51 protein-coding genes (1 of these 51 running past the window's edge) are annotated in these 56840 nt (G+C 66.7%); 24 read left to right on the plus strand and 27 right to left on the minus strand.

Annotated features, from left to right (window positions below; all coding sequences use genetic code 11):
- On the minus strand, positions 1 to 571 hold a 571-nt coding region (locus NFW30_RS15315), incomplete at its 3' end, for a DUF815 domain-containing protein (RefSeq protein ID WP_295357304.1).
- Between the two features lie 46 nt (positions 572 to 617).
- Here NFW30_RS15315 and NFW30_RS15320 point away from each other — a divergent pair.
- The 3 genes from NFW30_RS15320 to NFW30_RS15330 all read left to right on the plus strand — a co-directional run bounded on the left by NFW30_RS15320 (position 618) and on the right by NFW30_RS15330 (position 4034).
- Positions 618 to 1865: a murein transglycosylase A gene (locus NFW30_RS15320; protein WP_295357307.1), complete on the plus strand. Its 1248-nt coding sequence runs from the start codon at positions 618 to 620 to the stop codon at positions 1863 to 1865.
- 176 nt (positions 1866 to 2041) lie between these two features.
- Positions 2042 to 3244, plus strand: coding sequence for an ammonium transporter (locus NFW30_RS15325; RefSeq protein ID WP_295357310.1), 1203 nt, complete (start codon positions 2042 to 2044; stop codon positions 3242 to 3244).
- Positions 3245 to 3503: 259 nt separating this feature from the next.
- A complete protein-coding gene (locus NFW30_RS15330; RefSeq protein ID WP_295357313.1) occupies positions 3504 to 4034 on the plus strand; it encodes a two pore domain potassium channel family protein in 531 nt (176 codons plus the stop codon).
- Here the strand turns inward: NFW30_RS15330 and NFW30_RS15335 are convergent.
- The 7 genes from NFW30_RS15335 to bamE all read right to left on the minus strand — a co-directional run bounded on the left by NFW30_RS15335 (position 4015) and on the right by bamE (position 9195).
- Positions 4015 to 4608 (minus strand): hypothetical protein, encoded by a 594-nt coding sequence (locus tag NFW30_RS15335; RefSeq protein WP_295357315.1) that lies wholly within the window; start codon positions 4606 to 4608, stop codon positions 4015 to 4017. The genes NFW30_RS15330 and NFW30_RS15335 overlap by 20 nt on opposite strands.
- Before the next feature lie 9 nt (positions 4609 to 4617).
- On the minus strand, positions 4618 to 5385 hold the full coding sequence (gene zapD, locus NFW30_RS15340) for a cell division protein ZapD (RefSeq protein WP_295357318.1): 768 nt from the start codon (positions 5383 to 5385) through the stop codon (positions 4618 to 4620).
- 60 nt (positions 5386 to 5445) lie between these two features.
- Complete coding sequence (gene coaE, locus NFW30_RS15345) at positions 5446 to 6069, minus strand: dephospho-CoA kinase (protein WP_295357323.1); 624 nt, start codon at positions 6067 to 6069, stop codon at positions 5446 to 5448.
- A complete protein-coding gene (locus tag NFW30_RS15350; RefSeq protein WP_295357326.1) occupies positions 6066 to 6752 on the minus strand; it encodes an SPOR domain-containing protein in 687 nt (228 codons plus the stop codon). Before NFW30_RS15350 ends, coaE begins: the two co-directional genes overlap by 4 nt.
- Before the next feature lie 11 nt (positions 6753 to 6763).
- Positions 6764 to 8125, minus strand: coding sequence for a TrpB-like pyridoxal phosphate-dependent enzyme (locus NFW30_RS15355; RefSeq protein ID WP_295357329.1), 1362 nt, complete (start codon positions 8123 to 8125; stop codon positions 6764 to 6766).
- 64 nt (positions 8126 to 8189) lie between these two features.
- Positions 8190 to 8600, minus strand: coding sequence for an adenosylmethionine decarboxylase (gene speD / locus NFW30_RS15360; RefSeq protein WP_295357332.1), 411 nt, complete (start codon positions 8598 to 8600; stop codon positions 8190 to 8192).
- A gap of 106 nt (positions 8601 to 8706) precedes the next feature.
- Entirely contained in the window at positions 8707 to 9195 is a 489-nt protein-coding gene (bamE, locus tag NFW30_RS15365; RefSeq protein WP_295357335.1) for an outer membrane protein assembly factor BamE, read from the minus strand.
- Between the two features lie 303 nt (positions 9196 to 9498).
- Here bamE and NFW30_RS15370 point away from each other — a divergent pair, with 303 nt between their 5' ends.
- Positions 9499 to 10023 carry a hypothetical protein gene (locus NFW30_RS15370; RefSeq protein ID WP_295357338.1) on the plus strand — a complete coding sequence of 175 codons (525 nt, stop codon included), beginning with the start codon at positions 9499 to 9501 and terminating at the stop codon, positions 10021 to 10023.
- Positions 10024 to 10062: 39 nt separating this feature from the next.
- Here the strand turns inward: NFW30_RS15370 and NFW30_RS15375 are convergent, their stop codons facing one another.
- Complete coding sequence (locus tag NFW30_RS15375) at positions 10063 to 11562, minus strand: YifB family Mg chelatase-like AAA ATPase (RefSeq protein WP_295357340.1); 1500 nt, start codon at positions 11560 to 11562, stop codon at positions 10063 to 10065.
- Between the two features lie 76 nt (positions 11563 to 11638).
- A complete protein-coding gene (locus tag NFW30_RS15380) occupies positions 11639 to 11884 on the minus strand; it encodes an accessory factor UbiK family protein (RefSeq protein WP_295357344.1) in 246 nt (81 codons plus the stop codon).
- Positions 11885 to 11949: 65 nt separating this feature from the next.
- Between NFW30_RS15380 and NFW30_RS15385 the strand changes: the two genes are divergently transcribed.
- The 3 genes from NFW30_RS15385 to amt are packed head-to-tail and all read left to right on the plus strand — an operon-like array spanning position 11950 to position 14138.
- Entirely contained in the window at positions 11950 to 12351 is a 402-nt protein-coding gene (locus NFW30_RS15385) for a hypothetical protein (protein ID WP_295357347.1), read from the plus strand.
- Complete coding sequence (glnK, locus tag NFW30_RS15390; RefSeq protein ID WP_287694948.1) at positions 12311 to 12649, plus strand: P-II family nitrogen regulator; 339 nt, start codon at positions 12311 to 12313, stop codon at positions 12647 to 12649. The genes NFW30_RS15385 and glnK overlap by 41 nt, the downstream gene beginning before the upstream one ends.
- 10 nt (positions 12650 to 12659) lie before the next feature.
- Entirely contained in the window at positions 12660 to 14138 is a 1479-nt protein-coding gene (gene amt / locus NFW30_RS15395; RefSeq protein ID WP_295357353.1) for an ammonium transporter, read from the plus strand.
- 252 nt (positions 14139 to 14390) lie between these two features.
- On the opposite strand, the gene NFW30_RS15400 is transcribed toward amt, so the two are convergent.
- The 10 genes from NFW30_RS15400 to NFW30_RS15445 all read right to left on the minus strand — a co-directional run bounded on the left by NFW30_RS15400 (position 14391) and on the right by NFW30_RS15445 (position 30911).
- The gene (locus NFW30_RS15400; protein WP_295357356.1) at positions 14391 to 17585 is read right to left on the minus strand and encodes a type I restriction endonuclease subunit R; all 3195 of its coding nucleotides are present in this window, start codon (positions 17583 to 17585) and stop codon (positions 14391 to 14393) included.
- On the minus strand, positions 17582 to 18622 hold the full coding sequence (locus tag NFW30_RS15405; RefSeq protein WP_295357359.1) for a PDDEXK nuclease domain-containing protein: 1041 nt from the start codon (positions 18620 to 18622) through the stop codon (positions 17582 to 17584). Before NFW30_RS15405 ends, NFW30_RS15400 begins: the two co-directional genes overlap by 4 nt.
- Entirely contained in the window at positions 18615 to 19865 is a 1251-nt protein-coding gene (locus NFW30_RS15410; protein ID WP_363322115.1) for a restriction endonuclease subunit S, read from the minus strand. The genes NFW30_RS15405 and NFW30_RS15410 overlap by 8 nt, the downstream gene beginning before the upstream one ends.
- Before the next feature lie 2 nt (positions 19866 to 19867).
- The gene (locus NFW30_RS15415; RefSeq protein ID WP_295357363.1) at positions 19868 to 21487 is read right to left on the minus strand and encodes a class I SAM-dependent DNA methyltransferase; all 1620 of its coding nucleotides are present in this window, start codon (positions 21485 to 21487) and stop codon (positions 19868 to 19870) included.
- A 162-nt stretch (positions 21488 to 21649) separates the two neighbouring features.
- Complete coding sequence (locus tag NFW30_RS15420; protein ID WP_295357366.1) at positions 21650 to 21925, minus strand: hypothetical protein; 276 nt, start codon at positions 21923 to 21925, stop codon at positions 21650 to 21652.
- Positions 21926 to 21958: 33 nt separating this feature from the next.
- Entirely contained in the window at positions 21959 to 25432 is a 3474-nt protein-coding gene (dnaE, locus tag NFW30_RS15425) for a DNA polymerase III subunit alpha (protein ID WP_295357369.1), read from the minus strand.
- 127 nt (positions 25433 to 25559) lie between these two features.
- A complete protein-coding gene (locus NFW30_RS15430; RefSeq protein WP_295357371.1) occupies positions 25560 to 26183 on the minus strand; it encodes a ParA family protein in 624 nt (207 codons plus the stop codon).
- Positions 26180 to 27535, minus strand: a complete 1356-nt coding sequence (locus NFW30_RS15435; RefSeq protein WP_295357374.1) for a TAXI family TRAP transporter solute-binding subunit — start codon at positions 27533 to 27535, stop codon at positions 26180 to 26182. The genes NFW30_RS15430 and NFW30_RS15435 overlap by 4 nt, the downstream gene beginning before the upstream one ends.
- Positions 27535 to 28509 (minus strand): quinone oxidoreductase, encoded by a 975-nt coding sequence (locus NFW30_RS15440; RefSeq protein WP_295357377.1) that lies wholly within the window; start codon positions 28507 to 28509, stop codon positions 27535 to 27537. The genes NFW30_RS15435 and NFW30_RS15440 overlap by 1 nt, the downstream gene beginning before the upstream one ends.
- A 230-nt stretch (positions 28510 to 28739) precedes the next feature.
- Entirely contained in the window at positions 28740 to 30911 is a 2172-nt protein-coding gene (locus NFW30_RS15445; RefSeq protein WP_295357379.1) for a UvrD-helicase domain-containing protein, read from the minus strand.
- A gap of 313 nt (positions 30912 to 31224) precedes the next feature.
- Here NFW30_RS15445 and NFW30_RS15450 point away from each other — a divergent pair, with 313 nt between their 5' ends.
- Positions 31225 to 32067: an HDOD domain-containing protein gene (locus NFW30_RS15450; protein WP_295357382.1), complete on the plus strand. Its 843-nt coding sequence runs from the start codon at positions 31225 to 31227 to the stop codon at positions 32065 to 32067.
- Between the two features lie 29 nt (positions 32068 to 32096).
- On the opposite strand, the gene NFW30_RS15455 is transcribed toward NFW30_RS15450, so the two are convergent.
- On the minus strand, positions 32097 to 32750 hold the full coding sequence (locus tag NFW30_RS15455) for a 5-formyltetrahydrofolate cyclo-ligase (RefSeq protein ID WP_295357385.1): 654 nt from the start codon (positions 32748 to 32750) through the stop codon (positions 32097 to 32099).
- 44 nt (positions 32751 to 32794) lie between these two features.
- On the opposite strand from NFW30_RS15455, the gene NFW30_RS15460 reads away from it, so the two are divergent.
- From NFW30_RS15460 to NFW30_RS15470, 3 genes are all read left to right on the plus strand, one after another.
- A complete protein-coding gene (locus NFW30_RS15460) occupies positions 32795 to 34750 on the plus strand; it encodes a lytic transglycosylase domain-containing protein (RefSeq protein WP_295357388.1) in 1956 nt (651 codons plus the stop codon).
- A 40-nt stretch (positions 34751 to 34790) separates the two neighbouring features.
- Positions 34791 to 35756 (plus strand): complex I NDUFA9 subunit family protein, encoded by a 966-nt coding sequence (locus tag NFW30_RS15465; protein WP_295357391.1) that lies wholly within the window; start codon positions 34791 to 34793, stop codon positions 35754 to 35756.
- Positions 35757 to 35865: 109 nt separating this feature from the next.
- Entirely contained in the window at positions 35866 to 37095 is a 1230-nt protein-coding gene (locus NFW30_RS15470; RefSeq protein ID WP_295357394.1) for a multifunctional CCA addition/repair protein, read from the plus strand.
- 34 nt (positions 37096 to 37129) lie between these two features.
- Here NFW30_RS15470 and NFW30_RS15475 read toward each other — a convergent pair whose 3' ends face one another.
- Positions 37130 to 38314 (minus strand): SAM-dependent methyltransferase, encoded by a 1185-nt coding sequence (locus NFW30_RS15475; RefSeq protein WP_295357397.1) that lies wholly within the window; start codon positions 38312 to 38314, stop codon positions 37130 to 37132.
- Positions 38308 to 39144, minus strand: coding sequence for a hypothetical protein (locus NFW30_RS15480; protein ID WP_295357400.1), 837 nt, complete (start codon positions 39142 to 39144; stop codon positions 38308 to 38310). Before NFW30_RS15480 ends, NFW30_RS15475 begins: the two co-directional genes overlap by 7 nt.
- A 128-nt stretch (positions 39145 to 39272) precedes the next feature.
- Here NFW30_RS15480 and NFW30_RS15485 point away from each other — a divergent pair, with 128 nt between their 5' ends.
- The 3 genes from NFW30_RS15485 (at position 39273) to NFW30_RS15495 (ending at position 41908) form a co-directional block, all read left to right on the plus strand.
- Positions 39273 to 40010 (plus strand): pteridine reductase, encoded by a 738-nt coding sequence (locus NFW30_RS15485; protein ID WP_295357403.1) that lies wholly within the window; start codon positions 39273 to 39275, stop codon positions 40008 to 40010.
- A 28-nt stretch (positions 40011 to 40038) separates the two neighbouring features.
- Positions 40039 to 40923, plus strand: coding sequence for a tRNA 2-thiocytidine(32) synthetase TtcA (gene ttcA / locus NFW30_RS15490; RefSeq protein WP_295357405.1), 885 nt, complete (start codon positions 40039 to 40041; stop codon positions 40921 to 40923).
- Positions 40924 to 41011: 88 nt separating this feature from the next.
- Entirely contained in the window at positions 41012 to 41908 is an 897-nt protein-coding gene (locus tag NFW30_RS15495) for an adenylate/guanylate cyclase domain-containing protein (protein WP_295357407.1), read from the plus strand.
- Between the two features lie 165 nt (positions 41909 to 42073).
- Here the strand turns inward: NFW30_RS15495 and fur are convergent, their stop codons facing one another.
- Positions 42074 to 42541, minus strand: a complete 468-nt coding sequence (gene fur, locus NFW30_RS15500; RefSeq protein WP_295357409.1) for a ferric iron uptake transcriptional regulator — start codon at positions 42539 to 42541, stop codon at positions 42074 to 42076.
- A gap of 178 nt (positions 42542 to 42719) precedes the next feature.
- Here fur and NFW30_RS15505 point away from each other — a divergent pair, with 178 nt between their 5' ends.
- The 6 genes from NFW30_RS15505 (at position 42720) to NFW30_RS15530 (ending at position 49604) form a co-directional block, all read left to right on the plus strand.
- Positions 42720 to 43202, plus strand: a complete 483-nt coding sequence (locus tag NFW30_RS15505; RefSeq protein WP_295357411.1) for an outer membrane protein assembly factor BamE — start codon at positions 42720 to 42722, stop codon at positions 43200 to 43202.
- Position 43203: 1 nt separating this feature from the next.
- Positions 43204 to 44010: a 4-hydroxy-tetrahydrodipicolinate reductase gene (gene dapB / locus NFW30_RS15510; RefSeq protein WP_295357414.1), complete on the plus strand. Its 807-nt coding sequence runs from the start codon at positions 43204 to 43206 to the stop codon at positions 44008 to 44010.
- Between the two features lie 230 nt (positions 44011 to 44240).
- Positions 44241 to 45398 (plus strand): glutamine-hydrolyzing carbamoyl-phosphate synthase small subunit, encoded by a 1158-nt coding sequence (gene carA / locus NFW30_RS15515; protein WP_295357478.1) that lies wholly within the window; start codon positions 44241 to 44243, stop codon positions 45396 to 45398.
- Complete coding sequence (gene carB, locus NFW30_RS15520; protein WP_295357417.1) at positions 45376 to 48582, plus strand: carbamoyl-phosphate synthase large subunit; 3207 nt, start codon at positions 45376 to 45378, stop codon at positions 48580 to 48582. The genes carA and carB overlap by 23 nt, the downstream gene beginning before the upstream one ends.
- A gap of 72 nt (positions 48583 to 48654) precedes the next feature.
- Complete coding sequence (gene greA, locus NFW30_RS15525; protein WP_295357419.1) at positions 48655 to 49131, plus strand: transcription elongation factor GreA; 477 nt, start codon at positions 48655 to 48657, stop codon at positions 49129 to 49131.
- Between the two features lie 8 nt (positions 49132 to 49139).
- Positions 49140 to 49604 (plus strand): DUF4149 domain-containing protein, encoded by a 465-nt coding sequence (locus tag NFW30_RS15530; protein WP_295357420.1) that lies wholly within the window; start codon positions 49140 to 49142, stop codon positions 49602 to 49604.
- 58 nt (positions 49605 to 49662) lie between these two features.
- Here NFW30_RS15530 and NFW30_RS15535 read toward each other — a convergent pair whose 3' ends face one another.
- Entirely contained in the window at positions 49663 to 50013 is a 351-nt protein-coding gene (locus NFW30_RS15535) for a YhbY family RNA-binding protein (RefSeq protein WP_295357423.1), read from the minus strand.
- Between the two features lie 44 nt (positions 50014 to 50057).
- Between NFW30_RS15535 and NFW30_RS15540 the strand changes: the two genes are divergently transcribed.
- The 4 genes from NFW30_RS15540 to glmM all read left to right on the plus strand — a co-directional run bounded on the left by NFW30_RS15540 (position 50058) and on the right by glmM (position 55161).
- Positions 50058 to 50678: an RlmE family RNA methyltransferase gene (locus NFW30_RS15540; protein ID WP_295357426.1), complete on the plus strand. Its 621-nt coding sequence runs from the start codon at positions 50058 to 50060 to the stop codon at positions 50676 to 50678.
- A gap of 119 nt (positions 50679 to 50797) precedes the next feature.
- Positions 50798 to 52684: an ATP-dependent zinc metalloprotease FtsH gene (gene ftsH / locus NFW30_RS15545; RefSeq protein ID WP_295357429.1), complete on the plus strand. Its 1887-nt coding sequence runs from the start codon at positions 50798 to 50800 to the stop codon at positions 52682 to 52684.
- A gap of 95 nt (positions 52685 to 52779) precedes the next feature.
- Positions 52780 to 53577, plus strand: a complete 798-nt coding sequence (folP, locus tag NFW30_RS15550) for a dihydropteroate synthase (RefSeq protein WP_295357432.1) — start codon at positions 52780 to 52782, stop codon at positions 53575 to 53577.
- A gap of 216 nt (positions 53578 to 53793) precedes the next feature.
- Positions 53794 to 55161, plus strand: coding sequence for a phosphoglucosamine mutase (gene glmM / locus NFW30_RS15555; RefSeq protein WP_295357434.1), 1368 nt, complete (start codon positions 53794 to 53796; stop codon positions 55159 to 55161).
- A gap of 93 nt (positions 55162 to 55254) precedes the next feature.
- On the opposite strand, the gene NFW30_RS15560 is transcribed toward glmM, so the two are convergent.
- Positions 55255 to 56466 carry a DUF1343 domain-containing protein gene (locus tag NFW30_RS15560; protein ID WP_295357437.1) on the minus strand — a complete coding sequence of 404 codons (1212 nt, stop codon included), beginning with the start codon at positions 56464 to 56466 and terminating at the stop codon, positions 55255 to 55257.
- Positions 56467 to 56486: 20 nt separating this feature from the next.
- Positions 56487 to 56840: the 3' portion of a DOMON-like domain-containing protein gene (locus tag NFW30_RS15565; RefSeq protein WP_295357440.1), read on the minus strand. It continues 219 nt past the right edge of the window; 354 of the gene's 573 nt are visible here — the last part of the coding sequence; the start codon falls outside the window, past its right edge — the gene reads right to left on this strand; the stop codon is at positions 56487 to 56489.

Here is a 56840-nt window from a genome sequence, read left to right on the forward strand (position 1 = left end):
TCAGGTGGCGGCGGTTCGATGTCGCGTAGACCAGCACGTTCTCCGGCGCCGCTGCAAAGGAGCCGTCGAGCACCACCTTCAGCGCCTTGTAGCGCGCGTCTCCGGATTCGAACGAGAGGTCGTCGCAGAAGATGATGAAACGTTCCGGGCGGTCCTCGATCAGCCCGACGATCTGCGGCAGGTCGGTCAGTTCGGCCTTTTCCACCTCGATGACGCGCAGGCCCTGTGGCGCGTACTCGTTGAGCAGCGCCTTGATCAGCGAGGACTTGCCCGAGCCGCGGGCGCCGGTGAGGAGGACATTGTTGGCCGGCAGCCCGGCGATGAACTGGCGGGTGTTGCTGTCGAGGCGGGCCTTCTGCTCGTCGATGTCGCGCAGGTCGGCGAGGCGAATCGCGGGCAGGCGGCGGATCGCCTGCAGATGGCCGCAGCCGTTCGCAGCACGCCAGCGGAAGGCATGCGCCGCGCCCCAGTCGGGTGCCGCTGGCGGCGGCGGCAGCAACGGCTCGAGGCGGTCGAGCAGGCGTTCGGCGCGGGCGAGAAAGGAGGCCAGTTGCGCCAGGGAGTCACTCATTGGACGATATACTGCGCGGGTTTCAGGAACCCGACACTCTAGCCAAATGATCCGCAAAAGCCAACCACGCCGCCTGCTCGTCGCCGCCCTGGCCATTCTGCTCGCCGCCTGCGGCAGCACCGGCAGGCCGCCGCCCACCACCGGCGCCGCCGGCGCTGCGGTCTGCCCGCCCTGTCCGGACTGCCCGGCGGCAGCCCCGGCGGTGCCGGCAGCCGCCGCCAGGGGCGACGCGAAGCCGCTGCAGGCGGCGCGCTGGAGCGAGCTGCCGGGCTGGCGCGACGACGATCTGGCGGCCGCCTGGCAGCCCTTCCTGCAATCGTGTCGCGGTCTCGCCAGCCGCCCGCAGTGGCCGCAATGGAAGGGCGTCTGTGACGAGGCGAAGGGGATGGTCGCACCGACGGCAGCCGCCGCCAGGGCCTTCTTCGAGGCGCGGCTGCAACCCTGGCAGCTGACCAATGCCGATGGCTCGAGCAGCGGCCTGGTGACCGGCTATTACGAGCCGCTGCTGCGCGGTTCGCGCACGCGCGGCCAGCCGTACCTGCAGCCGGTGCTCGGCGTTCCCCCCGACCTGCTGACGATCGACCTCGGCAGCATCCTGCCCGAGCTGAAGAACATGCGCCTGCGCGGTCGCCTGCAGGGCAACCGGGTCGTGCCGTACCTCTCGCGCGCCGAGATCGGCAAGCGCGCGAACGAGGGCGGCGACCGGGTCCTGCTCTACGTCGACGACCCGGTCGAACTCTTCTTCCTGCAGGTGCAGGGTTCCGGGCGCGTGCAGTTGCCGGATGGCAGCAAGCTGCGCCTCGCGTATGCCGACCAGAACGGCCATCCCTATCAGTCGATCGGTCGCGTGCTCGTCGACCGGGGCGAGATGAGCCTCGAACAGGCGTCGATGCAGTCGATCAAGCAGTGGGCGCGCGCCAACCCCGGCCGCGTGACCGAGCTGCTGAACGCCAATCCGAGTTACGTCTTCTTCCGCGAGGAAGCGATCCGCGGCAGGGAGGGCGACGGCCCGAACGGCGCCCTCGGCGTGCCGCTGACCCCGGAGCGCAGCATCGCCGTCGATCCTCGCCACGTCAGCCTCGGCGCACCGGTGTTCCTGGCGACGACCCAGCCCGATTCGGCGCAGCCCTGGCGACGGCTGGTGATGGCACAGGACACCGGCGGCGCCATCCGCGGCGTCGTCCGCGCCGACCTCTTCTGGGGCTTCGGCGCCGCCGCCGGCAGCCAGGCCGGGCGGATGAAGCAGCAGGGGCAGATGTGGGTCCTGCTGCCGGCCGGGACTGCACCACCGTAGGTCGCGCCTGGGCCCTTCGAGTGCCCAGTCGCCCCGTTCCGGTGCGCCGATTGCCGCCGATGCATCATCGTTGTGCGCGGAACGGGCGCATGCCGTCGATGATGGTCGATTCCGGGGCATGACAACCCTGGAACGGGATTTGCTTGTTGGCTCCATCACGAAATCCTGGAGGAGCCATGGAAGCATTCAAGTCTGGTAGCGACGTCCTCTTCATCCTGCTCGGCGGCATCATGGTGCTGGCGATGCATTCCGGCTTTGCCTTTCTCGAGCTGGGGACGGTGCGCAAGAAGAGTCAGGTCAACGCGCTGGTGAAGATCCTGACCGATTTCTCGGTGTCGACCATCGCCTATTTCTTCGTCGGCTACAGCATCGCCTACGGCGTCAACTTCTTCGCCGGCGCCGACACGCTGCTCGAGAAGAACGGTTTCGAGCTGACCAAGTTCTTCTTCCTGCTCACCTTCGCAGCGGCGATCCCGGCGATCATCTCGGGCGGCATCGCCGAACGCGCCCGCTTCTATCCGCAACTGGCAGCGACCTTCCTGATCGTCGCCCTGGTCTATCCCACCTTCGAGGGCATCGCCTGGAACCAGGCCTTCGGCATCCAGGCGTGGCTCAAGGCGAGCTACGGCGAGGAGTTCCACGATTTCGCCGGCTCCGTCGTCGTGCACGCGATGGGTGGCTGGCTCGCCCTGCCGGCGGTTCTCCTGCTCGGTGCGCGGCACGGTCGCTATACGAAGGAGGGCCGGGTGTCGGCGCATCCGCCGTCGTCGATCCCCTTCCTGGCTCTCGGCGCGTGGATCCTGACCGTCGGCTGGTTTGGCTTCAACGTCATGAGTGCGCAGACGATCGACAAGATCTCCGGGCTGGTGGCGATAAACTCGCTGATGGCGATGGTCGGCGGGACGCTGGTGGCGATGGTCGCCGGCCGGAACGACCCGGGCTTCGTGCATAACGGTCCGCTCGCCGGTCTGGTCGCCGTCTGCGCCGGCTCCGACCTGATGCACCCGATGGGCGCCCTGGTCGTCGGCGGTGTCGCCGGCGGCCTGTTCGTCCTGATGTTCACGCTGACGCAGAACCGCTGGCGGATCGACGACGTTCTCGGCGTCTGGCCGCTGCACGGCCTGTGCGGCGCCTGGGGCGGTCTCGCCGCCGGCATCTTCGGCAGCAAGGCGCTCGGTGGCGTCGGCGGTGTCGCCTTCATGCCGCAGCTCCTGATGACCCTGCTCGCGATCGGCATCGCGCTGGTCGGTGGCACCGTGGTTTACGGTGTGCTGAAGAGCCTCGTCGGGCTGCGCCTCGATCAGGAGCAGGAGTACAACGGCGCCGACCTGTCGATTCACCGCATTACGGCAACGCCGGAACGCGAGACGAACTGGTAGGCGCTCGGAGGGGGCGGCGGCCTGCACACCAGCCGGCCCGTCGCCAAAGGCCGCTCGAACACCGTCACCGGCCATGCTGCCGTCCGATCGAGCGGCGCAGCGACTCTTTCTGCCGGAGCAGAAGCAGGCCGATGCCCTTTCCCCGGGGAAGGAGACGCCAGATGGAGTCCACCCGCGAACCCGATCGGGAACCGGGCGACCGCGTTGCGGGCTGCCTGTTCGATCTGTTCATCCGTGTCGGCCTCGTGCTAGGCCTGGCGTGGCTGTGTGCTTCCATTTCCTCTTGCCGTTCCTGGCGATGATGCTGTGGGCGCTGATCGTGGCGGTCACGTTCACCTTCCGTAGTGTTCGTCACGCCATCGACACGCCTCGCCGACCGTGGACAGGCAGCGGACTGATCGGCGCAATGGTGGCGCTGCTGGCCGTGATGGTGATCATCATGCTCGGCAATTTCCCGCAGATCGTGCTTTGGGCTGCGTTGTTCGTCGTTCTGGTCATGTTCCAACTGTTCTACGAGGAGGTCTACCATTCCGGCGTCAACTTCACTTCGCTGGGCCATGGCGACGTTGCGATGAGTTCCGAACGGAAACTCCTCGGTTCGCTCAAGGCACTGAACGGCATCCTGACGCTGGGTCTGAGCAGTGCGCCCCTGGTCGCGATCCTGCAGCATCTCCCCGGGCGGCATGTCGATGGTCGCAACCCGGCCGCCTGGGAAGGCGGTCAGGCCGTCGGCAACGACCGGGAATGCCGGCCTGGCGTTCTTCCAGATACTAGAGGAAAGGCCGGATGATCATGGCCGCGACGTAGCCAAGAGCGCCAGAGCCCAGGAGAACGATCAGCGTCATCTTCAGCAACATGGCTGCACCTTCATGAGGCGGGCCCAGCGGCCTGAGCAACAGGTGCCGCCCTGCGGCGTACACCACACCAACCATGACCCCGGTGCCGAGCAAGTGCTGAGGCGGGGCGCCAGAAACAATCAGCACGAAGGACAGGGCAAAGGCAGCGATGATTGCGAGCCTGTTCCAGTATCGCGCATGCGAAGCCGCTCGTGTCTTGACGTTCAGCTGCCAGGAACTGCCCAGCAGCGTGCGCTGGTACCGCCTGGTTGAGCCTGCCTCCCAGAGAACATCCCGCCAGTCCTCGTTCGCCATGCGGACGACCTGACGCAGTTTCTCGATATTTCCCGCGGAAAGTTCAAGGACGGCGAATCTCAGATCCTCCAGTGCATATTCGTCTGAGCTTTGGCAGTTGGGAAGATTGTCCGCACACTCCTCGGTGAGTAGACGAACAACCTCGTCCACTTCGTGCGGAGGATAGAGTTTCTCGACGGCTTTCGCGATGTTCGGAGTCAGCGGCAGTGCCACGCCGGCTGCCTACAGATTGCAGAACAGCATGTCGAACTCGACGTCGGTGTCGCAGTGACGCGGCCGATGGTCGCTGTCGGGACGGGTGAAGCGGATGTTCAGCGCGTACTTGTTGGCGCTGATCTCGGGAATGTAGGGGTCGTGCAGCTTGAGCGAGATGCGGACCATCTGCGACGTGCTCTGGACGTTGCTGCCGCCGAGCATCAGCTGGAACGCCCCGCCGCTGGCGACATGGTGCTCCGAGCGGCCACTGGCGCGCAACAGGCGGAGGACGATCGTCAGCGCGTCACGCAGTGGCAGCAGCGGCTGCATCCAGCCGAGCAGCGCCTCGCGGCGGACGTCGGGCGGCTGGTGCCGCCAGTAGTGGTAAGAGGGGAGGTCGAACTCGCAGACCCCTCCGGGGATGCTGGCACGACTCTTGATGCTCATCAGCCAGTCGTTGTCGCGCAGATGCTGGCCGATCTTGCCCGCCATTCCGAGCAGCGCCGCCGAGGCGTTCTCGATCTCGTAAAGCGCGCCGGAGAGCGCATCCTCGGAAATGTCCGGATTGTTGCGAAACGCCAACAGGCTCTGACGCTGACGCTCGAGTTCCTGGATCAGATCCATCTTCAGGTCGGCGCGGCCGGAGACGTCGAGGATCTCGAACAGCGTCAGGAGCACGACATGATGCTCCTGTGAACCGTCCCGCTGCATGAAGCTGCTCAGCTTGTGGAACAAGTCCTCCAGCCGCAGCAGCGTGCGTATGCGCTCATTGAACGGATATTCGTAGGTGATCACACTGCCGCCGGCATCGGAATGGACGATTTCCGATGATTCTGAAGCATTTGCAGCAAAACCTCAACGGTGGACATGAGCTTTCGCCGCCGCCAGCTCAAGATAGCGTTTGTGCAGCGCCTCGACGCGCGCTCCGAGCAGCTCCATCGTCCCGTCGTTGAGTACCACATCGTCGGCCACCGCGCGGCGCTCGTCGGACGACGCCTGGCTGGCGATGATCGCACGAACCTCGCCGGCGCTCAGTCCGCTGCGCGCCATCACGCGCGCCACCTGAAGCTCTTCGCTGCAGTCCACGACCAGGATGCGGTCGCTTCTCTGCCGATAGCTGCCGGATTCCACGAGCAGTGGCACGACCAGGACGACGTAGGGAGCGGTCGCAGCGGCGGCGCAGCGATCTTCGCTCCGCTGCCGGATCAGCGGATGCAGGATGCCTTCGAGCCTGGCCCTGGCGGCAGCGTCGGCGAAAACCAGGCGGCGCATGGCGGCGCGGTCGAGGCTGCCGTCCGCCCGCACGACGGTGCTGCCGAAGGCACCGGCAATCGCCGCCATCGCCCCACCATCGGGCCCGGTCAGCTGGTGGGCGATGAGATCGGTATCGACCAGCACCGCGCCCCGTTCGGCCAGGAGATCGGCGACCGTGCTCTTGCCGCTGCCGATGCCGCCGGTGAGGCCGACGATGAAGCTCATGGCGCAGCCGCCGCGGGCGCTGCACAGGCCTTGGCGGTGACCTTGGGCAGCCGGGCGGCGATCGACCGCTGCAAGGCTTCGGCCTGCGCTGCCGGGCCGCGGACCTCGAGGATCACGTACGCCGGTCTTCCCGTGCGTTGGCCCATCTTCGCCGACTTGACGCCCTTCGCGCGCAGGGTATCGAGGCCGGCACTCGCCGCCTCCTCGGTGCGGTAGGTGCCGAGCGAGATGGCCAGCTGGTTCGGGCCGCTGGCCTGGACGACGAAGAAATCGTCGACGCCGAGCTGCTGCAGCTCCGCCGTCTTCTTGCCGACTTCCTCCTTGCTGGCGAGAGGTGGAATGTAGACCCAGTAGCCACTGTTCTCATTCACCGTGCGGCGGTTGATCCGGAACTCGGCGAAGCTCTCGCGCAGCAGTTGCTCGACCTCGTCGGCCTCGCCGGCCGCTAGCTCGCTCCAGATGCGGCAACTCTCGTTCACCTTCTGCTCGCCGGATGTGCCGCCACTTGCCTTGTTCCTGGCCGACGGCGGTGGCTCGCCGCGCGAGACGACGACGATGCGCTCGGGCAGCAGCTGCTGCTCGACACGATGCGCATCGGCTTCGGCCGGCGCGCCCAGGTAGCCTCGCGCCCAGACGAAAAGCAGCAGGTTGGCGAGGACGAGGGCGAAGACGAGCGGGCGCATCGCGTTCACCATCAAAGCCTGGGCAGGTGCTCCAGTGACGCCCGGATCGCCTCCTGCGGGTACTCGAAGTCCTCGAGCTGGCCGGCGAAGTAGCGGTCGTAGGCCGCCATGTCGAAATGGCCGTGGCCGGTGAGATTGAAGAAGATCGTCCGGCTCTCGCCACTCTCCCGGCAGCGCACGGCCTCGTCGATCGCCGCGCGGATGGCATGGTTCGACTCGGGCGCCGGAATGACGCCTTCGGCGCGCGCGAACATCACGCCCGCCTCGAAGGTTGCCAGTTGCGGTACCGCGACCGCCTCGATCAGTCCGTCGTGATAGAGCTGCGAGACGAGCGGCGAGTCACCGTGGTAACGCAGGCCGCCGGCATGGATGCCCGGCGGCATGAAGTCGTGGCCGAGGGTGTACATCTTCATCAGTGGCGTGAAGCCCGAGGCATCGCCGAAATCGTAGGCATAGGCGCCCTTGGTCAGCGTCGGGCACGATGTCGGTTCGACCGCCACCAGTCGCGTCGGGCGTCCGTTGCGCCCGCCGCCGGCATTGTCGGCGATGAACGGGAAAGCAACGCCGGCGAACGACGAGCCACCGCCACACGGTGCGAAGATCACGTCGGGCCAGTCGCCAGCCTTTTCGAACTGCTTCTTCGCTTCCTGGCCGATGATCGTCTGGTGCAGAGCGACGTGGTTGAGCACCGAGCCGAGCGCGTAGCTGGTGTCGGCGCGCGAGGCCGCCTCCTCGACGGCCTCGGAGATCGCGATGCCGAGCGAGCCCTGGTTCTCCGGGTCGCGGGCGAGCAGGTCGCGGCCGGTCTGCGTCATCGGCGACGGGCTGGCGAAGACCTCGGCACCCCAGGTCTGCATCATCGAGCGGCGGAAGGGCTTCTGCTCATAGCTGATGCGGACCATGTACACGCGCACCTCGAGACCGAACATCTGGCCGGCAAAGGCCATCGAACAGCCCCACTGTCCGGCACCGGTCTCGGTGGTGATGCGCCGGATTCCCGCCTGCTGGTTGTAGTAGGCCTGCGGTACGGCGGTGTTGGGCTTGTGCGATCCGGCGGGGGAGACGCCTTCATACTTGTAGAAGATCCGCGCCGGCGTCTGCAGCACCTCCTCGAGCCGGCGGGCACGAATCAATGGCGACGGCCGCCAGAGGCGATAGATCTGCCGCACCGGCTCGGGGATCGGAATCCAGCGTTCGGCCGACATTTCCTGCTCGAGGATCGCCATCGGAAAGATCATCCCCATCTGCTCCGGCGACACCGGGTTGCCATCCGCGGCCAGCGGCGGTGCTGGCGGCGTCGGCATGTCGGCGACGACGTTGTACCAGTGGGTGGGGATTTCGGATTGATCGAGCGTGATGCGAAGCGGTTCCACAAGGCCTCCCTGTTCTGTGTTCTGTTTCGTTGCCGGTTCCCGAGTATACCCCGGGAAGCATCCGCTAATCACTTCTGCCGGCGGGGTCGCTGGTCGTCCCGTCGGTCGGGATGCCGCGCTCGAGTTCGCGCTGCACGCAGCGACTCGGCGCGAAGGCGGCAATCAGCTGCCGACAGGCCTGGCGGGCTGCGCGGCTGTTGTCCTGGCTGAAGTTGCAGACATACAGGTCGAGCGTCACGGCCGCCGACTCCGGCCAGGTGTGCACCGCCAGATGCGACTCGGCGAGGACGACCGCGCCGGTGGCGCCGGCCGGGCTGCCGCTGTCGCCGAACTGATGGAAGACCTCGGCGAGTGGCGTCAGGCCCGGCAGCGAACAGACGGCGCGGCACAGTTCGCGCAGCGCGCCGGCGTCATCGAGCAGTCGCCGCTCGCAGCGGCATCCGTAGAGTTCGGCAGTCAGGTGCAGGCCATTCATCTTCAGTCCCGGAGCGCGCGGCGGGCGCCGTGCCGACCGGCGCCGGAACCGCGCCGGTGCTGGCGCCAGCGGCCCGCCCGCCACGCCTCCCGCCGGCCGCTCGCGCTCAGCCCTTCGGCACGTAGTTGCTGCTGGTTCCGGTGACGCGGCCGTCGCTGTCGAAATGGACGTTGAAATACCATTCCATGCCGGCGTCCACCTTCGTCTTCCAGTCCCAGATCGTCTCCCGTTTGAGCGGAAAATAGGTTTCGTGAGCCGGACGACCGAGCAGACGCCGTACCTGGTCCTGCGTCATGCCGGCAGCGACCCGGGCGAAGTTCTCCTCGGTCAGCACTTGCTGCACCTCGCGCAGCACGCCGTCCGGGCCGATGAGCACGAGATAGTTGACGATTCCCTGTGGCGTGCGCGGATACTCCCAGACGCGCGAACCATCGGCCTCCCGCCATTCCAGCGTCGGCTGGCCCATCACGTCCTTCACCTCGCTGGCAGTCGTCGCCCCGGGCCTGAGCCGGCTCAGCCTGTCCGCGTCGCAGGCGGCAAGGGTGGCGAGCAGCAGGGTGCCGCCAAAAATGGCGGCCGAGGCGATCCTGAACATGCCGGGTGCTCCAGGTCTGGTTGTCACGCGCGTTGGCGTCTGCTGCGCAGTATAGACGATGCGGCGTCGGTGACGTGGCTGGCGGCTGGCACGCTGCGCTGCGGCCGACGCGGGCACCCCGTCGGCGCAGCGTCGGTGGCGACGGCTCGGGGTAGCGTTCGTCGCCGGTGCGAAACCCCTGCGGCAGCCTGCGAGTGGGCGTGGCGGACGGGGCCACAGATCGCCCTGGCAGTGGATCGATCCTGACTATACTGAGACTGACGGCCCGTCCCGTGCCGCCAGCTTTCCGGAAAGGAGAAGATGATGTCGAGAGCAGCATTCCGTTCATCGGCGCGGCGCTGTGTGCCGCCGGTGCTTGCGGCGCTGGTTGCCGCTGCATGTTACGTGGTGCCGGTGGTGGGACCCGATGGTGGCGTGTACTACCACCATTACCCGTTGCCGCCGCCCGGAACGCCGTTGCCGGCGGGTGCGCCACCGCTCCCCGGGCAGGCGGCGACGCGACCGCAGGCGATGGCGCCTGCGGCGCAGGCGACATTGCCGGTCCGGCTCTATCCGGCCAACGAAAGGGCGACGCGCAGCGGCGTCATCAGCGGGTCGGTGACCAACATGATGACCGGGAAGGGCCGTTTCCTGGTCGAGTACGAGGGCCAGGTCCTGAGCGGAGAAGCGACCCGCGTCGTCGAGGATGAAAAGCGCGGCGTCGCCAGTGCCTACAGCCCGGGCGGCATGTTCATGTCGTGCGAATACCAGCTGACGACGCCGTATCAGGGAGCGGGGACCTGTACGTTTTCCAACGGCGCGAAGTATCAGATGCACATCGGCGGTTGAGCACGGACATCGTGATTGACGGGTAGCGATCCCCGCCCGTCAATCCTTCGCAAAGCGACGGTACTGCACTGCTTCGGCGACGTGCTGGGGCTCGATCGTGTGCTGCCCCGCCAGATCGGCGATCGTCCGCGCCACCTTGAGCAGGCGGTGGAATGCCCGTGCCGAGAGCTCGAAGCGAGTGATTGCCTGCTTCAGCAGAGCTGCCGCTGCCGCTTGCGGCTGGCAGTACTGGTCGATCTCGCGCTCCCTGAGACGGGCATTCGGTTTCCCTTGGCGCTCGAGCTGTCGCCTGCGGGCTGTCGTTACCCGCGAACGCACGGCAGCCGAAGCTTCACCGTCGCGCGCTTGCTGCAGGACTTCGGCCGGCAGGGGAGGAACCTCGATCTGCAGGTCGATGCGGTCGAGCAGCGGACCGGAGAGCTTGCTGCGGTAACGCAGGATCTGGTCCGGCGTGCAGCGGCAGCGGCCGCGCGCATCGCCGTGGTAACCGCAGGGGCATGGATTCATTGCCGCGACCAGCTGGAACTGCGCCGGGAACTCGGCCTGCCGGGCGGCGCGCGAGATGTGGATGCGCCCGGAATCGAGCGGTTCGCGCAGTGCCTCGAGAACCCGCCGGTCGAACTCCGGCAGCTCGTCGAGAAAGAGGACCCCCTGGTGCGCCAGCGAGATTTCGCCCGGGCGCGGCACGCTGCCACCGCCGACCAGCGCTGCCGACGAAGCCGTGTGGTGCGGCGCGCGGTAGGGATGGTGGCGAAAGATCTGCGGCCGGAAGAGACCGGCGAGCGACAGAACGGCAGCCGACTCGAGCGCCGCCGGCATTGTCATCGGCGGCAGCAGGCCGGGGAGACGGCTGGCGAGCATCGATTTCCCGGTTCCCGGCGGGCCGGCGAAGAGGATCGAATGTCCGCCGGCGGCGGCGATTTCCAGGCCGCGCTTGGCTTGCGTCTGGCCGCGGACGTCGGCGAGGTCCGGGTAGCCGTCGTCGCCGTCGCTGCTGTCGGAAGTCGCCACGCAGGCCGACAGGGCCGCCCGTCCGGTCAGGTGGGCGCAGACCTCGAGCAGGCTGGCCGCCGCCAGGATCGGTATCCTGCCCGCCAGCGCGGCCTCACGCGCGCTGCTCGCCGGCAGCACGAAGCTGCGGCCGTTGTCGCCCATCGCCAGGACCATCGCCAGAGCGCCGCGCACCGGTCGCAGTTCGCCGGAAAGGGAGAGCTCGCCGGCGAACTCGTGCTGCGCCAGCAGCCGCGACGGGAGCTGGCCGGAGGCGGCGAGGATGCCGAGCGCGATCGGCAGGTCGAAGCGGCCGGATTCCTTCGGCAGGTCGGCCGGCGCGAGGTTGACGGTGATGCGTTTGCGCGGAAATTCGAAACCCGAGTTCTGCAGCGCCGCACGCACCCGGTCACGCGCTTCCTTGACTTCGGTGTCCGGCAGCCCGACGAGCGTCAGGTTGGGCAGGCCGCTGGCCAGATGCACCTCGACCGCAACCTCCGGCGCGGCCAGCCCGTCGAGACCGCGGCTGTGGACGATGGCGAGAGACACTGGCTGGCGTGGAGCTGGTCCGACGACGGACGCGCTGCCGCGTCGCACGACGCGCCGGCACGTCGCCGCACTGCTCTCAGTCGGGCTGGGTGGGTGGATTCTCCAGGCGCTCGATGCGCGCCTCGAGGGCCTTCAGCTTCTCGCGCGTGCGTTGCAGCACCTGCGCCTGGATGTCGAACTCCTCGCGAGTGACCAGATCGAGCTTGGCGAAGACGCTGGTGAGGAGCGCGCGCGCGTTCCGTTCGATGTCGGCTGCCGGGCTGGCGGCGATGAGGCTGCCAAGGCGTTGGCCGATTTCTTCGAGGATCCTGGGGTCGAGCATGGTGATCACCGTCGGAGCAAGGAGTGGCAGGGTGAGGCGAGTGTAACACGGCGACGCAAAATTCCATGTTATGCACCACGATGGTGCGTCATCGCGATCAACTGTCTCAGGGCAGTGCAGCCGTTCCGCGCCCTGCCGCTGATGAGGATCTCAAGCCATTGAACCATCGCGAGAAATCTTTCTGGCACGGATTCTGCTTAGTGATCGACGGGATGATTTTTCGAGACTCGGGCCATGGCGACCAGTCCGCAGTTCACGCCGCTCGCTGCCGTTTCGCCGGCAAGCGTGGTGGCGCGGAGCCGGATGCCGGACAGGCGGACGCGGCGCTAGTCGCCGTGACATGCCCGCGTCGGGAAGATTCATCGAGGATTCTTTTCATCAACGATGCCGGGAGACCACAGGATCTTCCCGAACATGGAGAGCAACATGAAACTGGTAACCGCGATCATCAAGCCGTTCAAGCTTGACGAAGTACGAGAAGCGCTGTCGGCGATCGGCGTACAGGGGATCACCGTCACCGAGGTCAAGGGCTTCGGGCGCCAGAAAGGGCATACCGAACTTTATCGCGGTGCCGAGTACGTCGTCGATTTCCTGCCCAAGGTGAAGGTCGAAGCGGCGATCAGCGATGCACTTCTCGAGCAGGTCATCGAGGCCATCGAGAAGTCGGCCAGCACCGGCAAGATCGGCGACGGCAAGATTTTCATCTCGGCAATCGAGGACGTCATTCGCATCCGCACCGGCGAAACCGGTGAGGATGCCCTGTAAGGAGTAGATCATGAAGCACTTATTTGCAGTTCTGGCCCTGCTCGGAGCGGTCGCTGTCGGTGCGCCGGCGTGGGCTGAAGACAAGCCGGCCGCAGCGCCCGCGGCAACTTCGACGACCGCAGCAACGCCCGAGGCCGCCGTCGCCAGCGATGCTGGCGCCGCTGCCGCCGCTCCGGCACCGGTTGCCAACAAGGGCGACAACGCCTGGGTGATGACCAGTGCGGCGCTCGTCATCCTGATGTCCATCCCCGGCCTGGCGCTGTTCTACGGCGGCCTCGTGCGCAGCAAGAACATGCTGTCGGTGCTGATGCAGGTCTTCGTCACCTTCTCGCTGATCAGCGTACTCTGGGTCGTCTACGGCTACTCGCTGGCATTCACCGAGGGCGGCGGGTTCTTCGGCGTATTCGACAAGCTGTTCCTGAAGGGCGTTACCGTCGATTCGGTCGCCGCGACCTTCTCCAAGGGCGTGGTGATCTCCGAACTGGCCTACGTCGTCTTCCAGGGCGCCTTTGCGGCGATCACCTGCGGCCTGATCGTCGGCGCCTTCGCCGAACGGGCGAAGTTCGCCGCCGTCCTGGTGTTCATGGTGCTCTGGTTCTCGCTTTCCTACGTGCCGATGGCGCACATGGTCTGGTACTGGGCCGGCCCGGACGCCTATGTCGACGCGGCAGCCGGCGAGGCTGCGACGAAGACCGCCGGCTTCCTCTTCCAGAAGGGTGCGCTCGACTTCGCGGGCGGCACGGTCGTCCATATCAACGCCGCCATTGCCGGTCTCATCGGCGCCATCGTCATCGGCAAGCGGATCGGCTACGGGCGTGAGTCGATGGCGCCGCACAGCCTGACCTTCACGATGATCGGCGCCTCGCTGCTCTGGTTCGGCTGGTTCGGCTTCAACGCCGGCTCGGCGCTCGAGGCGAGTGGTGGTGCCGCCCTGGCGATGGTCAATACCTGGGTCGCCACCGCCTGCGCGGCAATGTCCTGGATGCTGGCGGAGTGGATGCTGAAGGGCAAGCCGTCGATGCTCGGTGCCGCTTCCGGTGCGGTTGCCGGTCTGGTCGCGATCACCCCGGCGGCAGGCTTCGTCGGCGTCATGGGCGCCATCTGCATCGGTCTGCTGGCCGGCGTCATCTGCCTCTGGGGCGTCAATGGACTGAAGCGCCTGCTCGGCGCCGACGATTCGCTCGACGTCTTCGGTGTCCATGGCGTCGGCGGCATCCTCGGCGCGATCCTGACCGGCGTCTTCGCCGACCCGTCGCTCGGTGGCACCGGGGTATACGACTATGTGGCCAACAAGGTCGGTGACTACGACATGACGGCCCAGTTGATCAGCCAGTTGTGGGGTGTCGGCACGGTCATCGTCTGGTCCGGCGTCGTCTCGCTGGTCGCCTTCAAGCTGGTGGATATGGTGATCGGCCTGCGCGTGCCGGAAGAAGAAGAGCGCGAGGGACTCGACATCACCTCGCACGGCGAATCGGCTTACCACTACTGAACCGACTGCCTTACCGGTCTCTCCCCCTTCGGGGCGCTCGCGTGGCGCCCCGCTTTTTTTTTTCGGACGTGGCGGCATTCGTCTGTGCAGTTGTGCGTGCCGCCAGGAAGTGGGCGGGCAGGGCTGTACGCAAGGGCACTGTGCGAGAGCGCCAAGTCGTCGAACCGCCCCCTGCGGACCCGCACGGTGGGTGGTGTGGGGGCCGGAGGAGAGTAGCCTCCGGCTACCCGAGCAGCCCTTGCGATCGGTCGTTCAGGCCACGCCCGCATGGACGCCCGCAATCCGCTCCGGGTAGCTCTCGTACACATGCTCGAACAGCGCCGAGCATTTCTGGGCGAACAGGGGACGGTCGTAGGCTGCCGGCAGCGTGTCCAGCGTGTCCTCGATCGCCAGCTTCAGCGTTGATCGCGCCGCCGACTTCTGCCGCCAGTTCAGCACCAGCAGTGTCTGCAGCCGTGCCAGCAAGTCCCTGGCCACCTTCTTGACCTCGTCGCGCTCGGCCGTGGTCAGCGCCGGTGCCGGTCGCGTCAGGATGTCGAAGATCACCAGTTCCTCTTCGCTCAGATGCTCGCGCACATGGCGCTGCTGCTCGTCGTCGAGGCTGTTCGACAGCTTCAGCAGTTCCTCGAAGAGCTGCTCGATGTTGCGGCTGCCGTTGTTGTAGCTCTCGATCAAGGCCTCGAACTTTTCCGCGAAGTCGGTGCGCGTGCGGTTCAGGCGCACGAGCTTCTCCAGCCTGGCGGCGATCGCCGCTTTCAGCGCTTCGAGTTCGGTGTTCTTGTGCGTCGATCGCTTGAAGCGCTCGGCCAGTGCCTCGAAGTTGATCCTCGAAAGGTCGATGGCCGGCGGCCCGCCCTCGCGGATTTCGTGGCCGGTGATCGAGTCGTCGAGCAGCTCGCCGATCTGTTTCAGGATCGTGGCGATGGCCGGCGGGTTGGGGCTGATCCGGGCGCGGATGGCGGCCGCCAGCGTGGCGATGCCGGCGACGCGCTGCGAAAACTCGATCGCCGCCGGGGCCGGCTTCACGGCGCCGTAGAGCGTGCCGACCAGCTTCTCGTGGCCGAAGAAGTCGCGCCGCACGGCATCGGGGCCGATCAGCGCGTTGATGGCGTCCTCCACGGCGGCCAGGCGCTCCATGCCGCCCATTGGCAGCGCCTCCATCGCGACGAGATTGACGCCCTGCGCGGCGCAGAACGCCGTGGCCGCGGTGATCGCTTCGCGCAGGGCTTGCACCAGTTGCGCCATGTCCTTGACCGGGTTGGTGCCGCCCTTGCCCGCGCCGTAGATCGCCAGCGCCTTCTCCAGCGAGGCGAAGACGTTGGCGTAGTCCACGATCACGCCGCTGTGCTTGCCGGGGAAGACGCGGTTGGCTCGCGCGATGGTTTGCATCAGCGTGTGGTTGCGCATCGGCTTGTCGAGATAGACCGTCGAACAGCTCGGCGCATCGAAGCCGGTCAGCCACATGGCGCAGACGAACACTAGGCGCAGCGGGTCCGTGGTGTCCTTGAACTTCTCGTCCAGCCCCGGCTGCGACTCGTTCATGCGTTTGCGGTGCGGCTCGATGTCGAGGCCGAGCAGCTTCATCTGCTCGATCTCGTTCTGCCCCGGCGAGACGATCACCGCCATGTCGGTGGTGGTGAGCACTGCCAGGCGTGCTTTCAGTTCGGCCTTGCGCAAGTCGCGCCGCGCTTGTTCGCGTGTCGCCTCACCGCCACGCGGCGCCAGCGCCAGTTCACCCAGCTCCTGCTGTACCCGCGCCGTCTCGGCGTCCCAGTGCTTCTTCACCTTGTCGTGCATCCGCAATGCCGTGGCCTTGTCGATCGACACCACCATCGCCTTGCCGACGAAGCCACGTCCCAGGAAATGCCGCACGATGTCCTGCGCCACCGTCTCCAGCCGGTCGTCGCGGGTGATGAGGTGGTATGGCCGCCCCAGCACCTTGTCCAGCTTCTCCTCCTGACCGGCGTCGAGCTCGGCGTCTTCGATCAGGCGGTAGATGTCGTCGTTGAGGTTCGGATTGACCAGTTGCAGCTCGGGCGTGCGGTTCTCGTAGAACAGCGGCACGGTGGCGCCGTCCTCCACCGACTGCTGGAAGTCGTAGATCGACACATAGTCGCCGAACACCTCGCGCGTGCGCTCCTCGCCCGCGATGAGCGGCGTGCCCGTGAACGCCAGGAACAGCGCCTTCGGCAGCGCTGCGCGCATGTTGAGCGCCAGCGTGTCGTACTGGCTGCGGTGCGCCTCGTCGGTCAGCACGATCACGTCCGGGCGGTCGGTCAGCGCCTCCGCCGTCTGGAACTTGTGCACCAGCGTGAACACATAGCGGTGGTTGCCGCGCAGGAGTTCCCGCAGGTGCGCGCCGCTGGCGGCGTGGCATTGGTCGCCCTCGGCCTCGCTCACTGCGCCCACGGTCTTGAAGGTCCTGGCGATCTGCTCGTCCAGCTCCACCCGGTCGGTGACCACCACGAAGGTCCAGTTGCCGGCGAGTTTGCGCAGCACCTTCTGCGCAAAGAACACCATCGAGAAGCTCTTGCCGCTGCCCTGCGTCTGCCAGAACACGCCGCCTCGCCCGTGGCCGATCTTGCGGGCCTCCAGCATCGAGGCGATGGCATTGTTCACGCCGAGGAACTGGTGGTTCTGCCCCAGAACCTTCACCAGCCCCGCCTTGTGCTCCGAGAACAGCGTGAAGTTCTCCACCAGGTCGAGCAGGCGGGCGCGGTCGCAGGTGCCGCGCAGCACCACCTCCAGCGACACGCGGCGCGGTTCGTCCTCGCGCTCGATGCGCTTCCACTCGAAGAACCGCTCCCAGTCGGCGGTGAGCGAGCCGACGCGGCTGTCGGTGCCGTTGCTGGCGACCAGCAGGGCGTTGAACCAGAAGAGTTGCGGGATCTCTTTCTTGTAGTGCGTCAGGTTCTCGTCGAAGGCCGCCCGCGCCGGCACGCCGGGCTTCTTGAGTTCGATAACCACCCAGGGCAGGCCGTTGACGAAGCCCACCAGGTCGGGCCGGCAGGTGTAGAGGCTGCCCACCACGCTGAACTGGCTGGCCAGCAGGAAGTCGTTGCGCCCCGGCTGCGCCCAATCCACCACGCGCAGGCGTTCGGTTTTCTGCCCGCCATGCTCGCGGTCGGGGATGGAGACCGGGATGCCGTCCTTGAGCAGCCGGTAGACCTCGCGGTTGGCGGCCTCCAGGCTCATGGCCGAGCGGTCGCGAACGAGTTCGTCGATGGCGGTCTGGATCGCCTCGGTCGGCAGGCCCGGGTTCAGGGTGATGAGCGCCGCGCGCAGGCGCTCCACCAGCACCACCTCGCCCTTGGTCTCGCGGCCCAGCGTGCCGCCGGGGCCGAAGGTCTCCTCCATCGCCGACACCGTCTGCCAGCCCAGCGATGCGAACAGCCCGACGGCGGGCTGCTCGACGAGCTGATCTTCGGTGTAGGCGTGGGGGCTCATGGTTGTTCGTCGTCCACGTCGCCGGCCAAGGCGCGCTCGATTTGTTCGATGCTGGGCAGGCTGGTTTGCAGCTCGGCAGGCAGGGATTCGACCAGGCGGTATTCGGCGATGCCCATCGGCTGCGTCTTGTCGCCCAGGGCGTATTCGGCCACCACCTTGTTCCTGGTCTTGCACAGCAAGAGCCCGATGGTGGGGTTGTCGTGCGCGCTCTTCATGTCGCGGTCGATGGCGGTCAGGTAGAAACCGAGTTGGCCCAGGTGCTCCGGCTTGAAGGCTCCGGCCTTGAGTTCGATCACCACGAAACAGCGCAGCTTCAGGTGATAGAAGAGCAGGTCGATGAAAAACTCGTCGCCGCCGACCGTGAGCAACACCTGCCGCCCGACATAGGCGAAGCCCGCGCCCAGCTCCAGCAGGAACTCGGTCACGTGCTTGACCAGCGCGTGCTCGATCTCGCGTTCTTGCGCCTCATCGCTCAGGCCGAGGAAGTCGAAACGGTAGGGGTCCTTCAAGGACTCGCGGGCCAGATCCGATTGCGGCTTGGGCAGCGCGAGCGGGAAGTTGGTGACGGCCTGGCCTTGGCGCGCCAGCAGGCGGGTTTCGATCTGCATCACCAGCACATTGCGCGACCAGTTGTGCTCGATGGCCTTGGCCGCATACCAGCGGCGCTCATCCGCGGACTTCAGCTTGTCCAGCAGGGCGAGCTGGTGATACCAGGGCAATTGTGCAAGCACCTCTTGCACAAATTCCCCGTCCGGCCACGCCTCGGCGAAGCCGCGCATGTACTTGAGGTTGCGCGGCGAAAAGCCCTTCATGTCGGGAAAGGCGTTGCGCAAGTCCTGCGCCAGCCGCTCGATCACCTTCGCGCCCCAGCCCTCGCGGCCCTGCCGTTCGAGGATGTCGCGGCCGATCTGCCAGTAGAGCAGCACCAGCTCGCGGTTGACTGCCAGCGTCGCCCGCTGCTGGGCGCCGTGGATGCGGGTTTTCAGGTCGGCGAGCCAAGCGGCGTAGTCGGCGGGCAGCGGGGCGATCTCAGGCATGGTCCATCGCCTCCACGTCGATCTGGCCGGAGAGCAGGCGCGGAAGGAGCAGGTCGCGGGTGCGGCGGAGGTTTTGAACTTGCAGATGGAGCTCGTAGATCAGGCGAAAGCTCGGCGCAACGATGCCAGAGAAGCGATCGAGCAACGTACTCGGAGGCTGAGCAACCTGCAAATCAGCGAAGCACTGCTCTTGAACGCGCTGACGACCTGTCGCACCGGACATGCTCTTGATTGCGACGCCGCGGAACTCGTCGCTGCGCGCGAGGCAGTAAACGAACTCCACCGTTAGGGTGCGCGAACGGAGAACGATGAACTCCGTCGAGCCGAATGCGACGGCGTTCGCGTCGGGCAAGAACTGCACGAAGCCAGTCTTACCGTTCTCCAAGCAGGGTGTGATGCGAGCCACGAGCGTGTCGCCGTTCTGGAACTTTGCGCCGCTATTGCCTGCACGTACTTCGATGTCTGAAATGAGCATCGAGTCGTTGGAGAGGCAGCCCATCGGTACGAATGGCTTTTCGCCCTCACGCGGGACGGTGACGCGCGGATTGATGTGGATGCACTCAGGCAACCTTTTTACTTCCCACCCCTTTGGAGTCTCCCCCAGCGGCGAGGTGACGCGGGGGACGGACTCATGGCCGGGGAAGCGGAAGTGGACGAACCACTCGCGGTAGAGCGCGCGGGCCATCGACTCCAGAATCTTGATGCGCCGCTGGCTGTTCTCGATCAGATCGTCGTAGGCCGACAGGATGCCCGCGATCCGGCGCTGGATCGGGAGGGGGGGGAGTGGGACATGCAACTTTGCCAGCTCACTTCCACGAATCCCTGCCGCTGCAACCTGCATGACGAGTGATTGGACGTTTGCCTTACCCTGCGGTGACAGGAAGTAATAGAAGTAGAAATACGGGTCACACTGGGATCGATCAAGCCGAACGCGGATTAGATGCGATTCAAAGGTCGTGGTCTCACCGACCGCTTTGATTACGGAACACTTGCCTGCGCCAGCGGCGACGAGAGATTGCCGCGCGAACAGCAAGTCGCCTGCCTGGACGGAAAACTGCTCAATCTCCCTCTGAGACATCGGCACTCTATCCATCGCGATGCTGCCGATGCGTTCGTGGGCGAAAATCTCGCCCATGTTTATCATTGGGAACCCGTGCCCTCGGATGCGCTTGGGTCGAGTCAGTCCATTGCGGCTCGGTTCCGAGTAAAGGGTTTCTAGAGGCGCAGCTTGCCAGCCGCTCATCCTCACCCCTCCAAGATCCCCGCCACATTCGCGGCGATGGTTTGCTCCAGCGTCCGCGCCTGGGCGTTGAGGGTTTCCAGTTCTTCGTTCAGCGCCTGCAACTGTGCCTTGAAGTCCTCGTCGCTCACTTCCTCGCCTGGGGCCACGCCCACATAGCGGCCGGGGTTGAGCGACCAGCCCTGCGCTTCGATCTCGGCAAGCGTCGCCGCCTTGCACAGGCCGCGGATGTCGGCGTAGGCGGGCTTCTTGCCGAACACTTCCTTGAGTTTGGCCGCCGTTTCCTCGCCGCCCACGGTCAGGTCGGGCGCCTCGCCGCGATAGAGCCGCACCAGGTTGGCGATGAAGCCGATCTGCGCGGGCGTCCAGTCGCGGTGGGCGCGGTCCACCTGCCGGTAGATGTGGCGGGCGTCGATGAACAAGACCGTGTCGACGCGATTCGTCTTGGCCTTGCCCCGGTCGAGGAACCACAGCGTGCAGGGCAGCGTCACCGTGTAGAACATGTTGGGGCCGACGGCTACCACCACATCCACCGCTCGCGCCTCGATCAGCTTCTGCCGCAGCTCCTGCTCGGAGGAGCGGGCATCGGAGGCCGAGTTGGCCATGACGAAGCCGGCGCGGCCCCTGGCATTGAGCGCCGAGTAGAAGAGCTGGATCCAGAGGTAGTTGGCGTTGTCGGTCTTGGGCAGGCCGAAGGGGAAGCGGCGGCCGGCGCCGACCATGTCCTTGAGCCGCTCCTTGTCCACCGCGTTCACGTTGAAGGGCGGATTGGCGAGCACGAAGTCGAAGGCGCCGGTGGCCGCGTGCGGGTCGTCGTAGTAGCTGTTGACGTTGCCGCCGTGGCGGATGTCGCCCTCCAGCCCGTGTACGGCCAGGTTCAGGCGGGCGAGGCGGCCGGTCTCGTCGGTCTTCTCGACACCGCAGATGGCCAGCTCGGCGGCCGGGTTCTTGCGGTGCTCGGCCACGAAGCGGGCCGACTGCACGAACATGCCGCCCGAGCCGCAGGCGGGGTCGAGGATGCGGCCGTGGAAGGGCTCGATCACCTGCGCGAGCAGCTGCACGATGCTGCTCGGGGTGTAGAACTCGCCCCCGCCCTGGCCCTCGCTCATGGCGAATTCGCCGAGGAAGTATTCGTAGATGCGGCCGAAGGCGTCGAAGTCGAGCGTGGCCGGGATCTCGGAGATCTTCTTCAGCAGCTCCTTGAGCAGGGTGCCGGTGAAGAGGTTGAAGGTCTTGGGCAGCACGCCGGCGAGCTGCGGGTTGTGCTTCTCCACCTCGCGCATGGCGGCGTTGACCTTGCCGCCGATGTCGGCCGCCTCGGGCAGGGTCAGCAGGAAGTCGAAGCGTGCCTCGGGGGCGAGGTAGAGCACGTTGTCGGCGTGGTAGGCGGCGGGTTGATCGACGCGGCTGCCACGGCGGGCAGAGGCGCCGGCCGCTTCGAGCCTGGCCCGCTGCGCTGCAAAGCGCACCTCGGCGAAGCGCAGGAAGATCAGGCCGAGGATGGGGCCGGAGTACTCCTGCGCCTTGAGGCCGGAGTTGGCGCGGAACTGGTCGGCGGCATCCCACAGGCGCTTCTCGAGCGAGGTGGCGGCGGCGTTTTTTTCAGAAGGGGCTGTCCAGTGCATGGGTCGCCGTGCAACCGTCTCATCGGGTCAGAACGAATCTCACCACGAAGCGACACGCGCCGCAGTGCGGACAGCGCGCCGACCCGGATGTTCGATTGGCGCGCCAACCGGCAGCGTTCGGCGACCGCGGCCGAGGCTCCGGTCGCAACTCGCGGCAGGTGTTCATTGCAGGTTGTGCGCCGAGAGCAGGACCACCTTGCCGCCGAGGAAACCGACGCGGATGCCGCGCTCCGGGGTGCCCCATACGCAGTGGCGCAGACCGATCATTTCGTCGCAGCTGGCCGGATCACCGACGATCTCCCGGACCTCCTCGTAGGACTGGCCGGTGCGCAGGCGATTGAACTGGTCGAGGCTGACTCTGGGGCTGCACCCCAGGAGCAGCACGCTGAGCGCGGCGACGGCGAGGCTCCGCTGCGGTGGCCTGCGGCTGCCGCTCACCGGCGTTCCTCCGGCCGGCCGCCGCTGGTCGTCTCAGGCATAGTCCACGCGCACGTTGTCGCTGCTCAGCCAGTCGCGCAAGGCCTGCAGCAGGCCGTCTTCGAGCCGCACCCGGCTGCTGTCGCCGAGCACCAGCTCGCAGCGTGCTTCGGCATTGTGGTAGCTCAGGCGAATCGGGCACTCGCCGGGGGTATAGGGCGCCAGCAGGCTGCGCAGCCGCTGCACGGCGTGGCGTGCGTTGTTGCCGCCGGCCTGGCCGTTGAGCGACAGGTGCAGCTGGCGGGCGAAGCGGCCACGTGCTTCGGCAAGCGTCAGCAGGCGCTCGGCGACGACCTTCACGCGCCCCTCGCCGGCGAAATCGTCGCGCTGGATCCGCCCTTCGACGACGAGCACCTCGTCCTCCCGGATCTTGACCCGTTCGCTGTCCAGCAACTCGCTGAACACCGAGACCTCGAGCGAGGTGCTGCCGTCGTCGAGCTGGATGAACGCCATCTTGCCGCGCGCCGTGATCTTGCTGCGCACGGCGACGACCAGTCCGGCGAGGAGCTGGCTCTCCTTGCGCGCCTCGAGCGCCGCCAGCGGCCGGCGGACGAAGTGCGCGATCTCGCCCTGCACGGCGCGGAAGGGGTGGCCGGAAAAGTAGAAGCCGAGCGCCAGCTTCTCCTCGTTGAGCTGCTGGCGTTCGTCCCAGCGTGGCGCCTCGACGTACTGCGGCCCTTGCCCGCCGGCCGCGTCGCCGGCGTCGTCGAGGAGGTCGAAGAGGCTGACCTGCATGGCGTTGCGTTCGGCCTGTTCGGCGGCCTCGATGGCGATGCCGACCGAGGCGAGCAGGCGCGCGCGATGGCTGTCGAGGGTGTCGAAAGCGCCGGCGCGGATCAGCGCTTCGATCGTCCGCCGGTTGACCAGTCGCCTGTCTACGCGTTGGCAGAAGTCGAACAGGTCCCTGAAAGGGCCGTTGGCGGTGCGGGCGCGGATGATCGTCGTCACCGCCTGTTCCCCGGTGCCCTTGACGGCGCCGAGGCCGTAGCGGACGGTCTGGCGGTCGACCGGGGTGAAGCGGAATTCGGAGGCGTTGACGTCCGGGCCGAGGATCGTCAGTCCGTTGGCGATCGCGTCATCGTGGAAGATCTTGACGGTGTCGGTGAGGTCCATTTCGGACGACAGCGTCGCCGCCATGAAGGCGGCGCAGTGGTGCGCCTTGAGCCATGCCGTGTGGTAGGTGACGACGGCGTAGGCGGCGGTGTGCGACTTGTTGAAGCCGTACTCGGCGAACTTCTCCATCAGGTCGAAGAGCTGCATCGCCAGCTTCTCGTCGTGGCCCTTCCTGCGCGCGCCTTCGCGCATCAGGTCCCGGTGCAGCGCCATCTCCTCGGCCTTCTTCTTGCCCATCGCCCGGCGCAGCAGGTCGGCGGCGCCGAGCGTGTAGCCGCCGATGATCTGCGCGATCTGCATCACCTGTTCCTGATAGACGATGACGCCGTAGGTCGGTTCGAGACAGGCCTTGAGATCGTCGATGTAGTAATCGATCTTCTGCTGCCCCTTCTTGCGCAGGATGAAGTCGTCGACCATGCCGGAACCGAGCGGGCCCGGGCGATAGAGCGCGAGGACGGCGATGATGTCCTCGAAGCGATCCGGCGCCAGCTTGCGGACGAGCTTCTTCATGCCCTCGGATTCGACCTGGAAGATCGCCGTCGTGTTGCCGTCCTTGAGAACCTGGTAGGCCTTCGGGTCGTCGAAGGCCAGCGTGGCGAGGTCGGGGCGTTCGCCGCTGAGTCTCTCGACATATTGCAATGCCAGCTCGATGATCGTCAGGTTGCGCAGGCCGAGGAAGTCGAACTTGACCAGCCCGATCTTCTCGACATCGTCCTTGTCGAACTGCGACACCACCGAACCGCCGCCATCGGCCGAGTACACCGGGCAGAAGTCGCTCAGCTTGCCGGGGGCGATGAGGACACCGCCGGCGTGCATGCCGACGTTGCGCGTCAGGTCCTCGAGGCGGCCGGCGAGATCGAAGAGCTGCCGCACTTCCTCCTCGCCGTCGATCCGGGCCTGCAATTGCGGTTCGGCGGCGAGCGCCTTGGCCAGCGAGAGCGGCTTGTTGGTCTCGACCGGGATCAGCTTCGACAACTGGTCACAGAAGTTGTACGGCAGGTCGAGTACGCGGCCGACGTCACGAATCACCGCCTTCGACGACATGGTGCCGAAGGTGACGATCTGCGCGACCGCCGCGCTGCCGTACTTCTGGCGGACGTACTCGATGACCCGCCAGCGGTTGTCCTGGCAGAAATCGATGTCGAAGTCGGGCATCGACACCCGCTCGGGGTTGAGGAAGCGCTCGAAGAGCAGCGCGTAGCGCAGCGGATCGAGGTCGGTTATGCCGAGTGCGTAGGCAACCACCGAGCCGGCGCCCGAGCCGCGTCCAGGGCCGACCGGACAGCCGTTGCGTTTCGCCCAGTTGATGAAGTCGGCGACGATCAGGAAGTAGCCCGGGAATCCCATCTGGACGATGGTGTCGGCCTCGAGCTGCAGGCGGGCATCGTACGGCGGGCGTTCGGCCTGGCGCACCGCGGCGTCGGGGAAGAGTTGCCGCAGGCGCTGCTCGAGCCCCGCCTCGGCCTCCTGGCGCAGGTAGTCGGCAAGCGTCATGCCCGGCGGCGTCGGGAAATCCGGCAGGTAGCTCTTGCCGAGGGTGAGCTGCAGGTTGCAGCGCTTGGCGATCTCGACCGAGTTGGCGAGCGCCGCCGGGTGGTCGGCAAACAGTTCGACCATCTCCGCGCTGCTCTTGAAATACTGCTCTTCGCTGTACAGGCGCGGGCGGCGTGCGTCGCCGAGCATGTAGCCTTCGGCGATGCAGACGCGCGCCTCGTGCGCGGTGAAGTCCTCGCGGTCGAGAAACTGGATCGGGTGCGTGGCGACCAGCGGCAGCCCGAGTTCCGCCGCCAGGTCGGCGGTTGCCGCAACCAGCGACTCCGCCTGCGGCATCCCGGGGCGCTGTACCTCGAGGTAGAAGGCGTCGCCGAACAGTTCACCCCACTGCCGGGCGCGCAGCACCGCCTGGTCGCGGTTGCCCTGCAGGAGGGCTTCGCCGACATCGCCGCCGGCGGCGCCGGAGAGCGCGATCAGTCCGTCGACGCCGACCTCGCGCAGCATCCGGCGGCTGACCTCGGCCCGGCCGCGCACGCGCGGCGCCAGGTAGGCGCGCGACAGCAGCTCGCAGAGCTGCAGGTAGCCGCGCGGCGAGCGGCAGAGCACGAGCAGGCGATGCGGCCGATCGGCATCGGCCTCGTTGGCGATGAACAGGTCGCAGCCGAACAGCGGCTTGATCCCCTTGCTGCGTGCGGCCGAGTGGAACTTGACGAGGGCAAAGACGTTGGCCAGGTCGGTCAGCGCCAGGGCCGGCATGCCGCAGGCGGCGGCGCGGGCGACGGCGGCGTCGAGGCGGACGATGCCGTCGGTGATCGAGTATTCGCTGTGCAGGCGAAGGTGGATGTACGGCGTCTCGGACATGGGCGCATTCTACCCCGGGGCGCCCGGCAGAAGGCGCCATGCGGCGGCGACGGCGACGAACCGCGGGCCAGCGCCCCTTCCGCGGCGTGCGGCCGGCGGCGGCCCCGGAGCGATCCGGGGCCGGGCCTCAGCTATCGACCCAGTCGATGATCGGCTGCCACTGCTCGAGGTCCTTTGCCGCGCGTGATGCCGACAGGTCGAACATGGTCATGCCGTGCATCGTCGTCTGGACGTAGAGCTGCGTCGTGCGCAGGTGGGTCAGCACCGGCAGATCGTAGCGGGCGAGAAAGCGTTCGAGTTCGGCGGCGGCACGGGTGCGCGGATCGACGCGCATGCCGACGACGGCGACGAAGGCCTGTTCGTTGCGCACCGCCTTTTCCTCCAGCAGCACGTCGAGGAAGTGGCGGGTGGCGAGGATGTCGAAGAGCGAGGGCGACACCGGCACCAGGACCCGGTTGACCTGCTTGACGACCGTGTCGAGTGCCTTGCCGTGGAGGCCGGCGGGCGTGTCGAGAATGACGTGCGTCGTACCTTTCGGCGGCTTGGCCGTCTTGCCGGGCTCGATCTCCCAGCTGCGGATGCTGGGCAGCAGCGACGGTCGCAGCTGCAGCCACTCGCGCGACGACTGCTGGCGATCGACGTCGCCGAGCATCACGCGATGACCCTTGCGTGCGAGATGGCCGGCGAGATTGATCGCCAGCGTCGACTTGCCCGAACCCCCCTTTGGATTGGCAATCAGAAAGGATTTCATCGCTTTTCGTCTCCGTTCTCGTTCTTGTGGTTCCCGGCGGCGAGCCTGTCAAGCTCGTTGCGCACCAGGTTGATGTGCTCGCGCAAAGTGTAAAGCAGATCGCTGAACGCGAGCGGGATCTTGAGTCTGCTCGCCGTGTCCTCGATGGTCTGCAACTGGCGCGCGTACTCGGCGTGTCGCGCCGGGTCGTCATTCCGGCGCAACTCGTTCTCGAGCAGCTTGAGGTCGCCGTAGCAGCGGACGATCTTCGAACGGACGCGCCAGCTGTAGATCGCCGGCGCGAACTTGAGCAGCGGCAGCAGCAGCATGACCAACGGCAGGATCATGACGAACAGGCGTTCGACCAGCACCGCCACCCAGAAAGGCAGGTAGCGCTGCAGGAAGGGTGGTCCGGACTTGTAGAAGCGCTCGGCTTCGGGCGACAGCGCGAAGCTGCGATCGCGGTAGGCGGGAAACTCGCCGGCCCGCTGGAAGAAGCCACCCTTGCCGTTGACTTCGGTCATCGCCTGCAGCAGCAGGCTGGCCAGCGCCGGGTGCAGGTCGTCGCGGACGATGACGTTGGCGGTGGTCGCCAGCAGGACCGTATCTCGCGGTGGCAGGTCGCGGACGAGGTTGACGACGCCGCGCGGCAGGACGATCTTCGACAGGAAGGGGAACAGCCGCAGGTAGGCATCGGCCTGGCTGAAGCTGACGACGCGCAGGCCGGGCGAGCGCAGCATCACCTGCACGACGGGTGCTTCCTGGGCGGCGACGATGAAGGCGGCATCGATCTCCTCGCGCTGCAGGGCCTCGGCTGCACCCAGTCCGGCCAGCGGCAGCAGGTTGGGGCTGTCGCTCCTGATGTCGTTGGCGGCCAGCAGTTGCAGCGCCAGGCCGCGGATGCCGCTGCCATCCTCGCCGACGGCGATGCGGCGGCCGTCGAGTTGATAGAGCTTGTCCACGCGTGCTTCGCCGCGGTAGAACACCCACACCGGTTCGTAGGCGACGCTGCCCAGCGAGCGTAGCGGCCCCGGCTCGTCCTCGTCTTCGCCGGTCGGCCGGGCGACCACTCCGCCCTGGACGAACGCGACCTCGGCTTCGCCGTTCTCCAGGCGCCGGATGTTCTCGTGGGAACCGGCCGAGGTCCTGATGTCGAGGGTGATTCCCTTGCTGGCCAGGATGGCGGCATAGCGCTGCGCATAGGCATGGTAGGCGCCGGCTTCACTGCCGGTGCTGATCGTGATCCGCCGCGGCGGCTCGGGGGCGACGAACTGGTAGGCGACGACCAGGCCGATGGCGGTGATCAGGATGATCGGCCAGGCCGTCGCCAGCATGAAGCGCAGCGCGACGAGGCGTGCGCGCAGGCGCTCCATCAGGGCAGGAGGACCGTCGACCCGGTGTGCCTGCGCGCTTCGAGGTCGCGGTGGGCGCTGGCGACGTCGGCCAGCGGGTAGGTCTGGTTGATTTCCACCCTGAGCTTGCCACTGGCGAAGACCGCGAAGAGATCGGCGCCGAGGGCGAGCAGGTCCTCGCGCCGCGCCGTGTAATGCATCAGCGTCGGTCGGGTGAGGAAGAGCGAGCCCTTCTGTGACAGCAGCAGCGGGTCGAACGCCGGCACCGGGCCGGATGCATTGCCGAAGCTGACCATCATGCCGCAGGTGCGCAGGCAGTCGAGCGAGCCGGCGAAGGTGTCCTTGCCGACGCCGTCGTACACCACGGCGACCCCCTCGCCAGCGGTGATCTCGCGCACCCGCCGCGGGAAGTCCTCGCGCGTGTAGTCGATCACGTGGTCGCAGCCGTGGGCGGCAGCGAGCGCGGCCTTGGCCTCGTTCGAGACGGTGCCGATGACGGTGGCGCCGAGCGCCTTCGCCCATTGGCAGGCAAGCAGGCCGACGCCGCCGGCGGCGGCATGGATCAGTACGGCATCACCGGCCTGCACGCGATAGGTGCGGCGCAGCAGGTAGGCGCTGGTCAGTCCCTGCAGCATCATCGCCGCCGCGGGCATGAAGTCGATCGCTTCCGGCAGCTTCAGCAGGCGGTCGGCGGGCAGGCAGCGGACTTGGCTGTAGGCGCCGACCGGGCCACCGGCGTAAGCGACGCGATCGCCGGGCGAGAAGTCGCTGACCGCGCTGCCGACCGCTTCGACGACGCCGGCTGCCTCGAGGCCGAGACCGTTCGGCAGCTGCAGCGGGTAGAGGCCGCTGCGGTGGTAGATGTCGATGTAGTTGAGGCCGACCGCCCGCTGGCGGACGCGCACTTCAGCGGGCTGCGGATCGCCGACCGCGACTTCTTCCCAGGACATGACCTCGGGGCCACCGGTGCGATGGATGCGAATGGCGAATGGCATGAAAGTCTCCTCAGCGTGGCGAACGCGACAGTCTAGTGCGCCGCCCGCTTCTTAGGCAAGCACTGAAAGTCCTTTGTGCGTTGCCACTTGCAGCGTTTCCCAGGCAGTGGTGCACAGCTTTTTCCACAGGATCGGGGGTAAAAGCGCTTGCGACGCGGCGCGCGGTCTGCTGCTTCGCGTCCGGCATCCCGCCTGCCGGTGAAGCCTGTCGCACGCGCTTGCCGGGGAACTCAGGCGGGAGTCAGGCGGGCGAGGCTGAGGGCGAGCCACTTCATGCCGCCGCTGCCGAAGTTGATCTGCACCCGGGCCTGCTCGCCGGAGCCTTCGCTGGCGACGATCACACCGACACCGAAACGGGCGTGGCGCACACTCTGGCCGATGCGCAGGCCGCTGTCGCCCGCCGTCTGCTGCTTCCCGCCCGGCGTGCCGGTCGCGCGCGGGGTGCCGCTGCCCCGGCTGCTGCGGTGCAGGAGTTCGGCCGGGAGTTCGTCGAGGAACACCGACGGCAGGCAGTAGCGCGTCTGGCCGTGCAGCAGGCGGGTCTCGGCGTGCGTCAGGTAGAGCCGGCGGCGCGCACGCGTGATGGCGACGTACATCAGACGGCGCTCCTCCTCGATGCCGTCGCGTTCCTGCGCGGCGCTCTCATGCGGAAACAGCCCCTGCTCGAGGCCGGTGATGAAAACGACGTCGAACTCGAGCCCCTTCGCCGAATGCACGGTCATCAGCTGCACGGCTTCCTGCTCGTCGCCGGCCTGGTGTTCGCCGGCTTCGAGCGACGCGTGGGCGAGAAAGGACGGGAGCCGGGCGTCATCGCCGCGGTCGTTCTCGTCGCTCGCCGTCGTGGCATCGCTGGCGAAGACGGTCGCCGCGTTGACCAGTTCGTCGAGGTTTTCCAGCCGATCCTGGCCATCCCGCTCGCCCAGATAATGCTGCCTCAGGCCGCTGCGATCGATGACGTGTTCGATCACCTCGGGCAGCGGCAGCGTGGCGGTTTCGCCGCGCAGTTCGTCGATCAGCCTGACGAAGCGGGCGATCGTGCTGCCGCTCTTGCCGGAAAGACTCGCGGCAGCGTTGTACAGGCTGGACTGGGCGGCGCGAGCCGCTTCCTGCAGCGCCTCGGTGCTGCGCGTGCCGATTCCCCGGGTCGGGAAATTGACGACGCGGGCGAAGGCGGTGTCGTCATCGGGGTTGACGATCAGGCGCAGGTAGGCGAGTGCATGCCGGATTTCCTGGCGGTCGAAGAAGCGCAGACCGCCGTGCACCCGATAGGCGACGCCGGCCGTGAACAGCTGGTGCTCGAGGACCCGCGACTGCGCGTTCGCGCGGTAGAGGAGGGCAATTTGCTGCCGGGACACGCCATCGCGCACCAGTTCGGCGATCTCGTCGACGATCCGGCGCGCCTCGTCGGTGTCGGAAAAGGCTTCGTAGACCCGTATGGGTTCGCCGGCGCCGGCATCGGTCCACAGATTCTTGCCGAGGCGGTCGCGATTCCGCCTGATCAGCGCATTGGCGGCGTCGAGGATGTTGCCTTGCGAACGATAGTTCTGTTCGAGGCGAATGACGCTGGCCAGATCGAATTCGCGCTGCAGGTCTCGCATGTTGCCGATCTCGGCGCCGCGGAAGGCATAGATCGACTGGTCGTCATCGCCGACGGCGAAGAGGCAGGCCGCGGGCACCGCCGGATCGGTGCCGCCGTGTCCGGCGAGCAGTTTCAGCCAGGCGTACTGCAGGCGGTTGGTGTCCTGGAATTCGTCGACCAGGATGTGCCGGAAGCGTGCCTGGTAGTGCTGCCGCAGTGGTTCGTTGCGCTGCAGCAGTTCGTAGGAGCGCAGCAGGAGTTCGGCGAAGTCGACGACACCCTCCCGCTGGCACTGCCGCTCATACTCGACATACCATTCGATGCGGCGGCTGGTGTACCGGTCGTAGGCTTCCGCCTGTGCCGCGCGGACGCCCTGTTCCTTGTGCGCGTTGATGAAGTGCATCAGTTCGCGCGGCGGGTACTTTTGCTCATCGACGGCGAGCGCCTTGAGCAGGCGCCTGATCGCTGCCAGCTGGTCGGCGGCATCGAGAATCTGGAATTGCGCCGGCAGTCCGGCTTCGCGATGATGCGCCCGCAGCAGGCGGTTGCACAGCCCGTGGAAGGTGCCGATCCACATGCCGCGGGTGTTGATCGGCAACATCGCCGCGAGGCGGGTCAGCATTTCCTTCGCCGCCTTGTTGGTGAAGGTGACGGCGAGGATTCCCGCCGCACCGACCTGGCCGGTCGAGATCAGCCAGGCGATGCGCGTCGTCAGCACGCGCGTCTTGCCGCTGCCGGCACCGGCAAGGATCAGCGCATGCTGCGGCGGCAGGGTGACGGCGGCCAGTTGGGGCGCGTTGAGATGGGCAAGCAGGTCGGACATCGATCGTTCCGGACGCGATGGGTGGGCCTGATTATAGCGGTCGCACCCTGGTCCGCGTGGCTTTGCACGCGCGCGCCGCCGGTCGTGGCTGGCCCGCGGACAGTGCATCCCGTCTGCTTTCGCCAACCATTCTCGCGAGCGGGCCGCGATGACCATTACAATGACGACACTGCAACAGGGCAACAGGGCAACAGGGCAACAGGGCAACAGGGCAACAGGGCAACAGGGCAGATGCGGCAATCTGCAGGGAGCGAGCCTGCCCTGCCGCAGGACTGCAGCTGTCGGCGGCGTCCGCCGGAGACGGGAGGGAGTGATGGCAAAGGAGTTGGCACCGGAACTGATCCAGAAGACGCTGCAGGGGATCACCATCCCCGCGCGACCACAGATACTGGTGCGGCTCGACAGCGAACTGGCCAAGGATGATCCGGACCCCGGCGTGGTCGTTCGCCTGGTCAGCAGCGACGTGGTTCTGTCTGCGGCCATGCTGAAGACGGTGAATTCCCCGTTCTTTGGTCTGCCGCGCAGGATCAGCTCGGTGGCGCAGGCGGTCAGCATGCTCGGCCTGAAAATGACCGCGCGCATCGTCACTGGACTGGTGCTGCGCATGATCATGGGTGGCAGGCAGTCGTCGCTCGAGCGCTTCTGGGACAGCGCTGAAAAGGTGGCCTGCATCTCCGGTCGCGTCGCGTCAACCCTGCCGCGGGGACCGCGCGATGAAGCCTACTGCTTCGGCCTGTTCCGCGATATCGGCATTCCGATGCTGCTGCAGAAGTTCCCCGACTATCGGCAGACCCTCGCCCTGGCCGACAACACGGTCGATCGTCCGATGACGTTGGTCGAGGAGGAACGGCATGCCACCGACCATGCGACGCTTGGCTACCTGGTTGCACGCAGCTGGCTTCTCCCGGAGGCGATCTGCGAGGGAATCCGCCATCACCATGACCCGTCCGTCTTCGACAGCAGGGATCTCGCCAACCCCGTGGCCCTGACGCTGATCGCGATCAACGCGCTCGCCGAGCACCTGCACGACGAGTATGTCCGCATGCGCGCCAATGCCGGCTGGCAGCAGATGGCGGATCATGTGCTCGCCCATCTCGGCATGTCCGAGGACGACTACTGCGACCTGCGAGAGGAGGTGACGACGCTGGTGCCCTGAGGCTGAGCCGCGCGCCAGCGAACTCCGCGTCACGCCTTCGTCGCGCCCCGCTCGCCGGCTGGCGTGGCCGTGCACCGATGGATGCCGCGCTCGGTGACGATCAGGTCCAGTGGCTGGTCGTGCGGCTCGCGATGCAGCGAGTCGAGTCGCGACAGCTCGAAGCCGACACCGATCGCCAGTGGCCGCGGGCGCAGGCTGGCCAGCGTGCGATCGAAGTAGCCGCCGCCGTAGCCGAGGCGGAAACCGGTGGCATCGAAGCCGACGAACGGGATCAGCAGCGCTTCCGGCAGCACTGGCTCGCCGCTCGCCGGCACCGGGATACCGTAGCGGTCGGTGGTCATCGCCACTGCCGGCGACCAGGCGCGAAAGGCGAGGCTGCTGTCGGCGGCGACGACGACCGGCAGCAGTGCCATGAAGCCGGGTTCGCCCTGGCGATGCCAGTGCGCGATCAGCGGACGCAGATCCGCTTCATTGTCGCGCGGCCAGCAGAAGCCGACGCGCATGGTGGCGAGTCGGGGCAGCGATTCCCGCAGCAGGGCGCGGATCCGCTGCGAGTGTCGCGCCCACTGGTCTGCCGGCAGCGCGCGGCGGCGCGCCAGCAGGGTGCGGCGCAGGGCGCGCCGGTCGTCGGCGGTCGCCGCCGCTGCGTCGGCAGCGCTGTCGGGCATGAAGCCGCTGGGCATGTGTTATCCTCGCCGGCGCCATCATTCGAAAGTACCAGCTTAGCATGAACCTCCTGTCGACGACCCTCCTGCTGCTGCTCCTGCTGTTCTCGCCGACTGCCGTCGTGGTCAAGCATGCCGCGGCACAGTCGGCCGACGACCAGTTCCTGGCCGCCCGGGAAGCGGCGCGGGCTGGCGACCGTAGCCGTCTCGAGCGGCTGGCGCCGGCGCTGCACGGCTACGAACTCGAGCCCTACGTCGACTACTGGCTGCTGGTACCCGACCTCAAGGACGCCGACCCGGCGCTGGTCAGGGCTTTCCTGGGCCGCCACGAGAACACCTACGTCGCCGAGAAACTGCGGGCCGACTGGTTGCGGCAGCTCGCCCGCAAGCAGCAGTGGGATCTGTTTGATGGCGAGTATGCGCGCCTGCTGCAGCCCGACCAGGAGATGGCCTGCTATGCGCTGCAGGCCCGCCTGGCACGCGGCGACGCGAAAGCGCTCGATGACGCCCTGCCGCTCTGGCTGAGCGCGCTCGAGCCGCCCGACTCTTGTTACCCCGTGTTCGAGGCATTGATCGTCGGCAAGCGCGTCCTCGCCGATGCGGTCTGGGCGCGCATTCGCCGCCAGTTCGAGGCGAACAAGATCCCTGCCGCGTTCTACACCATGAACTATCTGCCACCCAGCCAGACACCGGAGAGGAAGCTGGCGCAGACGGTCGCCGATTCGCCGTTACCCTGGCTGATCAAACTGCCGGCTGATTTCTCCGGCAACCGCATGCAGCGCGAGCTGGCCGCACTGGCCATCCAGCGTGTCGCGCGCAACGAGCCACAGGTGGCCGCCGATCAGCTGGAGCGGATCGGTTCGTCGCTGCAAAGTGGCGAGAAATCCTGGGCGTGGAGCCAGATCGCGCGGCAGGCGGCGCAGCGGCACATGCCGGAGGCGTTGCCGTGGTATCGCCAGGCGGGCGCTGTGCCGCTGTCGGATGAGGTTGCCGAATGGAAGGTGCGCGCAGCATTGCGCGTGCAGGACTGGGGCGGCGTGCGCTCGACGATCGAGAGCATGCCGCCGGCGCTGGCTGCCCAGCCGGCGTGGGTCTACTGGCTGGGTCGCGCCTACCGCGCCGGTGGCCGGATCGACGAGGCGAATGCCCTGTTCGGCCGGATCGCTGGCCAGCCGGACTTCTACGGCAGCCTCGCCAGCGACGAACTCGGCCGGCCGACGACGCCACCGCCGAAGGCGCCGCCAGCCAGTCGTGAGGAACTGGCGCAGGTGGCTGCGCTGCCTGGCGTGCAGCGGGCGCAGGCCTTCTTCCGCCTGAATCTGCGCAGCGAGGGGGTGCGCGAATGGAACTGGGCGTTGCGCGGCATGAGCGACCGCGAACTCCTGGCGGCGTCCGAGATCGCCCTGCGCTCGGGCAACTACGACCGGGCCATCGCGGCAGCCGATCGGACGCGCAACGAGCACGACTATTCGCTGCGCTATCTGGCGCCCTATGGCGACCAGGTGCGGCCGGCGGCACGCAATCAGGCTCTCGACGACGCCTGGGTGTACGGCCTCATGCGTCAGGAGAGCCGCTTCATCAGCAGTGCGCGTTCGCCCGTCGGGGCTTCCGGGCTGATGCAGCTGATGCCGGCCACCGCCAAGTGGGTGGCGAACAAGATCGGTCTGAAGGATTTCCATCAGGGGCGGGTCAACGATCCGGAAACCAACCTGCTGCTCGGCACCACCTACATGCGGCTGGTGCTCGAGAGTCTCGACAATCACCCGGTGCTCGCCTCGGCCGCGTACAACGCCGGGCCGGGCCGGGCGCGGCGCTGGCGGGCCGACCGCCCGCTCGAGGGAGCGATCTACGCCGAGACCATCCCCTTCAGCGAAACCAGGGATTACGTGAAGAAGGTGATGAACAACTCGATCTACTATGCGGCACTGTTCGACGGCAAGCCGCAGACGCTGAAGAACCGGCTTGGCGTCATCGCTGCGCGCACGGGGGGCGAGGTCAGGGGCGAAGATTTGCCTTAGAATGTCGCCTTCCCGACTTCTCTTCCCTCGGCAGGATGCTATGGACCTCGCGAACGTGTTGTTGATCGGTGGCAGTGGTTTCGTCGGTGGCTGGATCGCCAGTCGCCTGTCGGAAAGCGGTGTGCGGGTGACGATCCCGACCCGCCATCGCGAGAACACCAAGAAGCTGATCACGTTGCCGACGGTCGAGATGGTCGAGGCCGACGTGCATGATCCGGCGACGCTCGTGCAGCTGATGCGCGGCCAGGATGCGGTCATCAACCTGGTCGGCATCCTGCACGACGGCGATTCGCGTCTGCCGTACGGCAAGGGTTTTGCCGCCGCGCATGTCGAGCTGCCGCGCAAGATCGTCGCCGCCATGCCGCAGGCGGGTGTGCGCCGGTTGCTGCACATGAGCGCCCTGCAGGCGGCGCTGCGCGCACCGTCGGAATACCTGCGCTCGAAGGGTGACGGCGAGATGCTGGTGCGTGCGGCGATGGACCAGCTCGATGTCACGATCTTTCGTCCGTCGGTGATTTTCGGTCCCGGAGACGCCTTCCTCAACATGTTCGCCAGCCTCGTCAGAGTGTTGCCCGTGCTGCCGCTCGGCGGCGGCAGCGCGCGCTTCCAGCCGGTCTATGTCGGCGATGTCGCAGCGGCCTTCGTCGACAGCCTGGGCGACCGGACGACGATCGGGCGGAGCTACGATCTCTGCGGACCGAAGGTCTACAGCCTGCGCGAACTGGTTGACTACACGGCCCATCTGGTCGGTAGGTCGCCCTGGATCATCGATCTCGGGACCGGTGGTTGGGCCTATCTGCAGGCTGGGGTGATGTGGCTGCTGCCGAAGCCGCCGCTGTCGCCGGACAACCTGCGGTCGATGGAAGTCGACAGCGTCACCGATGGCACGCATGACTACCCTGCCTGGCAGCCGAAGGCGCTGGAGGCGGTTGCTCCGGGCTATCTGTCGCCGGCGGAAATTCCGCAGCTTCGCCTCGATCGCTACCGTTTCCGTGCCGGCCGCTGAGCCTTCCGGCGGCTGAAGCCAGCAGCATGCTGCGCCGGCACGGCGACCGCACCCGTTCGCTGAGTCCTGTGCCCGTGGCTCTGCCGGCGCTGGCCTGATCCCGGTTCGCATGCAGATCTTCACCGTCGGCGGCGCGGTTCGTGACGAACTCCTCGGTCTGCCGGTGCAGGACCGCGACTACGTCGTCGTCGGTGCGTCGCCGCGCGAGATGCTGGCGCGCGGTTTCCGCCAGGTCGGCAAGGACTTTCCGGTCTTCCTGCATCCGCAGTCGCAGGAGGAGTACGCGCTCGCGCGAACCGAGCGCAAGGCCGGTCACGGCTACCACGGGTTCGCCGTCGATGCGGCGCCGACGGTGACGCTGGCCGAGGATCTCGCGCGTCGTGACCTGACGATCAACGCCATCGCCCGCGCCGCCGACGGCGAGCTGATCGACCCGCACCATGGTATCGACGATCTGCAGGCGCGCGTGCTGCGCCATGTCGGCCCGGCTTTCAGCGAGGATCCGGTGCGCGTCCTGCGCGTGGCGCGTTTTGCCGCACGCTTCGCCGACTTCAGCGTCGCTGCCGAGACCCTCGATCTGATGCAGGGGATGGTCGCTGCCGGTGAGGTCGATCACCTGGTGAGCGAGCGCGTCTGGCAGGAGCTGGCCAGGGGCTTGATGGAGGAGCGGCCGTCGCGGATGTTCGAAGTCCTGCGGCAATGTGGCGCGCTGGCCCGGCTGCTGCCCGAGCTCGATGCGTTGTTCGGCGTCCCGCAACGGGCGGCATGCCACCCGGAGGTGGACACCGGCGTCCATGTCATGCTGGTCGTCGACCTGGCGGCAGAGCGCCGCTGCGCACTGCCCGTTCGCTGGGCGGTATTGCTGCACGACCTCGGCAAGGGCCTGACGCCCGCCGCCGACCTGCCGCGCCATCCGGGCCACGAGGCGCGCAGCGTCGGCCTGGCTGGCGAGGTCTGCGCGCGACTGCGCGTACCTGTCGCCTGCCGTGACCTGGCACTGCTGGTTGCCCGCCACCACGGCGAGGTTCACCGGGCACTGGAACTGGCGCCGGCAGCCATCGTCCGCCTCCTCGAAGGGTGCGACGCGCTGCGCCGCCGCGAGCGCTTCGAGCAGTTGCTCGAGGCCTGCAGCTGCGACTTCCACGGGCGTCTTGGCTGGCTCGAAGTGCCCTATCCGGCGCCGGCGCTCTTGCGCCGCGCGCTGGACGCCGTGCGCGGCGTCGATGCCGCGGCACTCGCCGCCGGCTGCAGCGAAGCGGCCCTGATCGCCGCGCGCATCTCCGCCGCGCGCGGCGCAGCGGTCGAGGAGATCCTGTCGGGCTGGCCGGGAGCGACCTAGCGCCTGCGGCCGGGCAGGCCGGCCGCCGCTCCTCTCAAAGGCTGGCGCTGCGGTCGCCGCTGCGAAAACCGCAGAGGGGCTCGGAGATTCGCCGGCCAAGCGCCATGACCTTGAACAACTCGCCCATCTCGGCCGGCGAGACCAGCTTCTGCACTGCGTTGGCCAGCGGCAGATAGCGCAGCGAGTCTTCTGCGGGTGTCCTGGCGAGGATGTCGGTCAGACCACAGTTGAAGAGGAAGGTGGACTGGGCGGTGTAGCCGAGCAGGTCGAGTCCCTCGCTGCAGCCGCTGTCGACGATCGCCGTGAAGTCGACGTGCAGGGTGATGTCCTGCAGCCCGGGCAGGTAGAAGGGATCATCGTGGGCGTGGTGGCGATAGTGGCACATCAGCGTGCCGGCAGCGCGCTGGGGATGGTAATACTCATGGCGCGGAAAGCCGTAGTCGATCAGCAGCAGTACGCCGTGCTCGAGGATCCTCGCCCACTGCCGCACCCAGGCCGGGGCTGCGAGCGCGATCTCGCTCAGGTAGGGGGGGCGGATGCCGCACTCGCCGGCCAGAGCCAGGGCACGTTCGAGCAGGTGGCCGCTCGCCGGTCGCTCGGCCCATGCGAAGCGGCCGCCGGCGACGGTGACCCCGCGTTCGCCGATGCCACCTGCGTGCCAGTGCACGAGGTGTGCCGGCATCGCGTCGAGGACCTCGTTCGCCAGGACGATACCGCTGAAGCGCCCGGGCAACTCGTCCAGCCAGTGCACCCGTGGCAGCAGGTGTGGTGCCCTCTGGGCGATGGTGTCATGCTGTCGGCGACGCAATTCGCCCGACAGCTCGAGGATCGCGTAGCTCTCGGGCAGCTGTCGCTGGCGTTCCAGTTCGAGCAGGAGGTCGCTGGCCAGCTTGCCGCTGCCGCCACCGACCTCGATCAGCTGCGCCGTGCAGCAGGTCTGCAGTTGCTGCACCTGGACCGCCAGCGTCTGGGCGAACACCGGCGAGAGCTCGGGTGCGGTGACGAAATCGCCCGTAGCGCCGAACTTTCGGGCACCACCGGCGTAATAGCCCATAGCCGGCTCGTAGAGCGCGAGTTCCATGAAGCGGTCGAAGCCGATCCAGCCGCCCGCGGTGGCGATTTGAGCGGCAATGGCGCTGGCGAGTGCTTCGCTGGCTGCCAGTGCGTCGGCTGAGGGCGGTGGCAGCGTCGCCGCCGTCGCCGGCGGACGCGTCAGCACGCGTCCTGGCGAACGAAACGGACCTGACCGTAAACTTCGGGATGATGCGTCGCCAGCCAGTGCTCGGCCTCGGCGACGGCACGCTCCCAGGTGGCGGCGCGCAGGGCAACCTCCTGCGTGCTGCCATCGTCCCGCCGCCAGTGCAGCGAATGACTGTGAAAACCTCCGCGTTCCTGTTGCCGCAGTGGGCAGGTGAGGGCGGGTGCCTCGCGGCGCAGTTCGGCGGCACCGCTGCCCGGCAAGAGCAGGCGGTAGCGCGGGCCCTTGCCCTCGTGCTGGACGATGAACTGCCTGTTTTCCTGCGTTTCCTCGACGACGTTCCATTCGGCGCAGCCCTCGATGATCGCAGCCAGGGCCAGCCCGTCCTCGTCACGGACGATCTCGGCAGCCACATGATGTGTCGTTTCGGTATCGTCGAGCACTTCGTGCCAGGGGCGGCCGTCGCGTGTCGGTGGCGGGAAGGGCAGCGCATGCTTGCCCTGTCGGATGCGGGCGAAGAGCGACGATTTCCTGACGTCGTCGAGGTCGATCGACGGAAACGCCGAGCGTGGTGCCGAGCGGAAGCTGCCGGCGCCCATGTAGCCGACGTCCCACAGCGTACGCAGCCATTCGGCGGTGTCGAGAGCGACCTGGGCGAGTTGGTCGTTGAGGTTCTCGCCATGCTCGCTCGCCGCCTGCATGGCCAGCAGGTCGGTTTCATGGCGGCGGGCGCGAACGACCTCGGCGAGCAGCGCCTCAACCCACTCCGCATCGGACGGCGGAAGCCGCGCGATCCGTTCGGCCAAGTGAGCCAGGTCATCGATGCTGAGAGGGATGTCGGACGTACTCATGGGTCGGGCTCCGTTGGGACGATCACGCGAGTGTACCGCGGCGACGACCGGGGCGCCCGCTTTTTCCCGAATCGAATCCAGGAATCCGCTAAAATCAGGTCCTTGTCTTCGCCAGCCGGAAACTGGAAATGGAAGGAAGAACGATACTGGTCACCGGCGCTGCGCGACGTCTGGGCAGGGCGATCGCGGTCGAGATGCACGATACGGGAGCCAACATCATGGTGCACTACCATCAGGCCGCTGACGAAGCCGCGACACTCGTCGCCGAGCTGAACGCTCGACGACCGTCGTCGGCCGCCTGTTGGCAGGTTGACCTGCGACAGATCGACAGGTTGCCGGAACTGGTGGCGGCGACCGTCGACCGGTTCGGTCGCCTCGACGCTCTGGTCAACAACGCCTCGAGTTTCTTCCCCACCCCGCTCGGCGGGATCGACCTGCATGACTGGGATCAACTCGTCGGCAGCAACCTGCAGGCGCCCCTGTTCCTCAGCCAGGCGGCAGCGCCACACCTGATCGCCAGTGGCGGCAGCGTCGTCAACATCACCGATATCCACGCTGAACGCCCACTCGCCGGCTATCCGCTGTATTGCGCCGCCAAGGCCGGCCTGCTGGGCCTGACGCGGGCGCTGGCGATCGAACTGGCACCAAGGGTGAGGGTGAACGCGGTGGCGCCGGGACCGATCCTCTGGCCCGAGAGCGAAGCTTTCGACAGCGTGGCACGGGCGGAGATCGTTGCCGACACCTTGCTTCATCGCGTTGGCTGCCCGCAGGACGCGGCGCGGGCGGTACACTACCTGCTCGTTGCAGCGGACTACGTCACCGGTCAGGTGATCAACGTCGATGGCGGGCGTACCGCCCATCTGTAGACCGCTGACCTGCCGGAGAGAGCCGCTCGTGGAACCGTCGAAAACTTTGCTGCGCCTGGGAAAGCGCCTCGAGAGCAAGGCTGGCAAGGCGATAGCCGATTACAACATGATCGAGGACGGAGATACGGTCCTCGTCTGCATCTCGGGTGGCAAGGATTCCCACACCCTGCTGTCGCTCCTGATGGCTCTACGCGAGCGGGCGCCGATCGACTTCCGGCTGATTGCCATGAACCTCGACCAGAAGCAGCCCGGCTTTCCGGCCGAGGTCCTGCCGGCGTATCTGGCGCAGATCGGCATCGACTACCGGATCGTCGAGCAGGACACCTACTCGGTGGTGCGAGCGAAGCTGCCGCCGGGCAAGACCAGTTGCTCGCTGTGCTCGCGCCTGCGCCGGGGCGTCATCTATCGGATTGCCAAGGAACTGGGGGCAAGCAAGATCGCGCTCGGCCACCATCGCGACGACATCGTGCACACTCTTTTTCTCAACCTCCTCTTCGGCGGTCGGCTGAAGGCCATGCCGCCGAAGCTGGTCACCGATGATGGCGCGCATGTCGTCATTCGACCACTCGCCTATTGTGCGGAAGCCGACATCGCGCGCTACGCTCGCGGCATGGCTTTCCCGATCATTCCCTGCAACCTCTGCGGTGCGCAGGACAACCTGCAACGGGAGAAGGTCCGGGCGATGATGGCTGACTGGGATCGGCGTTTCCCGGGTCGCACCGAGGCGGTTTTTTCGGCCTTGCAGCATGTGGTTCCGTCCCATCTGGCGGACCAGTCGCTGTTCGATTTCAGAGGCTTGCGTCCCGGTGTCGAGTTGGCGGCGCTGGCTGGCGGCGACCCGGTTTTCGATCCACCGGGACCGGTGGGCGGGTGGCCGGCGCCCGATGTCCTGCCGCTCCGGGTGTTGTCGTGACTGGCGGCGGCAGACGGGTGGCGCGTGCGCCAGTGGCGGTACTTCGGAATCGCGGCGGATCCGCTGCGGCAGAAGCGGAATTCGCGCGATGAGCACCAGTGAGACCCATGCTGCTCTGATCCATGCCGCGGTCGCCGGCAGTTCGCGCCTGTTCGAGCGGCTGGGTACCACCGAGGCCACGCATGCCGTCGAGCGCTGCATGAAGCGGATGGTTCGCGGTATCGACGGTTTCCATGGCCGGCAGGTGGGAAGCAAGCGTGATGCACTGAGCGCGCTTTTCGCCAATGCCAACGATGCCTGTCAGGCAGCAATGGCAATGCAGCGCCGGGTCGCCGATCTGCCACCGGTTTCGGGGGTCCAGCTGGCGATTCGCGTCGGTGTGCACCACGGCGCCGTGGTCGAGCACGAAGGCGAGGTCTTTGGTGAAGCGGTGCGTGTCGTCGAGTCGCTGGCAGGTCTCGCCGACGCCGGGCAACTCGTGACCAGCGGCGAAACGCGGGCTTTGCTGACGCCGCAACTGCAGTTGCTGACGCGCCCGCTGGACGGTCGATCGGCCACGGATTTACCCGGCGACGGCCCCGTTTTCGAGGTCATCTGGGTACAACCCAGGGCAGAGCCTCGGCATCCGGCGGTCGACAAACCACAGTCGCCAAGGGAACGGGAACTGCGCTTGTGCATACGCTATGGCCACTACGTCAAGCTGCTCGACCGGCACCGGCCGAGCGTTGCCATGGGTCGCGATGCCGGCTGCGAGATTACGGTGCACAATCGTCGTGCCTCGCGTCACCATGCACGCATCGAGCGCCGCGGAGGCAATTTCGTCCTCATCGACTTGAGCACCAATGGCACCTTCGTCACCGTCAACGGCGAGCAGGAACTGTTCATCCGGCACGAGCAGTTCGTCCTGCGTGGCAGCGGCGTCATCTCGTTCGCAGCCTCGGCGGGCAGTGTCGCCGCAGACGTCGTCGAGTACGAGCATCTGTGAGCGGCCAGGCGCCGCGCGAGGCAGCCGAGCATGCGTTTCCGCGCCTGTTCAGCCGGCGCGTCCGTGGTCAGGCCAGGGTGTGGGCTGGGGTGGGGACTGTTTTCAGGAGGGACGCCCGCGCCCCCAGGCCGGGCTGCGTCGATCGCGGCTCGCGTGGAAAAGGAGTCAGGAGGGTAGCTTGTCGCCCTCGCCGGCGGCGCGACGGGCACCGCTGCGGTGCGGGCAGGCGGGCTTGGTGCACTGGGCGTAGAGATGCAGTGCATGTTCGCGAATGCTGAAGCCACGCTCCTTGGCCACGCGCGCCTGCCGTCGCTCGATCTCGGCATCGTAGAATTCCTCGACCCGACCGCAGTCGATGCAGACGAGATGGTCATGGTGCTGCCCGTGACTGAGTTCGAACACCGCCTTGCCCGACTCGAAGAAGTGGCGTTCGAGCAGTCCTGCCTGCTCGAACTGGGTCAGCACGCGGTAGACGGTGGCCAGACCGATATCCAGGTTGTCGGCGAGCAGCAGGCGGTACACATCCTCGGCGGTCAGATGGCGGACCTCGGTCTTCTCGAACAGGGCGAGGATCCTGAGGCGGGGGGTGGTGGCTTTCAGCCCCATGCTCTTGAGGTCTTCGGGGTTGCTCATCAGCTTACCTTGGTCGGTTTCGGCAAAGGGACAGGGTCTTTTCGAGTATGATATACCGACGAGGGCGGCCGTGCCGCGCCGTTGCAGGTCTGCAGCCGGTCTACACGCGCCTCGGCGACCGCCCGTGGTCCAGCTCCGGGCGTCCGATCTCCTCCATTCATCACGATTCGATCACGACATGATCCTGCCGCGAGTTGCCGTTATGGCCGTTGCCCTATGGACGCTTCCTGGCTGCTCGTCGGTACCGCGCATCGTCAAGGAATACCGGATCGACGTTCAACAGGGCAACGTCCTGACACAGGAGATGGTGGCGCAACTGCGCCCCGGGCTGTCGCGTGACCAGGTGCGCTTCGTGCTCGGCACGCCGCTGCTGATGGACATGTTTCACGCCAACCGCTGGGACTACTTCTATTCGCTGCAGAAGGGACGTTCGGGCGAGATCGAAACGCGGCGGCTGTCGGTCTACTTCGACACGGACGGCAAGCTGGTCCGCGTCAGCGGCGATGTCGCAGCGGCGGAACCCGGGGTGGCGGAACCGGTGTCGGAGACCCGCAATCGCGAGATCGACCTCGGTTCGCTGCCGGAGGACGGCAGTGCGGTCATGCCGCCGCCCGACGAGAAGGGCTTCTTTGATCGCATGATGGAAACGGTGGGGTTCTGACATGAAGGAACTGAGGATCGCGGTCGCCGGGGCGGGTGGCCGCATGGGCCGGACCGTGCTTGAGGCGACGCTGCGTGACGGCGCGGCGAGCCTCGTGGCGGCGCTCGACCTGCCTGGCGCCAGTGTGCAGGGGAAGGATGCCGGCGAACTGGTCGGCATGCCGTGCGGCGTGCCGGTCAGCAGTGATCACGATGCCGGTATCGCGCTGGCTGGCTGCCTGATCGATTTCACCCGCCCTGAAGCCAGCCTCGGTCATCTGGAAAGCTGCCGCCGACACGGGGTGGCGATGGTCATTGGCACGACCGGGTTCGACGCCGCCGGCAAACGGGCGATCAGGGCTGCCGCCGACGAGATTCCGATCGTCTTTGCGCCGAACATGAGTGTCGGCGTCAACCTCGTTTTCCGCTTGCTCGACGTTGCGGCGCGGATTCTCGCCGATGGCTACGATGTTGAGATCGTCGAGGCACACCATCGGCACAAGATCGACGCGCCGTCCGGGACGGCGTTGCGCATGGGGGAAGTGGTGGCCGAGGCGCTTGGACGTGACCTCGCCACCTGCGCCGTCTATGATCGCCAGGGTGTCAGCGGTGAGCGTGCGGCGGCGAGCATCGGCTTTGCGACGGTGCGCGGCGGCGACATCGTTGGCGATCATCAGGTCATGTTCTGTGGTCTCGGGGAACGCGTCGAGATCGGCCACAAGGCGAGCAGCCGCATGCCCTACGCGCTCGGGAGTCTGCGTGCGGCACGTTTTCTGGCGCAGCGGAAGAGCGGGTTGTTCGACATGCAGGACGTGCTCGGTTTGCGCTGATGGTCTGCCGACGCCATCCAGGCGTCGCCAACGGTCGGCCGCAGAGGCTGCAGCGCTTGGCAGATGCACTGTCCCCGGTGGTCTGATCGCCCCAAGAGCGATCGCCTCCGGTATAATCTTCGGGCTGGCGAGGATCCGAGCGGGAGGGCTGAATGCCTGTCCCGCTTTTGCGTATCTACGGCCCGGACCGGCGGCGCGTTCAACAGCTTCCACAGGAGTCTTTCGTGTCCTTGCTACCCACTCTGCCGCCGGCGATTCTCGCCCTGGCTGACGGCACGATCTTCAGGGGTCTGGCGATCGGTGCTGCGGGCAGCGCCAGCGGCGAAGTCGTCTTCAACACGGCGATGTCGGGGTATCAGGAAATCCTTACCGATCCCTCATATTGCCGCCAGATCGTCACGCTTACCTATCCGCATATCGGCAATGTCGGCTGCAATGCGGAAGACTTCGAGTCGCGGGCGAACTACGCTGCCGGTCTGGTCATCCGTGACCTGCCGCCGCGGGCCGCCAGCTGGCGTCTGCAGCAGACACTGCCGGACTACCTGCAGCAGCATGGAATCGTTGCCATCAGCGGTATCGATACGCGCAAGCTGACCCGCATCCTGCGCGAGCAGGGAGCGCAGGCTGGCTGCATCATGGCGGTGACGGTCGACGAACAGCTTGCGCTGCGGGAGGCACGGGCGTTTCCGGGCCTGGCGGGAATGGATCTGGCCCGCGTCGTCAGTGTGCGTGCAGCCTATGCCTGGACCGGTGGCGCCTGGGGCCTCGGCGGTTACCGCGAGGCGCCAGGGCCCGTGCTGCACGTCGTCGCCTACGACTACGGCGTCAAGCACAACATCCTGCGCATGCTGGCTGCCCGCGGCTGCCGGGTGACCGTCGTGCCGGCGCAGACGAGCGCTGCCGATGTCCTCGCGCTGCGGCCCGACGGGGTGTTCCTGTCGAACGGTCCGGGCGATCCGGAGCCCTGCGACTACGCGATCGACGCGATTCGCGAGCTGCTTGCCCGGCGTGTGCCGACCTTCGGCATTTGTCTCGGCCACCAGCTGCTGGCGCTGGCCTCGGGCGCGAGGACGATGAAGATGAAGTTCGGGCACCACGGCGCCAACCACCCGGTGAAGGATCTGCACACCGGACAGGTTCTGATCACCAGCCAGAACCACGGCTTCGCGGTCGACGCGGACAGCCTGCCGGCCAACCTGCTGCGCACTCATGTGTCGCTTTTCGATGGCTCACTGCAGGGCGTTGCGCGTTCCGACGTGCCGGCCTTCTCCTTTCAGGGCCATCCTGAGGCGAGTCCGGGGCCGCACGACATCGCCTGCCTGTTCGACCGCTTTGTCCAGATGATGCAAGACGAGAAGAAGCAAGATGCCCAAGCGCACAGACATTGAAAGCATCCTGATCATCGGTGCCGGGCCGATCGTCATCGGTCAGGCCTGCGAGTTCGATTACTCGGGGGCGCAGGCATGCAAGGCTCTGCGCGAGGAGGGGTATCGGGTGATCCTGGTGAACTCCAATCCAGCGACGATCATGACCGATCCGGAAATGGCCGATGTGACCTACATCGAGCCGATCAACTGGCGGGTTCTGGAGAAGATCATCAGCCGCGAGCGGCCGGACGCGCTGCTGCCGACGATGGGTGGCCAGACCGCCCTCAACTGCGCCCTCGATCTCGCCCGGCACCGTATCCTCGAACGTCATTCGGTCGAGATGATCGGCGCCACGCGCGAGGCGATCGACAAGGCGGAGGACCGGGAGAAGTTCAAGGCGGCAATGACGCGCATCGGTCTCGGTTCGGCGCGCTCGGCGGTGGCGCACTCGATGGAGGAGGCGCTGCAGGTGCAGGCGATGATCGGCTATCCGGCGATCATCCGGCCGTCGTTCACCATGGGTGGTTCGGGTGGCGGCATCGCCTACAACCAGGAGGAGTTCATCGAGATCTGCAAGCGCGGCCTGGAGGCCAGCCCGACGCGCGAGCTGCTGATCGAGGAGTCGCTGATCGGCTGGAAGGAGTTCGAGATGGAGGTTGTCCGCGACCGGCGGGACAACTGCATCATCGTCTGCTCGATCGAGAACTTCGACCCGATGGGCGTGCACACCGGCGATTCGATCACCGTCGCACCGGCACAGACGCTGACCGACAAGGAATACCAGATCATGCGCGATGCCTCGATCGCGGTCCTGCGCGAGATCGGCGTCGACACGGGGGGTTCGAACGTGCAGTTCGCCATCTGCCCGGAAGATGGACGGATGATCGTCATCGAGATGAACCCGCGTGTCTCGCGCTCTTCGGCGCTGGCGTCGAAGGCAACCGGCTTCCCGATTGCCAAGGTGGCAGCGAAGCTGGCGGTGGGCTACACGCTGGACGAACTGGCGAACGAGATCACCGGCGGTCGCACCCCCGCATCCTTCGAGCCGTCGATCGACTACGTGGTGACCAAGGTGCCCCGCTTCGCCTTCGAGAAGTTCCCCGAGGCGGACTCACGTCTGACGACGCAGATGAAGTCGGTGGGCGAGGTGATGGCCATCGGCCGCACCTTCCAGGAGTCGCTGCAGAAGGCACTGCGCGGGCTCGAGGTCGGCGTCGACGGCTTCGACGAGAAGAGCGCCGACCGCGAGGAGATCGAGGTTGCCCTCGGCGAGGCGCGTCCCGAGCGCATCTGGTATCTGGCCGACGCCTTCCGGATCGGCATGTCGCTCGACGAAATCCATCGGCTGACGGCGATCGACCCGTGGTTCCTGGCGCAGATCGAGGACCTGTACCGCATGGCCGAGCGGGTTCGCGGCCGCGACCTTGCCTCGCTGTCGCGCGACGAGCTTCTGCATCTCAAACGGTCCGGTTTCTCCGACAAGCGGCTGGCCACCCTGATGCGGACGACGCAGTCGGCCGTCCGCCAGCGCCGCCATGAGTGGCAGATCCGCCCGGTGTTCAAGCGGGTCGATACCTGTGCCGCCGAGTTTGCCACGCATACCGCGTACATGTACTCGACCTATGAGGACGAATGCGAGTCGCAGCCCTCGGACCGGCAGAAGATCATGGTCCTTGGTGGCGGGCCCAACCGCATCGGGCAGGGGATCGAGTTCGATTACTGCTGCGTGCATGCGGCACTGGCGATGCGTGCCGACGGCTACGAGACGATCATGGTGAACTGCAACCCGGAGACCGTATCGACCGACTACGATACCTCCGATCGCCTGTATTTCGAGCCGCTGACGCTCGAGGACGTACTCGAGATCGTTGCCGTCGAGAAGCCGGTCGGGGTGATCGTCCAGTTCGGGGGCCAGACCCCGCTCAAGCTGGCGCGTGATCTCGAGGCCAACGGCGTGCCGATCATCGGCACCAGCCCGGACATGATCGACGCTGCCGAGGATCGCGAGCGGTTTCAGCAGCTGCTGCATGCGCTCGATCTGCGGCAGCCGGCCAACCGGACCGCCCGCAACGAGGCGGAAGCGCTGCGCCTCGCCGCCGAGATCGGCTATCCGCTGGTCGTCCGGCCGTCCTATGTCCTCGGCGGGCGGGCGATGGAGATCGTCCATGAGGAACGTGACCTCGAGCGTTACATGCGGGAAGCCGTCAAGGTGTCGAATGATTCACCGGTGCTCCTCGACCGCTTCCTGAACGATGCCTCGGAGGTCGACGTCGACGCCCTGTGTGATGGCGAGGAGGTACTGATCGGCGGCGTCATGGAGCACATCGAACAGGCCGGGGTGCATTCCGGGGATTCCGCCTGCTCGCTGCCACCCTATACCCTGTCGGCCGAAATGCAGGACGAGTTGCGTCGGCAGACACGCCTTCTGGCCAGGGCGCTCAAGGTCTGCGGGCTGATGAACATCCAGTTTGCCATCCAGAAGGGCGTCGTCTTCGTTCTCGAGGTGAACCCGCGCGCTTCGCGCACCGTTCCATTCGTCTCCAAGGCGACCGGGCTGCCGCTGGCGAAGATCGCCGCCCGTTGCATGGTCGGCAGGTCGCTGGCCAGCCAGGGGCTGACCAAGGAAGTGGTGCCGGACCATTTTTCGGTCAAGGAAGCGGTCTTCCCGTTCATCAAGTTTCGCGGCGTCGATACCATTCTTGGCCCGGAGATGAAGTCGACCGGCGAGGTGATGGGGGTCGGACGCAGCTTTTCCGAGGCGTTCGTCAAGAGCCAGATGGCGGCGAGCGTGCGCTTGCCCAGTTCCGGGCAGGTGTTCATCAGCGTCAAGGATTCGGACAAGTCGAAGGCGGTCAGGATCGCCGGCGAGTTGCAGGCAGCCGGATTCACCCTTCTCGCCACACGCGGCACGGCAGCGGCGATTGCCGCCGCGGGAATCGCCGTGACAACGGTGAACAAGGTGACCGAGGGGCGTCCGCACGTCGTCGACATGATCAAGAACAACGAGATCGTCCTGATCATCAACACCGTCGACGAAAAGCGCAAGGCGATCAGCGACTCGCGCTCGATTCGCACTTCCGGGTTGGCGGCGCGGGTGACGATCTACACCACCATCTGGGGCGCCGAAGCGGCCGTCGCGGGAATCAGGGACCGTGGCGAACTCGTGGTCTACCCGATACAGGAACTGCACGCGCAGCTTCATTAGTCAATCCATGCAACCACCGGCGCCGTGCTGCTCGTGGCCGCGGGCGGCTGGCCATTGTTGGCAGCGAACGATATGAGCAAGATACCCGTAACCGTCAAGGGCGCCGAGCTGTTGCGCGCCGAACTGCATCATCTGAAGACCGTCGAGCGTCCGCGGGCGATCGCCGCCATCGCCGAGGCGCGCTCGCACGGTGATCTCTCGGAGAACGCCGAGTACGATGCGGCCAAGGAAAGACAGGCCTTCATCGAAGGCCGCATCAAGGAGTTCGAGGGCAAGCTCGCCAACGCCCAGATCATCGACCCCAAGCTGCTCGATGCCGATGGGCGCTGCGTCTTTGGCGCAACGCTCGATCTTGAGGACCAGGAGAGCGGTGCCCGGGTGCGCTACCAGATCGTCGGCGAGGACGAGGCCGACATCAAGGGGGGCAAGATCTCGATCAACTCGCCGATCGCGCGGGCACTGATCGGCAAGTTCGCTGGCGACATCGCCGAGGTGCAGGCGCCGGGCGGTGTGCGCGAATACGAAGTGATCGACGTTCGCTACGAATGAGTGCAGGCATGCGCCGCATCGCCGAAATTCTTCATGGCGTGGCCCTGACCCTTTGGGTCGGCGGCCTGTGGTCGATCGGCTACCTCGTTGCGCCGACGCTGTTTCATGCCTTGGGCAACGATCGCCAGTTGGCCGGGCAACTCGCCGGCCGGCTGTTCGAACTGATCGGCTGGCTGGGCCTGGGTTGCGGGGCGTACCTGCTCGCCTTCGTGCTCGTCCGCCTGCGCGGCGCCGCCTGGCGGCGCTGGGACTTCTGGCTGCTGCTGCTGATGTTGCTGCTGACCGTCGTCGGCCTGTTCGGCGTCCAGCCCCTGCTGGCGCAGCTCAAGGCCGACGCCCTGCCGCGCGAGGTGATGGCAAGCGTCCTGCGTGACCGATTCGCGGCCTGGCATGGCGTTTCCAGCATCCTCTACCTGCTGCAGAGTCTCCTCGGCCTGCTGCTGGTTGCCGTCACGGCGCGCGGTGTCCGCTAGCTGCCACGTTGGCGAGGCGGGCGCCGGGCTGCGCGCGGGTGGTGGTCGCGCGCAGCCGTCAGTTGCCGCCGCTACCCTGGAACGTGCGCTTGCTGCGCCGCGGCAGGCGTGGCGCCCTTTCGGGCGTGGCAGCCTGTTCCGGGCGTGGCCGCCAGAGCACGAGGAGTTTGCCGATATGCTGCACCGGCGCGGCGGCCAGTCGCTCGCAGAGGCTGGCGAGGAAGTTCTCGCGTTCTTCCCGGTCGCCGTTGTATACCCGCACCTTGATCAGTTCGTGCGCCGCCAGGCTGGCGTCGATTTCCCGCACAACCGGGTCCGAGAGCCCGTTCTGACTGATCGCGACTACCGGTTGCAGGGAGTGGGCACGGGCGCGCAGCGCGCGGCGCTCTGCGGAGTTCAGGGTGAGCATGCGATGTTCCTCTCTGGAGAGTCCATTCTAGCGGGTTTACAGGCATGAAGCGCAGCAGATCGAGCAACGCCTGGTTGCGTGAGCACGTCAGCGACAGTTACGTGCAGCGGGCGCGGGCGGAAGGCTACCGCTCGCGGGCCGCCTACAAGCTCCTGCAGATCGATGACCGGGAGCATCTGATCCGACCTGGCGATCTGGTCGTCGACCTGGGGGCAAGTCCGGGAGGCTGGTCGCAGGTGGTCGCGAAGCGCCAGCAGGGCCGGGGCCGGGTCATCGCGGTCGACATCCTGCCGATGGAGCAGCTGCCCGGAGTCATCTTCCTGCCGGGCGACTTTCGCGAAGTGGAAGTTCTCGACCGCCTGCGGCGACTGCTGAAGCACGAGAGAGCGGGACTGGTACTCTGCGACATGTCGCCCAATATCTCGGGCATCAGCCTGTGTGACCAGGCACAGGGCATGCACCTGTCGGAACTGGCTCTCGATTTCGCGAGTCAATGGCTGCAACCGGACGGCTGTCTGCTGGTCAAAGTGTTCCAGGGTCTGGGATTCGACGATTTTCTCCACCGCATGCGGCAGACTTTCAGGCTGGTGTGCCTGCGCAAGCCGGATGCGTCGCGTGATCGCAGTCGGGAGGTGTATCTTCTCGGCCGGGGCCTGCAAGTCTGACGGGAGGCTGGCGGCGCAATGCTTGATCGTCCGGATGGGAATCGGTTTAGAATGCAATTCCGCATCCTTGGCGGGGCGTCTCGGGAACGGCTGTGCGGGCAGGATGAAGAGGTGACGTATTGAATAACATGTTCAAGAATCTGGCAGTCTGGCTGGTGATCGGTCTCGTCCTGATGACCGTCTTCAACCAGTTCAACCATCGCCAAGTGGCCCAGCAGTCGATGGAGTACTCCCAGTTCATCGAGGAGGTGGGCAAGGGAAACATCGCCAAGGTGGTCATCGAGGGGCGCGTGCTCAAGGCAACGACGACCGATGGTCGCAAGTTGACGAGCTACGCGCCACCGGATCTCTGGATGGTCTCTGATCTGCTGAAGCATGGCGTCAAGATCGAGGCCAAGCCGGAGGAAGAGCAGTCGTTCCTGATGAGCATCTTCGTCAGCTGGTTCCCGATGCTGCTGCTGATCGGCGTCTGGATCTTCTTCATGCGCCAGATGCAGGGCGGTGGTCGCGGTGGCGCCTTCTCGTTTGGCAAGAGCAAGGCGCGCCTCCTCGACGAATCGTCCAACACGATCACCTTTGCCGATGTCGCCGGTTGCGACGAGGCGAAGGAGGAGGTCTCGGAACTGGTCGACTTCCTGCGTGACCCGTCGAAGTTCCAGAAGCTTGGTGGGCGCATTCCGAAGGGCGTGCTGCTCGTCGGCAACCCGGGCACCGGCAAGACGCTGCTGGCGAAGGCGATTGCCGGTGAAGCCAAGGTTCCCTTCTTCTCGATTTCCGGCTCGGATTTTGTCGAGATGTTCGTCGGCGTCGGTGCTGCGCGCGTTCGCGACATGTTCGAGAACGCGAAGAAGCACGCGCCATGCATCATCTTCATCGATGAACTGGACGCCGTCGGTCGCCAGCGTGGTGCAGGCCTGGGTGGTGGCAACGACGAGCGCGAGCAGACGCTGAACCAGATGCTCGTCGAGATGGACGGTTTCGAAGGCAGTGTCGGGGTGATCGTCATCGCTGCGACCAACCGACCGGACGTGCTGGACCCGGCGCTGATGCGACCGGGTCGCTTCGATCGCCAGGTGGTCGTCCCGCTGCCCGACATCCGGGGTCGCGAACAGATTCTCGTCGTGCACATGCGCAAGGTGCCGCTGTCACCGGATGTCAAGGCGGACATCATCGCCCGTGGAACCCCCGGTTTTTCGGGGGCCGATCTTGCCAATCTGGTCAATGAGGCAGCGCTTTTCGCCGCGCGCGGCAACAAGCGCCTGGTGGACATGGAGGACTTCGAGAAAGCCAAGGACAAGATCATGATGGGCGCCGAGCGGCGCAGCATGGTGATGAACGAGGACGAAAGGCGCAACACGGCCTACCATGAGGCAGGGCACGCCGTGGTCGCCAAACTCATGCCGAAGTCCGACCCGGTACACAAGGTGACGATCATTCCGCGTGGGCGTGCCCTCGGGCTGACGATGCAGTTGCCGGAGGAGGATCGCTACGCCTACGACCGCGTCTACCTGATGAGCCGGATCGCCGTTCTCTTTGGCGGCCGGATTGCCGAAGAGCTGTTCATGGACCAGATGACGACCGGCGCTTCGAACGACTTCGAGCGCGCGACGCAGATGGCGCGCGACATGGTCACCCGTTACGGCATGTCGGATGCACTGGGTCCGATGGTGTACGGCGAGAACGAAGGCGAGGTCTTCCTCGGACGATCGGTGACGACGCACAAGAACATGTCGGAAGCGACGATGGAAAAGGTCGATCGCGAGATCCGCCGCATCATCGACGAGCAGTACGCCCTCGCGCGCCGTCTGCTCGATGAGCACCGCGACAAGGTCGAGGCGATGGCATCGGCGTTGCTCGAACTCGAGACGATCGACGCCGACCAGATCAATGACATCATGCAGGGCAAGCCGCCGCGTCCGCCAAAGCAGACACAATTGCCGCCGGCCAACAAGAGCGATCACAATGCGCCGGATGCAGCGCCGAGCGCGCCACCGGCGCCCGCCTGAAACGAGGGGGCTTCGCGCTCATTCGGCTGATCGGCTTGGCTGCTGCTGTGCTGCGTTGCGGATCCTTTCGACTCGCCGTCGATCGCCCATTGCTCATGGGCATCGTGAACCTGACGACCGATTCGTTCTCGGGTGATGGCCTTGCCAGCGACACGGCAGCGGCGGTGGCGCAGGCCCAGAGGCAGATCGACGCCGGCGCCGACCTGCTCGACCTCGGCGCCGAGTCATCCCGTCCCGGGGCGCTGCCCGCGACGGCAGAGGACGAGCTGCATCGACTCCTGCCGGTGCTTGCAGCACTCGCCGGTTGTGGCGTGCCGATCTCGGTCGATACCTACAAGCCGGAGGTGATGCGGGCGGCACTGCGGCACGGCGCGTCGATGATCAATGACATCCATGGCTTGCGCACGCCGGGAGCCATGGAGGCGGTGGCAGGGAGCGACTGCGCGATCTGCCTGATGCACATGCAGGGGCAACCGCTGACCATGCAGCAGCAGCCTTCGTACCGCGATGTCGTCGCCGAGGTGCGGGATTTCCTGCGGCAGCGGGTGCAGGCGGCGAGGGAGGCCGGGATCAGCGACGATCGTCTCCTGCTCGACCCGGGCTTCGGCTTCGGCAAGACCCTGCAGCACAACCTCGACTTGCTGCGCGCGCTCGAGCAACTGGCCAGCGACGGCCTGCCTGTTCTGGCGGGCCTTTCGCGCAAGTCGATGCTTGGCGCCATCACCGGGCGCCCGCCCGGCGAGCGCCTTGCGGCCAGCATCGCCGCCGCGGTGCTGGCCGTCGAGCGTGGTGCGCGCGTCCTGCGGGTGCACGACGTGGCCGAAACGCGAGATGCGCTGGCGGTCTGGCAGGCGACGCGCGGCAGTCATGCGCTGGGGTCGGCGGCAGCCTGAGGCGCACCATCCCGGCAATCCCAGGCTTGCCGGGCGACCCACGGTCGCAAGCGCCTGCCGTCCGGGACGGCAGCCGTGGAACAGCATCGCCATGGGCTCCAGCGCCACCGGCAGCGTTTGTGCGCTATTTGGCGGTTCGCCCGGGCGGCCTGTGGGTAGAATGTCATTTGCGTGACGGGTGCCAGTCGGCGCCCGTGCTCATGGGGAGAGAAAGTCGTGACGAGAAAGTATTTTGGCACCGATGGCGTCCGCGGGCGCGTCGGCGAGGCGCCGATCACGCCCGAGTTCGTCATGCGCCTGGGACATGCGGCGGGGCGGGTCCTGGCCGCACGCGACAGTGCGCGCAGCCATGCCAAGCCGGGTGACCGGCCTGCGGTACTGATCGGCAAGGACACCCGGATCTCGGGTTACATGCTGGAGGCGGCGCTCGAAGCCGGGTTTTCCGCTGCCGGGGTCGATGTCTGTCTCGTCGGGCCAATGCCGACGCCGGCGATTGCCTACCTCACTCGCGCGCTGCGCCTGCAGGCGGGTATCGTCATTTCCGCGTCGCACAACCCATACTACGACAACGGGATCAAGTTCTTCGCGGCGAACGGAAGCAAGCTGCCCGATGATCTGGAGCTCGAGATCGAGGCGGCTCTCGACGAGCCGCTGACCTGCGTTCCCTCCGCCGGTCTCGGGCGGGCGCGGCGGATCGACGACGCCGACGGTCGCTACATCGAGTTCTGCAAAGGCACCTTTCCATTCGACATGGACCTGCGCGGACTGAAGATCATCGTCGATTGCGCCAATGGCGCTGCCTATCATCTGGCGCCGCATGTCTTCCATGAGTTGGGGGCAGAAGTCAGCAGCATCGGTACCGAACCGAATGGCCTGAACATCAACCAGGATGTGGGCGCAACCGCTCCGGCCGCCCTGTCGCGGGCGGTCGTGGCGCAGGCGGCCGATCTGGGGATCGCCCTCGATGGTGACGCGGACCGCTTGATCATGGTCGATTCGCAGGGCCAGGTCTACGATGGCGACCAGTTGCTGTTTGCCGTCGTGCGCAGCCGATTGCGGCAAGGTGCGGTTGCCGGAGTCGTCGGCACGCTGATGACCAATCTCGCTCTGGAACACGCATTTGGCGAACTCAAGGTCCCGTTTGCCCGCGCGGCCGTCGGCGACCGCTACGTCATGGACCTGCTGCGGCAGAAGGGCTGGCTTTATGGTGGCGAGAACTCGGGGCACATCCTGTGTCTTGATCGGCACACGACCGGCGATGGCATCGTCTCTGCACTGCAGGTGTTGTGCGCTCTGCGCGAGGAGGGCGGCGACCTGCAGCAACTGCTGGGCTGCCTGCGGCTGTATCCGCAGAAGCTGATCAACGTCGCGTTGAGCAAGGGATTCCCCTGGCACGAGCATCCGCTGATCGCGGCCACGCGCGACGATGTGGAGCGCGAGTTGCAGGGGCGCGGACGGGTCCTGCTGCGCGCCTCCGGAACCGAGCCCCTGTTGCGTGTGATGGTCGAAGGGCAGGAGCCGTTGTTGGTCAGCAGCGCTGCCGAGAAGCTCGCTGCGGCCGTGCGCGAGGCGGTCTCGACGTAGCCTGCTGTCGGCTGCGAGCGTCCCGACGCTGACAGCACGGTCTTCGCTGCCGCGGCGGCGCAGCGATCGCGCGCGCAGCCCCGCCAGCGATCCTCAATAAAGCAGGAAGTCCTGCCGCAACTGCAGCCACGCTTCCTCGTCAGGGCGGCTGAGGGCATCGAGGTCGCCGGGTGTGGCCGTCGGGTCATCGACCCACTGTCGCAGCGCTGGCGAGCCGTTGATCAGGTCGATCGCCAGCCGTTCCATTTCGTACTCGTAGGGAAAATCCCGCCATAGCGGGTAGTCCGGCTGCAATCGCCGCAGCACCTTGAAGGCGAGACTCTGCAAGCGCCAGGGACGGAAGCCTTGGTGCAGGTAGGCGCTGTCGTCGACGTGGATCTGTACACCGTGGCACAGCTGCCCGGCGTGTTTGTGGAAGGTCGGCTCGAACCAGCACTCGCGCAGCCGGCAGCCTTGCAGCCACGCGGGTGCCAGCGAATGCATGCCGGCGATCAGCCGGCGAGCGTCGAGGTCCGGCGCGCCAAACAGCTCCAGCGGGCGGGTCGTGCCGCGACCCTCGGAAAGCGAGCTGCCCTCGAGCATCACCGTGCCGGCATAACAGCGCGCCATCGCCAGGCTGGCGGCGTTCGGGCTCGGGTTGATCCAGCTGCGCTGGCCAGTCGGCCAGCCGTAGCCGGGCGCCGCGTCGGGAGACCAGCCCTGCATCCGGATGACCGTGCAGTCCAGTTCCAGTTCGAACTGGCTGATGAACCAGCAGGCAAGTTCGCCCATCGTCAGGCCATGGCGCATCGGCAGCGGTCCGGCGCCGACGAAGCTCTCCCACCCGGGGCGCAACAACAATCCCTCGACCGGCCGCCCGACGGGGTTCGGGCGGTCCAGGATCCACACTTCCTTGCCATGCGTGGCAGCCGCTTCGAGAACGTAGAGCAGGGTGGTGATGAAGGTGTAGATACGGCAGCCCAGATCCTGCAGGTCGACCAACAGGGTGTCGAAGGTCGACATCATCTGTGACGTCGGACGTCGTACCGTGCCGTACAGGCTGAACACCGGGATGCCGTGTTGCGGGTCGAAGAACTCGGCCGACTCGACCATGTTGTCCTGCTTGTCGCCGCGCAGCCCATGCTGCGGTCCGAAGGCGGCCGTCAGCTGCACGTCGCCCAGCGCTGCCAGCGCGTCGAGCGCATGCGTCATGTCGGCGCTGACCGATGCCGGGTGGGCGAGCAGCGCCAGCCGGCGGCCACGCAGGGGCAGGCGCAGGTCGCTGTCGCCGAGCAGACGGTCGAGGCCGGAGAGGAAGGCTGGCATCAGGAATTCCTTCGGGCAGATCAGCTTGCCGGCGCGAGTTCGAGGCGGAAGCCGTCGCGATGATGAAAATCGGGCAGCTTGGCGGGATGGTGCAGTGCCCAGTAACTGTGGCTGCCGTCGACGACATCGGCCGCTTCGACCACGGCAGCGAGGCCGACCTGCAGGGTCGCCGCGGCGGCATGCGCCGGCAGGGCGGCAGCGGCGATCAGCGCCTCGACTTCGAGGCGGCCGGCAGACAGCCTGGCGCTCAGCCGTGGTGCCGGCGACGACTCGGCCACGGCTACCGGCTGGCGGTAGCCGGCGAACGCGTAGCTGGCCCACTCACCGGACGGCGAGAAATTGAACTCGTGGTACGCCGGCTCGCCCGCGATGCC

It is taken from the genome of Accumulibacter sp. (assembly GCF_023806635.1).
Classification (GTDB): domain Bacteria; phylum Pseudomonadota; class Gammaproteobacteria; order Burkholderiales; family Rhodocyclaceae; genus Accumulibacter.

Excerpts from the sequence above, each read along its gene's own strand:
- speD (WP_295357332.1), bottom strand. The coding sequence starts at position 8,600 with ATGAATGGCCTGCACCTGACTGCCGAACTCTACGGATGCCGCTGCGAG.
- NFW30_RS15415 (WP_295357363.1), bottom strand. The coding sequence starts at position 21,487 with ATGCACTGGACAGCCCCTTCTGAAAAAAACGCCGCCGCCACCTCGCTC.
- NFW30_RS15450 (WP_295357382.1), top strand. The coding sequence starts at position 31,225 with ATGGCAAAGGAGTTGGCACCGGAACTGATCCAGAAGACGCTGCAGGGG.
- NFW30_RS15495 (WP_295357407.1), top strand. The coding sequence starts at position 41,012 with ATGAGCACCAGTGAGACCCATGCTGCTCTGATCCATGCCGCGGTCGCC.
- bamE (WP_295357335.1), bottom strand. The coding sequence starts at position 9,195 with ATGTTCAGGATCGCCTCGGCCGCCATTTTTGGCGGCACCCTGCTGCTC.
- NFW30_RS15435 (WP_295357374.1), bottom strand. The coding sequence starts at position 27,535 with ATGGAGCGCCTGCGCGCACGCCTCGTCGCGCTGCGCTTCATGCTGGCG.
- NFW30_RS15460 (WP_295357388.1), top strand. The coding sequence starts at position 32,795 with ATGAACCTCCTGTCGACGACCCTCCTGCTGCTGCTCCTGCTGTTCTCG.
- NFW30_RS15405 (WP_295357359.1), bottom strand. The coding sequence starts at position 18,622 with ATGCCTGAGATCGCCCCGCTGCCCGCCGACTACGCCGCTTGGCTCGCC.
- NFW30_RS15505 (WP_295357411.1), top strand. The coding sequence starts at position 42,720 with ATGATCCTGCCGCGAGTTGCCGTTATGGCCGTTGCCCTATGGACGCTT.
- NFW30_RS15455 (WP_295357385.1), bottom strand. The coding sequence starts at position 32,750 with ATGCCCAGCGGCTTCATGCCCGACAGCGCTGCCGACGCAGCGGCGGCG.
- NFW30_RS15380 (WP_295357344.1), bottom strand. The coding sequence starts at position 11,884 with ATGCTCGACCCCAGGATCCTCGAAGAAATCGGCCAACGCCTTGGCAGC.
- fur (WP_295357409.1), bottom strand. The coding sequence starts at position 42,541 with ATGAGCAACCCCGAAGACCTCAAGAGCATGGGGCTGAAAGCCACCACC.
- NFW30_RS15350 (WP_295357326.1), bottom strand. The coding sequence starts at position 6,752 with ATGCGCCCGCTCGTCTTCGCCCTCGTCCTCGCCAACCTGCTGCTTTTC.
- NFW30_RS15430 (WP_295357371.1), bottom strand. The coding sequence starts at position 26,183 with ATGAAATCCTTTCTGATTGCCAATCCAAAGGGGGGTTCGGGCAAGTCG.
- carB (WP_295357417.1), top strand. The coding sequence starts at position 45,376 with ATGCCCAAGCGCACAGACATTGAAAGCATCCTGATCATCGGTGCCGGG.
- NFW30_RS15530 (WP_295357420.1), top strand. The coding sequence starts at position 49,140 with ATGCGCCGCATCGCCGAAATTCTTCATGGCGTGGCCCTGACCCTTTGG.
- NFW30_RS15480 (WP_295357400.1), bottom strand. The coding sequence starts at position 39,144 with ATGAGTACGTCCGACATCCCTCTCAGCATCGATGACCTGGCTCACTTG.
- NFW30_RS15535 (WP_295357423.1), bottom strand. The coding sequence starts at position 50,013 with ATGCTCACCCTGAACTCCGCAGAGCGCCGCGCGCTGCGCGCCCGTGCC.
- NFW30_RS15465 (WP_295357391.1), top strand. The coding sequence starts at position 34,791 with ATGGACCTCGCGAACGTGTTGTTGATCGGTGGCAGTGGTTTCGTCGGT.
- NFW30_RS15445 (WP_295357379.1), bottom strand. The coding sequence starts at position 30,911 with ATGTCCGACCTGCTTGCCCATCTCAACGCGCCCCAACTGGCCGCCGTC.
- NFW30_RS15540 (WP_295357426.1), top strand. The coding sequence starts at position 50,058 with ATGAAGCGCAGCAGATCGAGCAACGCCTGGTTGCGTGAGCACGTCAGC.
- NFW30_RS15560 (WP_295357437.1), bottom strand. The coding sequence starts at position 56,466 with ATGCCAGCCTTCCTCTCCGGCCTCGACCGTCTGCTCGGCGACAGCGAC.
- NFW30_RS15410 (WP_363322115.1), bottom strand. The coding sequence starts at position 19,865 with ATGAGCGGCTGGCAAGCTGCGCCTCTAGAAACCCTTTACTCGGAACCG.
- amt (WP_295357353.1), top strand. The coding sequence starts at position 12,660 with ATGAAGCACTTATTTGCAGTTCTGGCCCTGCTCGGAGCGGTCGCTGTC.
- glnK (WP_287694948.1), top strand. The coding sequence starts at position 12,311 with ATGAAACTGGTAACCGCGATCATCAAGCCGTTCAAGCTTGACGAAGTA.
- NFW30_RS15370 (WP_295357338.1), top strand. The coding sequence starts at position 9,499 with ATGTCGAGAGCAGCATTCCGTTCATCGGCGCGGCGCTGTGTGCCGCCG.
- NFW30_RS15325 (WP_295357310.1), top strand. The coding sequence starts at position 2,042 with ATGGAAGCATTCAAGTCTGGTAGCGACGTCCTCTTCATCCTGCTCGGC.
- NFW30_RS15485 (WP_295357403.1), top strand. The coding sequence starts at position 39,273 with ATGGAAGGAAGAACGATACTGGTCACCGGCGCTGCGCGACGTCTGGGC.
- NFW30_RS15440 (WP_295357377.1), bottom strand. The coding sequence starts at position 28,509 with ATGCCATTCGCCATTCGCATCCATCGCACCGGTGGCCCCGAGGTCATG.
- coaE (WP_295357323.1), bottom strand. The coding sequence starts at position 6,069 with ATGAGCTTCATCGTCGGCCTCACCGGCGGCATCGGCAGCGGCAAGAGC.
- dapB (WP_295357414.1), top strand. The coding sequence starts at position 43,204 with ATGAAGGAACTGAGGATCGCGGTCGCCGGGGCGGGTGGCCGCATGGGC.
- NFW30_RS15385 (WP_295357347.1), top strand. The coding sequence starts at position 11,950 with ATGTTATGCACCACGATGGTGCGTCATCGCGATCAACTGTCTCAGGGC.
- NFW30_RS15320 (WP_295357307.1), top strand. The coding sequence starts at position 618 with ATGATCCGCAAAAGCCAACCACGCCGCCTGCTCGTCGCCGCCCTGGCC.
- dnaE (WP_295357369.1), bottom strand. The coding sequence starts at position 25,432 with ATGTCCGAGACGCCGTACATCCACCTTCGCCTGCACAGCGAATACTCG.
- NFW30_RS15400 (WP_295357356.1), bottom strand. The coding sequence starts at position 17,585 with ATGAGCCCCCACGCCTACACCGAAGATCAGCTCGTCGAGCAGCCCGCC.
- greA (WP_295357419.1), top strand. The coding sequence starts at position 48,655 with ATGAGCAAGATACCCGTAACCGTCAAGGGCGCCGAGCTGTTGCGCGCC.
- folP (WP_295357432.1), top strand. The coding sequence starts at position 52,780 with ATGGGCATCGTGAACCTGACGACCGATTCGTTCTCGGGTGATGGCCTT.
- NFW30_RS15470 (WP_295357394.1), top strand. The coding sequence starts at position 35,866 with ATGCAGATCTTCACCGTCGGCGGCGCGGTTCGTGACGAACTCCTCGGT.